We start from the raw sequence: 55,747 nt of genomic DNA, 5'->3' as shown, positions 1-55,747 counted from the left end.
GCGCATGATCGTCTGGGAAGACGGCATGAAGTACGATGTAGACCGTGTGATTGATATTCGACCTGCCTATGCGGCAAAGGCTGGTGGACAAGGTGACCGATATACAATTCAGGTGAATGGGCAAAGAACCTATTTGTATTTTGAGCGTTCTACCAACCTGAGTGGAAATGTCATTGGAAGATGGTTTGTGGAACGCAAAGTACCATTGAAGGATGTAATATGATAAGTGAAGATAAAAAATATCAGTGCTGGCTGAGTGATGGAGATCGAATTCTCTCTTTCCATCCGGTATTGGGCTACATTCTGCATGAGTTTGATAGCCGTGAGGAATTTATTCGGTTCATTTTTGAGGCAGTGGATGTGATGCGCTGCCGGGTTCAGTAAAGGAGGCGAGTATATGCAGTATAGTTCCGGTCTTCAAAGGTATTTTAACGAGCACATTCATCTCCCCAATACCTTTTTTGACAATCCGATGCGTTTTGTCAAACACGCACTCGTGGAGAAAGGCGACTTGATGGCCAAGGCATATAATTTTGTGGAACTTGGCGCTGAGGATTCGGAGGATGTCATCCACTATCAAAGCGATGATTTCCAGGTCATGAGCGGTGACACTGCGGGTAGAGTTTGTGTTTTAATGCGGCCACCTGAGCCGACGCAGGCACTCCAGTGCAAACTGATGGGATGTTCCATACAGCACAATGGGAGCAATCCCATTTGGAGGACGATCGAGCTGACAGAGGAAGGCGCACTGCTCCTCTGCGGCTGGACGAAAGAGCATGCGCATATGATTCTTGATGAAGTCGGTGCCACACCCGAAGACTTTATTCCCCGAATGATTCAGGAACTTGCTACGGCAGTAGAATTCGACCTTGCAGCGTTCCGAGCCCAGGTTGAACAGAAATCGACCTGTAGACAATGAAATTGGGAGCTGATCCACATTGGTTGGGTCAGCTCCTTTTTTGCCTGGAAAGCAGATTTAGGTATAGTGGCTTCTCATTGGTGCGGATGGTATTCTGACTCTGTACTTATTAGATTTTATCTCCCATACGGAGCTTCATAAGCTGTGAGCCAACACAATCTGGCATTTCTGGGCGAACATATCATGTTTCGCCTCTCCCATTGCGCTTTGATTTGAGTCCTCAGATCAAAGCGCTTTTTTTGTCCAAATTCCGCTTTGCGGATTTGAGAAATAATTATTTGAAAGGTGGAACAACAAAATGATGGAAACCAAAGTATTCGCGGACGACTTCAGTTGCTCTTTCAGCGAACCTAGGGACTTCTTTCAGTTTCTTGGCGAGCGCAAGGCAAAGAGCAAGTGGATGACGGCACCTTCGAAAGACCTGCGGTTTGAGCCGGTTGAGAAGGGGTCCGCACTCGGCGATCTCTACATGAAGATCTACGACCACAATGGGGCGGCCGATGTACTTGAAGACACGATGGAGAATACCAGCCTTCTGCTGAAGGTCGATGGTAAGGACTACCCCGTCCGCTCCTGTGCCATCAAGACCGTTCTGGAGCGTGCCCGCATCTCCGGACATGCACTGAACAAAGTCTCCAAGACTGTATTTGCGGAGATCCTCAACTACTGCATGGGCGTTGCCTCTGGCGACAGCCTGATCAAGATTGCAGATCAGAAGGTCTCTGCGGTACATGGCGGTGATCCCAAGGACTACACCGTGATGGAGATGCTGCCACTGTTCAAGGCGGTATGCGATTACCTGGACAAAGAGTACCCAGGCAATCAGTTTATGACCGCACATTTTGATCACACGATCGCCACTGCAATCTGGCGCCTGGATGGGCAGGCAGACCAGCTTCTGGACACCTATCGTCGGGAAGTGGCTGCCAAGGGGCTGAACCCTGCGAAGCTCATCCCTGCGCTCCGATTCTCCACCTCTGATGTGGGCATGAGTGGCGCCAATCTGTATCCGATCCTGCTGGCCGGCAATGAAAGCCGGATCATTCCTCTGGGCTATCCCCTGCGGACACAGCATAAGAGCGGATATGACATGGAGTTTTTTGAGGAACAGCTTGGCCTTGTCTATGCACAGTTTGAAAAGGCAGTAGACAAGCAGGTGCAGCTCCTCAACATTGAGATTCGCTATCCTGTTACCACCCTGATGCGGGTTCTGAAGCGCATTGGGGCGCCGAAGAAGGCTTCTTACGAGGCAATGGACTACTTTGTGGCAATCCACGGAGATGACCCCTGTACTGCGTATGAGCTTTTCATGCAGATGAGTGATGTCATCTTCTCCGCCCAGTGTGATGGCGCTTCCGGTCTGCGGATTGCGCAGCTTGAGGAGATCGTCAGCCGGGCACTGAATGTGAACTGGCACGAGTATGATCACCCTGGCGACTTCAAGTGGTGATTGCGATGGCCAAAGCTGTTTACTACCCGAAGGGTGAGAGGCAAAAGACCATCATCAAGCTTCTGAACTCTCTGGAAGGGCGCTATTCCAGGTGGGATATTTGGCAGGATTTCATTGTCCTGTCTGCCGTCAGCATTGCTAATGCTTTCGGTGGCCCATACAGAGAGCAACGTGAAGCGATGTATCTGGAGCGTAGCAAAAAATACGCAACCTCTGAACTGGAAGTCTTTGCGCAGATGCTCGCCGAAGTTGTCGATGAGATGGAGCAAAATCCAGATCAGGATATGCTTGGCGAGCTGTTCATGGCATTGGGCCTTGCGAATGAGTGGAAGGGGCAGTTCTTCACGCCTTACCATATCTGCAGAGCAATGGCAGCCATGAATCTGGGTGAGGATCTGAAAAGTCAGATAGAGGAAAAAGGCTGGGTATCCGTGAGTGATCCTGCCTGTGGGGCCGGTGCATTACTGCTTGCCTTCGCAAACGAGTGCAAAAGGAACCACATCAACTATCAGACTTCCGTTTTCTTTGTCGCGCAAGACATCGACTTCTTGGCGGGGTGCATGTGCTACATCCAAATGAGCCTACTCGGCTGTCCCGGCTATGTGGTCATCGACGATTCCATCCTTCATCCGGCGCAAAGCTACGATGAGGACGGACTTATCCCCAAGAACAGCCCAAATGTCTGGCTTACCCCAATGTATTTCAGGGATGTCTGGCATTGGCGGAGAATGTTCGCACAGCTGGATCTCATAACACAAGAAAAGAAATGAATGATGATGAGGAGGATCGATTATGCCTAATTGGGCGTTTGGAAATATTAAGGTAACCGGGACTCGCGAAGGAATTACTTCTTTCATAGAACGGTTTGTCAGCGAGGATGAGCCATCTACGGTAGCTGGGAAAAGATTCTTTGCAAGAAGTTTTATCCATGAGAAACGGCAGGAACTGATCGATGAGGCTATGGCCGAATTCGAGAACAAGGCACTGGAAGATACAGCAGAATACACCTTCGTGGCGATGTTCGCCTGGTCTGCTTATTCGTGCCTGATCGATGGTTATCCGCAGCAGAACAAGGAAGAGTGTATTACCCTTGTGGATGCTTGTGTGGAGGATCATGTCTCAGTCGAAATCCATTCTACGGAGACAGGCATGTGCTTTGAAGAGGAAATCACCTGCGATGAAAGCGGAGACCTCTTCAATAGTGAAAGTGATTTGAGCAGATGCAAGTGCCGCAACTGCGGTGAGATCAGCCATTTCGGTTCTTTCGAGGATTTGGAAGAAGCTGAGTGTCCTGAGTGCGGCGAGTGCGGCTTTGATCGCTGCGAGGAGGAGTAAGATATGGCATTGGACATGAATTACACCCCAACGCGTCTGGTCGATATCACTACCTTGACGGAAGACCAGTGGCTGGACTGGAGAAAGAAAGGGATTGGCGGCAGCGATGTTGCCGCCGCCCTAAATATGTCTCCGTATCGAACTGCGCGCGATCTCTACTACGATAAGATCGGCGTCGCTCCTGCAGTCGAAGGTCCGGATAAGAGCATCACATTCCAGATTGGGCATTTGCTCGAAGATGTGGTCGCTCAAATCTTCGCCAAGAAGACCGGCCTCACTGTCTATGAAGACCACTGGATGTATCAGCATCCTCTGTATCCCTTCCTGATCGCCGATGTGGACCGGTTTGTCCTGCTCCCTGATGGCCGCAAGGCAATCCTGGAGTGCAAAACCGCGCACTATGATATGCAGTTCAAATGGGCCAACGGCGCTGTGCCACGCCATTATGAGCTTCAGGTCCGCCACTATATGTCGGTCATGAACATCGATGTCGCCTTCATCGCATGCTTGTTCTCCAACAATGAGAACGACTTTGTGTGGCAGAAGATTGAGCGCGATGTTGAGGAAGAGGAGAATACGATCCTGGCACTGGAGGCGTTTTGGAACAACCATGTGCTGGCTCGGGTCGAACCGCCTCTGGTCGAGAAGCCTGATGCTGTGCTTGAGTCACTGCGCCGCTTTTTCGGCCCGGCAGATAAGTCTGAGCCGGATGTGGAACTGGACAGTAAATTCCTCAATAGCCTCAGCGAGATCATGACACTCAAAGAGGAGAAGAAGAATCTGGATGCCCAGTCAAAGGCGCTGGAAACGCGGATTAAGACCCTGTATGCCCCGATTGTAGAGCAGATGGGAACTGCATGTCGAGCCTCATGTGAGAGCGGAAGCGAGGTGTTTCGAATCACCTATAATCCGCAGTATCGTGAAGGTATCTCAAAAGACAAGCTGTCTGCGCTGCGTGCTCAGTACCCTGATGTGTACGACGAGTTCGTGGAGCAGTCGGAGTCGAGAATTTTCAAGGTGGTCAAGGCGGCCATCGCGTAAGAGGTGATCACAATGTTATGCAGATTCGACCGTGCGATCTTCCAATCGGACAACGGTTACTGCGTGTTTTCATATAGCACGCAGGATGAGTCTGTCCCCAAAGAAGCGAGAAAGAACACATTTTTCAGTGATGACAAGATCCATTTCACTGCTGTCGGGTATCATCTTGTCTCGACCAATGTGGTCGAAGTTGAATTGGATGGGACCTGGGAGCAGTCGAAACATGGATTGCAGATGTCAGTTACGACTTGCAAACAAATTGTGCCAACGGATCAAGCTGGTGTCCTGGCGTATCTGAGCAGCGGCATCATCAAAGGTGTCGGCCCGGAGATTGCCAAGGCGATTGTCGCAAAGTTCGGTGATAAGACGATGGAGGTTCTGGACCAGAACCCTCAGCAACTACTGAGCATACGCGGTATTGCAAGGACCAAACTCAAGACCATCGTCGCTTCCTATGAGGAGACGAAGGCACTGAGCGACCTGATGATCTATTTGGCACCATTTGGCGTATCGATGAAGAAGGCAGCCATGATCAAAGAGGAGTTCGGAGATCAGAGCCTTCAAATCGTGAAAACAGACCCATTTCAGCTTTGCAGGATCAAAGGCTTTGGCTTCATGACAGTAGACTCAATCGCAAGGAAGACTAAAGTGAGCCTCAAACACCCAATGCGGTATGCCGGCGCAATCAACTATGTGCTGGATGAAGCCCGGGTGTCCGGTCACCTGTTTTTAAGCGTAGATGAGACTGTGGGCCGCTGCTATGATCTGCTGAACTCCGACTGTGAGGCTGAGGTCGTATCGGAAGGTGAGATTCGGCAAGCTATCTCAAATGAGAGGCTTGAGTCACGCATCTATGTGGAAGGAACCCGTGTCTATCTGAGCTATGAGCGCATGTGTGAAGTCAAAGCGGCCAAGCGGATTGTTTCAATGATCCTCCAGGAAGATTTCGAAGAGATCTATGACCTGGACGAGAAAATTGATCAGGCGGAACAAACGCTCAAGCAGAAGCTGGCGCCGTCACAACGCAAAGCAGTCAAGCTTTGCCTCTCACATCCCATCTCCATTATGACTGGTGGACCGGGCAGCGGCAAGACGACGACACTGCGGTTCATTCTGGATATCTACAAGAAGGAGTATCCCTCCAATGAGATCCTTCTTGCGGCTCCGACTGGACGAGCAAGTCGGCGTATGGCAGAGCAGACTGGAATGTTTGCTTCGACGCTACACTCAGCGCTTGGCCTCATCACAGATGAGGAGAGTCCCTTAAATGATACGGAACTGCTTCCAGCAGATCTGATCGTGGTGGACGAATTCTCAATGGTAGATATGAGGCTGGCGTATATCCTGCTGGAACGCATCAAGCCGGGGGCCCAGTTGCTGATTGTCGGTGACGCTGATCAGCTCCCCTCGGTTGGCGCAGGAAATGTGCTGAGAGAGATGATTCGGAGTGAGAAGGTACCAACGGCAGTTCTTGACACAATCTTCCGTCAGGCGTCCAATAGTCGGATCATCGTAAATGCCCATGCGATCAATCACAATGATACCCATTTGCAGTACGGTGACGACTTCCAGATGCTTGAGGTCCAGAATGCAGAGGACGCTGCGCAGCTGGTAGTCAAGAACTATCTGCAGGAAGTGAGTCAGCATGGCTTGGAGAATGTGCAGATTCTGTCGCCTTTCCGAAAGCGCGGTTCTGTTGCATCGAATGCGCTGAATGAGACGATCCGGGATCTGGTCAATCCTGCAAGCATGCGGAAGATGGAACTGAAGTGCGGCAGTCGGGTCTTTCGTGTTGGTGACCGCATCATGCAGACGGCAAACCGGAATGGAGTGTCGAATGGCGATGTTGGCCTGATTACCGGCATGGAAAAGGAAGACGATGAGGTGTTTGTGGATATCCGGTTGCTCGATGGGCGCGAACTGCGCTATTCGAAGGACATGATGGAGGATGTTGAATTCTCCTACTGCCTCACGATCCATAAGAGCCAAGGCCAGGAGTATCCAGTCATCATTGTGCCGCTGCTGAAGGAGCACTATATCATGCTGCGTAGGAATCTGCTTTACACGGCAGTGACCAGGGCGAAGGCGAAAGTGATCCTGATTGGGCAACGCCAGGCAGTTTACATTGCGATCCACAAGTGTGATGTGGGTCAGAGAAACACCGTCCTTGCTGATCGGATCGTGGCGTACTATAACCGCGAGATGAGCAAGCGAGTGGCGTAGTTTTTTGGGAAACGGGGTGGTCAAAAGCCACCTCGTTTCTACATTTATTATGAAAGGGCGAAATAACGTGAGTGAATTGAATGTGAATGCGATCCCTGCCATCAATGCTGTCGATGGCTTCAATCCGGCGGATTTTGTAAGGAATACGGTGGGCGATGAGGGCGAGAACGATCTTTACCTCGATGTAAAATACCGCCTTTTATGGTTCCGACTGCACCGTCCGAATGGGAAGATCGAGCCTGAGATCGTGCAGTTGGATGATAAGAGCGCCGTTGTGTGCTGTAAAGTCTACGCGGACAAAACTGATCCTGCCGATCAGTTCATTGGAAAGGCTTACTCGCAGCGCTTCTCGACAGAGGAACGCTTCGGTGACCGGTTCCTGGAGATTGCGGAAACGGTTGCTAAAGGCCGAGCTCTGGCAGATGCGGGGTATGGTACCCAGTTCTGTATGAATGGTGAGGCCTTAACCAGCATCATCGCTGATGCACCTGTCAAGATGCCGCCTGATGAGGAAGAGGATCATCCTAGTAGCGTTGCGGTGAGCTTTGCAGCAGCGCAGTCGGCTACTCCGGTCCCTGCTCCAAAACAGCAGGCAAAGCCCCAATCGCAGTCTTTTACTGAACCTCCGAAGGCATCTGCGCCGGAGCCTCCGAAGACTGTGGATGAGTACCTGCAGGTAATGACTGTCGATCAGGCCAAGATGGTGAAAATCGACTTTGGGAAGTTCTCCGGTTGGACACTCGGGGATATTGCTATGAAGAGCCCCGGCGATTTGGCTTGGTATGTTAAGAACTATTCCGGCCATAACCTCGCTCTGAAAGCGGGGGCGATCAAGCTCCTGGAGGCGGCAGGTCAAATGGCAAGCTGAAGAATCCCCGATGAGGGAGGTGATCTTTGATGGGCAGAATACCAGATCTGCCATGTGACATTGAGCAGGTAGTGGACTTGCTTGGTATCGAAGTCATACGGGATACCGGCACACAGTTGCACTGCCGGTGCCCATTTTGCGCAGATCGAAAAGCTCATTTGAATGTGAAAATCCGAGACAATGTGTTTCGATGCAATCGCTGCGGGAAAGGTGGAGGTATCCTCCACCTTTACGCAGAGTTCTGCGATGTCTCGCTCCATACTGCCTATGAGGAACTCTGCAAGGTATTTGGCTCCGAGAGTGGAGAAAAGCCGCGAGAGTGTAGTCCGAAGCGAAGAGTGATTGAGACGGTGGAGTTGCCAATTGCATCAGCAGAAGTCCGGGATAACACCTATTCCAATCTCCTTTCTCTGCTTTCCCTGTGTCCTACGCATCAAGCCTCCTTACGAGAACGCGGCCTGACCCAAGATGAGATTGAGCAGTTGGGCTATCGCACAACTCCGACAACAAGGCTCAAGCGCATTGTAACGGAGTTATTAGAGCGTGGCTGTGTTCTGGATGGTGTTCCGGGATTCTATTGCCAGAAGGAGACCGGCCAATGGACTCTGGACATCAGAGGGTCGGGCATCATGATTCCCGACCGCAATTTTGATGGTCAGATTGAGGCAATACAGGTTCGGCTGGATCGGGTTTATAACCAGAAATTCTACAACTTGACCAGCGTAGATAAGTACTATGGAACCCCAGCCAGATGCTGCCCTCATTATGTCGGAGTTCAAGAAGGCGACGAGGTTGTCTGCGTGACCGAGGGTGTTATGAAGGCGGATCTTGCCTATCACTTCGCTCTTGGCAGCCAATACGAGTGTGGCTTTGCAGGCCTTACTGGTGTGCCGAGCTATTCACAGTATGAGAGGCTTCTCCAGGAACTGAGTGAATTGGGGGTCCAGAGGTTGAATATCATGATCGACTCTGACTATCAGGACAACGACAAGGTAAGAACAGCGCGGGATCGCTATATCGAGCTCGGGGCTGAAGCTGGCTTTGAAGTTGCTCCCATTACTTGGAGTCGGAGGCAGAAAGGGATTGACGACTTATACAAGCATCTATTTCGAAGTAAGTGATTTGATGGGGCTGTAGCGCATGAGCACTACAGCCCTGTCGTGAGGAGTGACTGAGAATGATACCAAGAATCCAGCAAGAACGCCCAAATGTAATAAAGTGCTATTACTGTTCAATTTGCGGAACGAAGTTGCAGCACAGTGATGGTGTCAATCAAGAGTCGTGGCGGTTCTGCCCAGTGTGTGGGCAACAGATTGAGTGGGACAAAGTCACAGATGTAGTTTGGGAGGAAAAGTCCTGTGACATCTGTGGAGGATGGCTCATCAAGAAGCACCCTTTAGGCTTTTGGTATGCTTCCAGCGACTATATCGGTGAAACCACATGCCGTACATGTTGGCTGGAGGAATGCTGTACCACCAATTGTCTGGTCTGCCAACGCAGGCAATATCCGAACTGCGAGTGGATCCATCTGAAACAGTTCTACCTTGAGGAGGAGCAACATGGAAATTGAGATATATTTGGAAGACCTGAAACCAGAGATCCAGGAAAAGGTTCTTGAGGAACTGGGCATAAAGAGCGCTAGTGAAGGGAACTATGATGTGTTTCCGCTTTTCACCGCCTGTTAGCCCGAATAAAGGTGCGGTGATAATTTGGAAAAACAGCGATTGTGAGTAGGAAATAATAAAGCGCCGGTTTTGCCGGCGCTTTATTATTTCAAATGGTTAGTGTTATGGGTTCCCATAACTGTTGCCCCTTTTGCACCTCCTTGTTGAAGAGAATGATGTGTAGAAACCAAGCCGCATACCGCATTATACTTGGATGGTGTAAGCTTAACACTTACGGGAGCCATGGATGCGCCCATATTGTTCACGTCGCTGATGCCCCGGTCCACGATCTTGCCGCAGGTGACGTGGGTGATATAGGGGCCGGGGCCGTCGTCCGCCAGGATGGTGCAGCCGGCGGCGGTGGCGGTCCACTGGGCCGTGGGGGGCCGCTGGTTGCCGTAGGGCACCGGCATCCGGTACTGCCGCTCGGCGGTGCAGAAGTGGGAGCTGGTGACGGCGGCGGCATAGCGGGCGTAGCCGCCGTCGATGAGCATAGCCGCCAGAGACAGGGATTCGCCCATGGTGGAGCAGGCCCCGTACAGGCCGTAGAAGGGGATGCCGAAGTCCCGCAGGCCGAAGGAGGAGCCGATGCACTGGTTCAGCAGGTCCCCGGCGCAGATATAGTCCAGGTCGCCGGGCTTCAGCTTCGCCTGGTCCAGCGTCCGCTGGACCACCTTTTTCTGCATGGTGGACTCCGCCTTCTCCCAGGTCTTTTCCCCGAAGAAGGAATCGTCGGACAGCTCGTCAAAGTAGGAGGACAGGGGGCCCTCCGCCTCCTGCCTGCCGCCGATGTTGGCGTAGGAGATGACAGAGGGGGGATGGGACAGGGCGATGGTGCGTTTGCCGACACGCTTTTCGTTCATGGAGGACACCTCGTTTTTGTGGGTTGCCCATAGGGTGCCCGCAAACAGGAAAAATATGAGCGTCATTCCGCGGCCGGGGATTTTTCCGCCTGCCCGCCGGAGGTTGGGAGGACCCGCAGGGCCGGGCCGCTTTCCCGGAGGTACAGCTCCTCGCAGTCCTGCTGGGCTTTCACCAGGATTCGGATGGCTTTCTCGGTCTCCCGCATCAGGTGCAGGTAAATTTCCTGATAGTCTGGCATGTTCGTCATCCCTTCCTTTTTTGAACGATTATAGCCGGATATTCGGCATTATTCAAGACCCGCATTTTCGGATATGCTAAATGCAAGGCAGGTGTGGGTATGATCACGTTTGAACCGCTATGGGAGACTTTGAAACGGAAAAACATATCCCAATACACTTTGATCAAAGAGTATGGGGTCAGTACAGGGACGCTGGACGCGCTGCGGAAGAACCGCAGTGTTACCCTGAATACGCTGAATGACCTCTGCAATATGCTGCAATGCGATATTACGGATATTATCCAATTTACTCCGGACAAAACATAACACGGGAAGCAGGCCGATGACGCCGCTTCCCGTGTTTTTCTTATGTATACGACCGCTCCACCTTTACCACGGCGAAGTAGTTGCCGTCCAGGGTGCGGACGGCGGTCTTGATCTTTTCCTCCACCTCGCTGTCAGTGAGGCGGAAGCCGTAGGGCACCACCGCGTCGAAAATGACGTTGGTGTGGGACGGCCCCGCCACCATGCGGAAGTCGTGGATATTGATGGCGTCGTCGATGCAGTGGACCAGCGCCGCCACCCGCTCCCGGGTCTCCTCGGTGACGCCGTCGTCGGTGACGATGGGGTCCATGTGGATGACCGCCTCGCAGCCCAGCTTTTCCCGCAGCTCCGACTCCACGTTGTCGATCTCGTCGTGGAGCTCCAGCACGTTTTCCGAGGCGGAGACCTCCGCGTGGAGGGAGATCATCACCCGGCCGGGGCCGTAGTCGTGGACGATGAGGTCGTGGATGCCGATGATGCCGGGGTGGGCCATGACCAGTTCCTTGATTTGATTGACGAACTCATGGGTGGGCGGCGTGCCCAGCAGGGGATTGACGGTGTCCTTGGCGGCGTTGAAGCCGGACCAGAGGATGAAGGCCGCCACCAGAATGCCGCACCAGCCGTCGATCATCAATCCGGAGAAGCGGCCCACCAGGGTAGCGATGAGCACCGCGGTGGTGGCCACGCTGTCGCTGAGGGAGTCGGCGGCGGTGGCCAGCATAGCGGGGGCGTTCAGCTTCTTGCCCAGGGAGCGGTTGTAGAAGGACATGTACAGCTTGACGCAGATGGACACGCACAAAATAGCGATGACTAACCAACTGGAGTCCACCGGAGCGGGGTGCAGGATCTTATCCAGGGAGGATTTGGCCAGCTCGAAGCCCATCAGGATGATGAGCATGGCCACCGCCAGGCCGGACAGGTACTCGATGCGGCCGTGGCCGAAGGGGTGGTCCGAGTCCGGCTTCTGCCCCGCCAGCTGGAAGCCCAGCAGGGTGACGAAGGAGCTGCCGGCGTCGGACAGGTTGTTGAAGGCGTCGGCGGTGATGGCGATGGAGCCGGAGAGCGTTCCGGCGAAGAATTTTCCGGCGAACAGCAGCACATTCAGGCCGATGCCCACCGCGCCGCAGAGGATGCCGTACCCCTTGCGGAGGGCGGCTTCATCCCGGCCTTCCGGTTTCAGGAACAGCCGGGCCAAAAGTGAGATCATGGGTGGAACCTTCTTTCTGTTATTTTCCCGGAATGACCAGCTTCATGTGGCAGCACAGGTCGTCCAGGTCCCGGTCCGTGGCGGCGGGGATGCGCAGCTTGGCGCCGCAGTCCCGGCAGATCAGGTCCACGGCGGAGCGGCGGATCTCCATTCCATAGCGGCTGCTGCCGCAGGCGCAGGTGATGCCCTTTTCCCGGGCGGCGATGTCCTTCAGCTCGGAGAGGACCTCGTACATGATGACGTTGTCCACGAAGGCCTCCGGCTCCTCGCCGTCTTTTTGCTGCTTTTCCTTTTCCGCCAGGATGACCAGCTCCCGGAGGTTTTTCTCCACGGTGCCCTCGTCGCCGATGAAGCAGCAGAACTGCTTCGTCTGGGCGCAGCCAAGGGCCGTGGCGCCCCGGAGCATCCGCTCCGGAGGACAGACGGCCATGTGGGTCTCGCCGCAGATGCCGCAGGGGACGTATACCTTGTAGTTCACACCGTCGTACTCCGTGTGCAGCACGCTGTCGCCGCAGTCACAGACGATCTCCGCGTCGGAGGCTTCCAGGGCGAAAATGGAGCGGGCGCCCATAACGGGCTTGCCGCACTTGGGGCAGAGGTAGCCGAAGGTACGCATCTCTTCATTCATATGCAAACACCTCGATTTGTGAAAGTCAAATTTCAGAATTTATATTCTAGCACATGAAAAGGCGGTTGTACAGGGGGTTTCTGGTTGACCAGGCGGTTTTTGGCAGGTATAATGGGGACGAAAATTTCCGCTGAAAGGGGGCACGGGATATGGAGACTGTGGGCCGGTTCGCGCCGTCCCCCAGCGGGCGCATCCATCTGGGCAACATTCTGTGCGCCCTGCTGGTGTGGCTCAGCGCCCGGCAGAAGGGCGGAAAGGTCGTTCTGCGCATCGAGGACCTGGACACCGCCCGCTGCCCCCGGCGGTACGCGGAGCAGATGGAGGACGATTTGCGGTGGCTGGGCCTTGATTGGGACGAGGGCCCCGGTGTGGGCGGCCCGGACGGGCCGTATTACCAGAGCGAAAGAACGGCGCTCTACCAGGCGGCGCTGAAGAAATTGGAGCAAAAGGGCCTGGTGTATCCCTGCTTCTGCACCCGGGCGGAGCTCCACGCCGCCAGCGCCCCCCACCGGGAGGACGGCCAGGTGGTCTACGCGGGCACCTGCCGGAATCTGACGGCGGAGGAGGCGGCGGAAAAAGCAAAAAAACGGCCCCCGGCCCTGCGGCTGCGGGTGCCGGAGGAAGTCTGGGGCTTTACGGACGGCCACCTGGGGCCGTATGAGGAAAACCTGGCCCGGGACTGCGGCGACTTTCTGCTGCGCCGCTCCGACGGAATGTTCGCCTACCAGCTGGCCGTGGTGGTGGACGACGCTGCCATGGGGGTCACGGAGGTGGTGCGGGGGGCCGACCTGCTGGACTCCACGCCCCGGCAGCTGTACCTGTACGACCTGCTGGGCCTGACGCCGCCGAAATTTTATCATTTCCCCCTGCTGCTGACCGCCGACGGGCGGCGGCTGAGCAAGCGGAACGCCGACGCGGGGCTGGACGCGCTGCGGGACCGCTCCACGGCGGCGGAGATATTGGGCAAGCTGGCGTATCTCGCGGGCTTCAACCCCTCGGCGGTGCCGAAGACAGCGGAAGCGCTGCTGGCGGATTTCGATTGGGACAAGGTGCCCACGGAGGACATCTGCATCCCGGAGGGACTGTTTTAAGCGAAAAAGAGACACAGGTGGAAAAGCCCGTGTCTCTTTTTTTCTTATGGTTCCGTGGTCCGCCGCTCCGGGAGGACCACCTCCGGCATCAGCTCCCGGCTGACGATGGTGAGCATCTCCTCCAGCTTGGCGCAGTCCTCCGGCGGGAAACGCCGGTTGACACGGGCCACTACCTCGGTGGTGTAGGCGGCGGAGATGTTGTAGTAGTCGATATACTTCTGGGTGACCTCCAGGTGGTACTCACGGCGGTCATCCGGGGACTGGACCTTCCGGATATAGCCCTTTTTCACCAGGCTGTTGACCTTGTAGGCGGCGTTGGGCGGCGAGATGTGCATAAAGGTGGCGAATTCGTTCACCGTGGGGCTGCCCAGGGCCATGATGCTCTCCATGCAGAAAGTCTCCACCGTGGTGAGGCTTGCCTCCCGGTCCTGGAACCGCCGGAAGATCTCCTGATAAAAATGCAGCTTGAATTTGGTGTATACCTCGTTAAAAGCCTGTTCCAGCGTAGTGACCGCCCCTTTCCCCGTGTTTCTTTTTCGATGCAGGTAGTATACCAACTTTACGGGGAAAAGGCAACCTTATCCCTCCTGAACGGCAAAAATCAGCTCCGCTGTGCAGGCTGCCTCGCCGTTCACGGTGGCTTTGCATTCGCCGATGCCCACCGGACCCCGGCGCTTCGTCAGCCTGCATTCCATTTCCAGCACGTCGCCGGGGATGACCTGCCGCTTGAACCGGGCGTTCTTCACGCCGCCGAACAGGGCGATCTTCCCACGGTTCTCCGGCAGGGAGAGGATGGCGATGGCGCCCACCTGGGCCATGGCCTCCAAAATCAGCACGCCGGGCATGACGTGCTGCTGGGGGAAGTGGCCGCAGAAATACGGCTCCCCCACGCTGACGCATTTGATGCCCCTGGCCCACTGGCCCGGCTCGTAGTCGGTGATGCGGTCCACGAGGGCGAAGGGATAGCGGTGAGGCAGAATTTCCGCGATCTGATTGGAATTCAGCTCCATGCTACGCCTCCCACTTCTTCAGCAGCAAACTGCCGTTGTGTCCGCCGAAGCCCAGGGAGTTGCTCATGGCATAGCGGACGTCCGCCTTGCGGCCCTGATTCGGCACCACGTCCAGGTCGCATTCCGGGTCCGGCACCTGATAGTGGATGGTGGCGGGCAGGAAGCCGTCGTGGAGACTCAGAGCGGTGAAGATGGCCTCCACAGCCCCGGCGGCGCCCAGCATGTGGCCGGTCATGGACTTGGTGGAGCTCATGGCAAGCTCGTAGGCGTGGGCACCGAACACGGACTTGACGGCGGCGGTCTCCCCCGCGTCGTTTAAGTGGGTGGAGGTGCCGTGGGCGTTGACGTAGCCCACCTCCTCCGGGGCGGTGCCGCCGTCCGCCAGGGCCAGAGCCATGGCTTTCGCGCCGCCGCTGCCGTCGGGCAGGGGGGCGGTCATGTGGTAGGCGTCGCAGGTGGCGCCGTAGCCCACGACCTCGGCGTAGATTTTTGCGTTCCGGGCCTGGGCGTGCTCCAGCTCCTCCAGCAGCAGGACGCCCGCACCCTCGCCCATGACGAAGCCCGCGCGTTCCCTGTCAAAGGGGATGGAGGCCCGGTCGGGGTCGGGATTTTGGGTCAGGGCCTTCATGGAGGAGAAGCCGCCGATGGCAAGGGGCGTGATGGCGGCCTCGGTGCCGCCGCAGAGCATAGCGTCGGCGTAGCCGTCCCGGATGTAGTGGAAGGCGTCGCCTACGGCGTTGGTGCCGCCGGCGCAGGCGGTGACGGGGCAGGTACACATCCCCCGGAAGCCGCTGGCGATGGCCACCTGTCCGGCGGCCATGTTGCAGATGCCCATGGGAATGTAGAAGGGGGACACCCGGTCCCAGCCCTTTTCCTTGCCCTTGTCGTGTTCCCGCTCGGTGAGGCCGATGCCGCCGATGCCGCTGGAGACGATGACGCCGCAGCGGTCCAGGTCCGCCTGGGCGGGGTCGAAGGCGGCGTCCGCCAGGGCTTCCTTGGCGGCGCACATGGCGAACTGGGTGAAGCGCTCCATGTGCTTCGACTCCGGGCGGGTCATGCAGACCAGGGGGTCGAAGTCCTTGACCTCGGCGGCCAGCCGGACCTTCAGGCCGGAGGCGTCGAACTGGGTGATGGGGGCGACGCCGCACACGCCGTCTTTCGCGGCCTGCCAGCTCGCCGGTGCGGTCAGGCCAATGGGGGTCACGGCCCCCAGGCCGGTGATGACGACTCTGCGTCGGTTCATAGTGGTTTCCTCCTGCTAATGAAATTATTTTTGCCGCGGCGCGCCCCAGGGCGGCCTCTCTTGCCGCTTAGCGGCAATTCACCTTCTGCACGTGGCAAAAATACTTTGATTCAGCCGCCTTGAGCGGCGTTCACCAGTGAACGCGGTTCACTGGTGGTAGGGGATTCTCAAGGGGGAGCCTGCTCCCCCTTGAAGTTTCTCACATACTCATGCCGCCGTCCACGGCGAGCACCTGTCCAGTGATGTACCCGGCCTCCTCGCTGGCGAGGAACGCCACGGCTTTGGCGACGTCCTCCGCCGCGCCCATGCGTCCCATAGGGATAGTGGACAGTGTGGTGGTTTTGGCGGCCTCCGGCATGGCGGCGGTCATGTCCGTGGCCATAAAGCCGGGCGCCACGTCGTTGACGGTGACGCCCCGGGAGGCCAGCTCCCTGGCGAGAGACTTCGTCATGCCGATGACGCCGGCCTTGCTGGCGGCGTAGTTCACCTGTCCGGCGTTCCCCCGCAGGCCTACCACACTGGAGAGGTTCACGATGCGGCCGTACCGCTGCTTCATCATCTGCCGGGACACGGCTTTCATACACAGAAACGTGCCCTTCAGATTGGCGTCGATGACGGCGTCGAAGTCCGCTTCCTTCATCATCATCAAAAGGCCGTCCCGGGTGATGCCTGCGTTGTTCACCAGAATGTCGATGCGGCCGAAGGTTTGGACGGCGGCGTCCATCAGGGCCTTCACTTCGCCGCTGTCCGCCACGTTGCAGCGGACGGCCACGGCTCTGGCCCCCAGGACCTCGCAGGCCGCCACGGTCTCGTTTGCGGCATTTTCATTGCCGGCATAGCACAGCACCACATTGGCGCCGCCCGCCGCCAGCTCCAGGCAAACGGCCCGGCCCAGACCCCGGCTGCCGCCGGTGACCACGGCGGTCTTTCCGGTAAAATTCATCAGTCGTTCTCCTTTACTGCGTGCACAAGGGCTTCCACATCGGCAGCCGTTTCCACGGCATAGACGGGCAGTCCCGGTACAGTTTTCTTTACGAACCCGGACAACGCCTTGCCGGGGCCGATCTCCACGAAAGCGTCCATGCCAAGACCCGCCATGGCGCGGATGGAGTCCTCCATATAGACGCTGCTCTGGACCTGCCGTACCAGCAGCTCGGGGATGGTGACGCCCTCCGGCTTCACATCGCCCAGGCAGTTGAAAATCACGGGGACAGACGGCGCCCCAAACTCCACGGTCTGGAACCGCTCCGCCAGGGCGCCCCCGGCGGGGGCCATCAGGGGGGTGTGGAAGGGCCCGCTGACCTTCAGGGGCAGGCACCGCCGGGCGCCCGCTTCTTTGGCGAGGGCGGCGGCCCGCTCCACGGCATCCTTTTCGCCGCCGATGACGAGCTGTCCGGGGCAGTTGTAGTTGGCGATGACCACGCAGCCCAGGGCGGACGCGGCGTCACAGGCCGCCTGCAGAGGCTCCCGCTCCAGCCCCAGCACCGCCATCATGGCGGAGGGACGGCCCGCGGCGGCCTCCTCCATGGCCTTGCCCCGGAAGGCCACCAGCTCCACGGCGGTCACGGCGTCAAAGACCCCGGCGACGTGGAGGGCGGAGTATTCGCCCAGGGACAGTCCGGCGGTGGCAGAGGGGACGACGCCCTGCTCCCGCAGCACCGCCGTGAGCCCGGCGGCGAACGCCACCATGCAGGGCTGGGTGTACCGGGTCTGGTTCAGGACGCCGCCGGCGTCCGTGAAGGAGACCTCCTTCAAATCGAAATCCACACGCTCCGCCGCCTGGTCGATGACGGCGCGGAAGGCGGGAAACGCCTCGTACAGGTCGGCGCCCATGCCGGGGTGCTGGCTGCCCTGTCCGGCGTATAAAAAGCCCAGTTTCATCGTGCGTTTCTCCATTCTTCGATAATCTGCTCCATCTGCTCCCGGACGGTGGAAAGGCGGTCCACCTCTCCGGCGTTTGCGCCGCAAAAGAACAGGCCGTTTTCCCAGTCGCCGTTCCGGGCGGCGATGAGGGCCCGGGAAATGCAGTAGGGGGTGGTTTTGAAATCGCAGGGGACCAGGCACTTGACGCAGCGGTCCGGGCGGGGCTGCGTGCCTGCTTCCACCCGCCGGATGAGGGGGCTGCGCAGCGCCCGGCCCGGCAGCCCCACGGGACTTTGGACGATGGTGATGTCCTCCTGCCGGGCGTCCAACAACGCCTGCTTGTAGCCCTCGCTGGCGTCGCATTCTTCTGTTGCGATGAAGCGGGTGGCGAACTGGGCGCCGGCGGCGCCCTCGTCCATGTAGCGGCGCATCTCGGCGCCGTTTTTCACGCCGCCCGCCACGAACACCGGGATGTCCCGGCCATACTTCTCCTGGAAGGGGGCCAGGGCGTCCAGCACCTCCCTCAGCAAATCACTGAGGGGCTTGGGCCGTCCCGCCTGGGACTCCAGGGCGTCCTCTTTGGAAAAACCCAGGTGGCCGCCCGCCAGGGGGCCTTCCAGCACCACGAAATCCGGGACGCGGCCGTAGTGTTTGTCCCACAGCTTGCAGATGAGGCTTGCGGCCCGTCCGCCGCTGACGATGGGCGCCAGGGCTGCGTCACTCTCCGGCACCTCCGCAGCGATGGCGGGCAGGTCCCGGGGCAGTCCCGCGCCGCAGACCACGGCGTCCACCCCCGCCCGGAGGGCGGTGCGGACGCTGTCGGCGTACTGGGAGGTGGCTACCATGGCGTTGACCGCCACCAGCCCCGCGCCCTTCGACAGTTCCTTGGCGTGCTTTACCTGGCGTTCCAGGGCCCGGAGGTTGGCGGCGTTGGGGTTTTGCGCAAAATCCGGCTCCTGAAAGCCGCAGAAGGCGGTAGAGATGGTGCCCATGCCGCCGCAGGCGGCCACGGCTCCCGCCAGGCGGTCCAGGCTGATGCCCACGCCCATGCCGCCCTGTAAAATGGGGAGGGGGAGGCGTTTTCCCCGAATCGTCACTGCCATTCCCGGTTCGCCGCCTCCAACACGGCTTTTCCGCCGTTGTACAGCTCCTCGAAGATCTGCCGCAGGGGCCTGACCTCATGGAGCATACCGGCCACCTGGCCGCTCATGACGCTGCCGTGGTCCATGTCGCCGTCGAACACCGCCCGGCGCAGGCCGCCCAGGGTGACCTTTTCCAGCTCCTCCAGGGTGGCACCCCGCTTTTCCAGGGCCAGGTATTCCCGGGCCATCCTGTTCTTCAGCACCCGGACGGGGCCGCCGATGGAGCGGCCGGTGACGGTGGTGTCGCTGTCCTTGGCCCGCAGGAGGGCCTGCTTGTAGTTGTCGTGGATGGGGCACTCCTCGCTTGCCAGCAGGCAGGTGCCCACCTGGATGCCGCAGGCGCCCAGGGCGAAGGCGGCGGCGGCCTGGCGGCCGTCGGCAATGCCGCCGGCGGCGATAACGGGCACGTCCACGGTGTCGATGACCTGGGGCACCAGGGCCATGGTGGTCATCTCGCCCACATGACCGCCGGACTCCGTGCCCTCGGCGATGACGGCGTCGGCGCCCAGGTTCACCAGGCGCTTTGCCAGAATGGAGGCGGCCACCACGGGGAACACCTTGATACCGGCCTCCTTCCAGGCGGGGATGTACTTGCCGGGGCTGCCCGCGCCGGTGGTCACCACCTGGACGCCCTCCTCCACGATGACCTGCGCCATCTCGTCGGCGCAGGGGTTCATCAGCATCAGGTTGACGCCGAAGGGCTTGCCAGTCAGGCTCTTGCAGATGTGGATCTGCTCCCGGAGCAGGTCGGCCCGGAGCATCCCGCCGGTGGCGATGACGCCCAGAGCGCCCGCGTTGGAGCAGGCGGCGGCGAATTCGCCTGTGGCAATGTTGGCCATGCCGCCCTGGATGATGGGGAACTCGGTTCCCAGAATTTCGTTCAGTTTTTTCATGTGGAGTGGCCTCCTTGAGGTGTTTGGGGAGAAATCGGCCCACGGGGCCGGGACGGGGATGCGCCGCTTTGCGGCGCGGGAATAAACCCCCATTTTCTTTTCGATGCATCGAAAAGACTGCGCCCGCAGGCGCGTGTCGGAGCCAACCGCCGCAAAGCGGCGGCTCTTAGGCGGAGACAAACGGCCGTTCACGGTCAAAAGAAAAGATGCTTTGGCGCAAAACGGCACCGGTTGGTGCCTTTTTTGCTTAAATGCGAGAGTCGCCGCGTAGTAGGCGCGGCGGTGATTTGCGGAGTGGTACCGGAGTGCGCTTTGGGTCGGTGGAACATTGAGGGTTTAAGCCGCATTTGTCACATTGACTGCTTCTTTCGTGGGAGGTCGTCGCAAGGGTTTTACCATTAGCCCCGCGCGTTCCGCTTCGCTGCGCGCTGCGTGGGTAGTAATAGCAACGTAGCGGTGCGAGCCCTGTCCGTCAGGACGGGGTGAGTATAGCGCAGTTTTTTTGACGACAATGGGGGGTGCATCCTCCGTCCCCTGGTCTGGGGACAGCTCACGCAAACTCGATCATCGCCCCGCCCCAGGTGAGGCCGCCGCCGAAGGCGACCACCAGCATCCGGCTGCCGGGACCGATACGGCCCTGCTCCTCCAGCTCGCTGAGCACCAGCGGCACACTGGCGGCGGCGGTATTTCCATAGTTTTCAATGTTTTTGTAATATTTCTCCGGCGGGATGCGGTACTTCCGCACCGCCAGGTCGATGATGCGGGCGTTGGCCTGGTGGAAGACGAAGAAATCCACGTCCTCCGCCGTCATCCCCGCCTTGTCCAGCACCGCGTCGATGCAGGCGGGCACCGCCTCCACAGCGAATTTGAACACCTTCGTGCCCTCCATGGAGAGGAAATTCGCCTCTCCCATGCCGAGCCCGGGCAGCCGCAGCAGCTCGTCGTCGCCCCGGCTGCCCAGCACCGCGCCGATGGAGGGCCAGTCCTCCCGGCACTCCACCACCGCAGCCCCGGCGCCGTCGCCGAAGAGGATGCAGGTGCTCCGGTCGGTCCAGTCCACGATGCGGCTCAGGGCCTCCGCCCCCACCACCAGCCCGAACCTCCGGGGGGAGGCGTTCAGCAGGCACTCCATGGTGTGGAGGGCGTAGACGAAGCCGGTGCAGGCGGCGTTCAGGTCGAAACAGGGGATGTCCTGCGGCAGGCCCAGCTCCCGCTGGAGCATACAGGCGGCGGAGGGGACGACGGTGTCCGGCGTGACCGTCGCCACGATGCAGGCGCCGATGTCCGCCGGGGAGACCCCGGCCCGCTCCAACGCGGCCTTTGCCGCCCGGACACAGAGGTCCGTGTGGGTCTCGGCGGCGCAGCGGTACCGCCGCTTGATGCCGGTGCGGGAGGTGATCCACTCGTCGCTGGTGTCCATCCTCCGGGCCAGGTCGTCATTGGTAACCACGCCCGTCGGGACGGCGCGGCCGGTGCCGCGGAGCTTGATGCCGTTCATGGTTCCTCCTTCCCGGCGCCCATGTGCCGGAATTTTTGATACCGCTGGTTTGCCAGCGCTGCGCCGCTCTCCCTGGAGAGGGCGGCCAGGTGGCGCCGCAGGGCGCGGTCCACCTCCCGGATGGCCTGGGCGGGGGCTGTGTGGGCGCCGCCGTCAGGCTCGGGGATGATGTCGTCGATGACGCCCAGGGCCAGCAGCTCCGGGGCGGTGAGCTTCATCAGCCCGGCGGCCTCGCCGGAGCGCTGGGCGTCCTTCCACAAAATGGAGGCGAAGCCCTCCGGGGAGAGGATGGCGTACACCGCGTTCTCCAGCATCAGCACCCGGTCCGCCACGGCCAGCGCCAGCGCGCCTCCGCTGTTGCCCTCTCCGGTGACAACGGCGATGACCGGCACCGTCAGGCGGCTCATCTCAAAGAGGTTCCTGGCGATGGCCTCGCCCTGGCCCCGCTCCTCGGCCTCCAGGCCGGGATAGGCGCCGGAGGTGTCAATAAAGGTGAAGATGGGGCGGTGGAACTTCTCCGCCTGGCGCATCAGCCGCAGGGCCTTGCGGTAGCCCTCCGGCCCCGGCATCCCGAAGTTGCACCGGAGGTTTTCCTCCAGGGCCTTGCCCTTCCGGGGGCCGATGACGGTGACAGGCCGGCCGTGGAACAGCGCCACGCCGCCTAAAATAGCGGCGTCCTCCCGGCAGGCCCGGTCGCCCCGCTGTTCAAAAAAGTCGGTGAACAGGGCGTCGATATAATCCGTGATATTGGGCCGCTGGGGATGGCGGGCAATGGCCACCCGCTCGGCGGCAGTTACTTCACGCATGGCGGCCTCCTTTCCCGTGGAGCCGCAGGAGCCTGATGAGGGTGTCCCGCATCTGGGAGCGGGGCACCACCGCGTCCACGAAGCCGTGTTCCATCTGGAACTCCGCCGTCTGGAAGCCCTCTGGCAGCGTCTCGCCGATGGTCTGCTGGATGACCCGTGGCCCGGCAAAGCCGATGAGGGCCCCCGGCTCCGCCAGGATGACGTCGCCCAGGGAGGCGAAGCTGGCGGTGACGCCGCCGGTGGTGGGGTCCGTCAGCACGGAGATGTACAGCAGCCCCTTTTCCGAAAACCGGGCCAGGGCGGCGCTGGTCTTCGCCATCTGCATGAGGGAGAGAATGCCCTCCTGCATCCGGGCGCCGCCGCTGGCGGCGAAGAGGATGAGGGGCAGCTTGTTTTTCGTGGCGTACTCAATGGCGAGGGTGATTTTCTCGCCCACGGCGGCGCTCATGCTGCCCATGAGGAAGCGGCTGTCCAGCACGCCCACCACGCACCTGCTGCCGCCGATGGCGCCCGTGGCGGTGACGGCGGCCTCCGTCAGCCCGGTTTTCCGCTGGGCCAGGGCCAGCTTGGGCCCGTAGCCGGGGAAGGCCAGGGGGTCGGCGGCAGGGAGCTTCGCGTTCAGCTCCCGGAAGATGCCGGAGTCCAGCACGGTGCTGAGCCGGTAATAGGCGCCGATGGGGAAATGGTAGCCGCAGAGGGGACAGATGGACAAGCCCTCCGCCACCGCTTTTTTCCCGCTCTCCCGCCCGCACTTGGGGCAGGTCACCAGCTTGTCGCCGGGGATGTAGTTGTCCCGCATGGCTTTCATGGCCAGCAGCCGCGCCCGGCGTTTTGCAAAGATGTCGTTCACGCGTCACCGTCCTGTTCTCCCGCCCGGCGGCTGAAATCCAGCAGCTCCGGCAGGCTCTCGTCCAGGAAGGCCGTGGTGCAGCCGCCCCGGACAAAGGTGGGATGAAACAGAATTTCGTAGGAGAGCTCCGCGTTGGTGGGGAAGCCCTCCAGGGCGAACTCCTCCAGACAGCGGCGCATCTTGCGGATGGCCTCCAGCCGGGTAGGGGCGTGGACCATCAGCTTAGCCGCCAGGGAGTCGTAATAAGGGGACAGGGTGCAGCCGTTGTACAGGGCGGAGTCAACCCGGACGCCCGCGCCGCCGGGGAAGTGGAGAAATTCCACCTTGCCGGGGCAGGGGCGGAACCCCGCCGCCGGGTCCTCGGCGTTCACCCGGCACTCGATGGCGTGCCCGGTGAGGCGCACGTCCTCCTGGGCGATGTCCAGGGACAGCCCGGAGGCCACCCGGAGCTGCTGGCGCACCAGGTCCACCCCGGTCACCAGCTCCGTGACGCCGTGCTCCACCTGGATGCGGGTGTTCATCTCCATGAAATAGAAGTGTTCTCCGTCGCTGTCCAGCAGGAATTCCACTGTCCCGGCGCCCTCGTAGCCCACGGCCCGGGCCGCCCGGACAGCGGCTTCGCCCATGGCCTGGCGCAGCTGGGGGGACAGGCACCGGGCGGGGGCCTCCTCAATGAGCTTCTGGTTCCGCCGCTGGACGGAGCAGTCCCGGTCTCCCAGGTGGATGACGTGGCCCTGCCGGTCCGCCAGGATTTGAAACTCGATGTGCCGGGGCCGCAGCACCAGCTTTTCGAGGTACATCTCGTCGTCGCCGAAGCAGGCCTTGGCCTCCGCTTTCGCTTCGGCGTAGGCGGAGGGCAGGTCGGCGGCGCTGTCGCACCGGCGGATGCCCCGACCGCCGCCTCCGGCGCTGGCTTTCAGCAGCACGGGATACCCCACCCGCTCCGCCGCCGCCAGGACGTCCTCCACCGAGGACACGGGGCCGTCGGAGCCGGGGGTGACAGGCACCCCCGCCGCTTTCATCAACTCCCGGGCGGCGGACTTGGAGCCCGCCTTGCGGATGGCGTCACCAGAGGGGCCGATGAAGGTGACGCCCGCCCGGGCGCATGCGTCGGCAAAGTCGGCGTTTTCGGACAAAAAGCCGTAGCCGGGATGGAGCCCGTCGCAGCCGGTGGCCCGGGCGACGGTCAGCAGGGCGTCCCGGTTCAGGTAGCTGTCGGCGGCTTTGGCCGGGCCGATGCACACAGACTGGGTGGCCAGCTGAACATGGAGGGCCTCCGCGTCCGCCGTGGAGTAGACGGCCACCGTTTCAATGTCCAGCTCCCGGCAGGCCCGCAGCACCCGCAGGGCGATCTCGCCCCGGTTGGCGATCAAAACCCGCTTCAGCATGGCTTGTAGCGCAGCAGCGGCTCGCCGAAGGACACCAGCTCGCCGCTTTCCTTCAGCACCGCCTCAATGACGCAGTCGCAGGGGGCGGGAATTTCGCTCATCATCTTCATGGCCTCGATGAGGCAGAGGGTGTCGCCCTTTTTCACCCGGTCGCCCGCCCGGACGAAGGGGGGCTTCTCCGGGGCGGGGGCGGCGTAGAAGGTGCCCACCAGCGGCGCCGTCACGACCTTGCCGTTCGCCTCCGGGGCGGGGGCGGGCACGGCGGGCGCGGCGGCAGCCACGGGCGCGGCGGAAGCCGGGACACCGCCCCGGCTCAGCTCTATGGTAAATTCCTGGGTGGACAGCTTCATGGTCTGGATGCTGCTGCGCTGAAAACGGTCCATCAGGTCAAAAATCTCTTGATTGGTCATGGAACTTCCTTTCGCGGCGGGAAATCGGCCCGCCGGAGGAATTTTTTCCGCTCCCTCCGGCGGGGTTGAATATCAGTTCTTGTGAGTGGCCAGGTAGGTCAGGATGTCGCTCACGGTCTTGAGGTTCGCGGCGTCCTCCTCGGCGATGGACAGGCCGGTGGCCTCCTCCAGAGCCATCACCAGCTCCACGGCGGCCAGGGAATCGGCGCCCAGGTCGTCCGACAGGGAGGCCTCGGGCGTCACTTCCTCAGCGTCGCAGCCCAGGGTCTCCACGATGATGTCGCGCACTTTCTCGAATTCCATAACAGTTCTCCTTGTACATCGAAATATCAATTATTTTAATTAAAATAATTTAACTAAAATAATTGAACATATTCTATGCAGGGAGGGGCGGTTTGTCAAGCGGAAAATCAAAAAAGTAAAAAAATTTTCGCGGGACAGGGGAAAGGTATTCCTTTTTTCCGAAACTTCCTTTATAATCCCTTTATACAAACAGGAGCTTATCTTTATATCATATTTAGGCGGCATCGTATAAAATGGAGACAGCAACAAACTGTCAGGAGAAAAGCTTATGAATATTATCATCGTGGGCGCAGGCAAGGTCGGACTTGCGCTGACGCAGCAGCTCTCCGCCGAGAACCGGGTGACGGTCATCGACGAGAACCCGCAGCTCATTGAAAACATCATCAATATCTACGATGTGATGGGCGTCTGCGGCAACGGCGCCAGCTATGAGGTGCAGAAGGAGGCGGAGGCGGGCCGGGCCGACCTGCTGATCGCCACGGCCTCCAGCGACGAGATCAACATTCTGGCGTGCCTGGTGGCGAAGAAGCTGGGGGTGCGCCATACCATCGCCCGCATCCGCAACCCGGAGTATGAGACGCAGCTGCGCTTCATGCGGGAGGAGCTGGGCCTGTCCATGGCCATCAACCCGGAGAAGGCCACCGCCCGGGAGATCGCCCGTGTGCTGCGGTTCCCGGCGGCTATGAAGCTGGAGTCCTTCTCCAAGGGCCGCCTGGAGCTGGTGGAATACCGCCTGCCGGAGGGCTCCGCCCTCCACGGCATGAAGCTGCTGGACCTCTACAAGAACATCCGGGTCCGGGTGCTGATCTGCGCCGTGTCTAGGCGCGGCGAGACCATCATCCCCTCCGGCGATTTCGAGCTGCGCTCGGGGGATAAGATCTACCTGACCGCCTCGCCGGACCAGCTCTCCCAGTTCTTCCGGCACCTGGGTGTGTTCCGGGGCCGGGCGTCCAGCGTGATGATCGTGGGCGCCAGCAAAATTTGTTACTATCTGGCCTCCGAGCTGCTGGAGATGGGCATGAGCGTGAAGATCATCGACCAGAGCGAGCAGCGGTGCGTCCAGATGAGCGAGCGGCTGCCCGGCGCCCTGGTCATCGTGGGCGACGGCACGGACAGCGAGCTGCTCCATGAGGAGGGCATCGAACAGACCGACGCTTTCGTGGCCATCACTGGCATCGACGAGGCCAACATCCTCATGTCCATGTGCGCCGCCAAGCAGTCCGGGGACTGCAAGGTGGTGGCGAAGATCAACCGCCGCTCCCTGGTGGACCTGGTGTCCGACGCCAGCATGATCGACAGCATCGTCTCCGCCCGCTCCGTCACTACGGAGCTGATCGTCCAGTATGTCCGGGCCATGCAGAGCGCCTCCGGCGCCCGGGTCAAGACCCTCCACCGGCTGGTGGACGGCGCGGTGGAGGCCCTGGAGTTCGGCGTGACGGAGGAGGTGCCCTTCGTGGGGGTGCCTCTGAAGGACCTGAAGCTGAAAAGCGGCATCCTGCTGGCGGGCATCGTGCGGCAGAACGGCCGCATCGTCATCCCCTCCGGCAATGACGTGCTCCATGTCCACGACGACGTCATCGTCGTCACCACGGACACGACCCTTCAGGACATCCACGACATTATTTCTGAGTAAAGGCGGGCTGAGGCTTGAATTATCGAATGATCTGCTTCGTCATCGGCCGCATCCTGCTGACGGAAGCCGCCCTGCTGATGCTGCCGATGGCGGTGGCCCTTGGTTACGGCGAGGCGGCGGCGCCCTTTCTGATCCCGGCGCTGCTGCTGGCCCTCATCGGACTGCTGCTGGGCCTGCGGGCGCCCCAAAAATCCTCCCTTTACGCCCGGGACGGCTTCGCGGTGGTGGCGCTGGCCTGGGTGCTGATGAGTGCGTTCGGCGCCCTGCCCTTTGTCATCTCCGGGGACATCCCAAGTTTTGTGGACGCCTTTTTTGAGACGGTCTCCGGCTTCACCACCACCGGCGCCAGCATCCTGACGGAGATCGAGCCCCTGCACCGGGGCATCCTGTTCTGGCGCAGCTTCACCCACTGGGTGGGCGGCATGGGCGTGCTGGTGTTCGTCATGGCCATCCTGCCCATGAGTGCCGGCGACGGCCACGGCATGCACCTGATGCGGGCGGAGGTGCCCGGGCCCTCCGTGGGCAAGCTGGTGAGTCGCATGGGCGACACGGCGAAGATCCTGTACGGCATCTATCTGGCCATGACCATCCTTGAGATCGTCCTGCTGCTGCTGGGCGGGATGTCTCTGTTCGACGCCTGCATCCACGCCTTCGGCACCGCCGGCACCGGCGGCTTCAGCTGCCGGAACCTCAGCGTGGGCGCCTATGACAGCGTCTATTTCGACGTGGTCATCGGCGTGTTCATGCTGCTGTTCGGCGTCAACTTCAACCTGTACTATTTCCTGCTCATCAAACGGTTCCGGGACGTGTTCCGCTCCGAGGAGCTGCGGGCCTATCTGCTCATCGTGGCGGCGGCGGTGGCGGCTATCGCGGCGGACATCGTACATATCTACGGCTCGGTGGCTCAGAGCCTGCGGTACGCCTTCTTCCAGGTGGCTTCCATCATCACCACCACCGGCTTCGCCACGGCGGATTTCAACCTCTGGCCGGAGTTTTCCCGGGCCATTCTGGTGATCTTGATGTTCATCGGCGCCTGCGCCGGTTCCACCGGCGGCGGCATCAAGGTGGCCCGGGTGGTCATTTTGTGCAAGACCTCCCTGGGGGATATGCGGAAAATGCTCCATCCCAACGCCGTCACCACCGTCCGGTTCGAGGGCAAGCCCCTGACGGACCGGAGCATCCGCAGCGTCCACCTGTTCCTGACGGTGTATATTCTGATCTTCACCGTTTCCGTGCTGCTGCTGTCCCTGGAGCGGTTCGACCTGATCACGGTCTTTACCGCCGTGGCTGCCTGTATCAACAACATCGGCCCCGGACTGGAAGTGGTGGGGCCCATGGGCAACTACGCCCAGTTCTCCCCGGCGGCCAAGCTGCTGCTGTCCTTTGACATGCTGGTGGGCCGGCTGGAGATCTTCCCCATGCTGCTGCTGTTCGCCCCCTCCATCTGGAAGCGGCGGCTCATCAGCCGCAAACCCGCCCTGTAAACGGCAAAAATCCCCCGGAGCATTGCTCCGGGGGATTTTTTGATGGATTTCGGTCAGAACAGGCCGGGCTGACGGCAGGACAGGGACTCCAGGATCTGATAGCGATCCATGGGGAAGGGCTTTGCCATCTGCAGGCCCTCCTCCAGGTCCATATCGGTGACCCGGCCGTCCTGGGTGACCACCACCCGGTTGCCCTTGCCCTCGATGAGGGACATGACGGCCCGGTAACCCATGCGGCTGGCGGTCTCCCGGTCCCGGGCGGAGGGTGTGCCGCCCCGCTGGATGTGGCCCAGAACGGTGACACGGGGATCGATGCCGATCTCCTCATGGATGCGCTTGCCGATGTCCATGGCGCTGCCGGCGCCCTCGGCCACCACGATCATGTAGTGGGTGGTGCCAGACAGCCGGGCGCGGCGGATCTTTTCCACGATGTCCTGCTCGAAGTTCAGCTCCCGCTCGGGGATGAGCACGGCGGTGGCGCCCACGGCGATACCCACGTACAGGGCCAGATACCCCGCGTGGCGGCCCATGACCTCCACCACGGAGCAGCGCTCATGGGACTGCATGGTGTCCCGCAGCTTGTCGATGCACTCGATGGCGGTGTTGCAGGCGGTGTCGAAGCCGATGGTGTAGTGGGAGCAGCCGATGTCGTTGTCGATGGTGGCGGGAATGCCCACGACCTGCAGGTCCATCCCCTGCTCCGCCGCCTGGCGGCTCAGGGCCAGGGCGCCCCGGAAGGTGCCGTCGCCGCCGATGGCCACGATGCCGTCCAGCCCCAGGAGCTTGCAGGTGGACAGGGCCTTGGCCCGGCCGGAGGGCTCCCGGAACTCCTCGCTGCGGGCGGTGTAGAGGATGGTGCCGCCCTTGTTGATGATGTGGCTGACGCTGGTGGCGCTCATGTGGGTGAAATCGCTGTTGATGAGGCCGTTCCAGCCCCGGCGGATACCGACGCACTCGACGCCCTGGCTGATGGCCGTGCGGACCACGGCGCGGACAGCTGCGTTCATGCCAGGGGCGTCGCCGCCGCTGGTCAGAACGCCAATACGTTTGACCTGTTTCTCCATAGGTCTCCTCGCGCTCCTTCCAAAATGCTTTCCTGATACTGGTAAATTTGGCAGAAAGGTGGCTCCGTGGCAGCGGCAGCCACCTTTCTGCATGATACCAGAGAGTGAATTTTCGTGTCAATAACATTCACGTAAAAAAGGAAAAATAAACAGGAAAACGATTTTGTTTTATATAAAAATGATGATAAAAGAAGAAAAGCGTCGCCGGAGCGAGCGGAGCGCCGTTGACTTTTCGGGAGCCGTACGCTACTATAAAACAAGTCCGCCGTGTCGAACCGCGGCGGAAATTGAGGAGGGGTAACACATGAAAAAAATCTTCAGCAGCCTGCCGTTCCGATTGATACTGGGCATTGCCGTCGGTATTATCTGCGGCCTGGTATTCCCGGAGAGCGTGATGAAAGTCATCGTCACGCTGCAGTACATCATGGGTCAGCTCATCACCTTCTGCGTGCCGCTGATCATCATTGGCTTCATCGCGCCGTCCATCACGAAGCTGGGCGCCAACGCGTCCCGGCTGCTGGGCGTGGCGGTAGTGATTGCCTATGTCTCGTCCATCTGCGCGGCGCTGATGTCCATGGGGGCCGGCTATGCCCTGATCCCCCACCTGTCCATCGACACCAGCGTGGAGGGCCTGCGGGAGCTGCCCGGCGTGGTGTTCGAGCTGAACATCCCCCAGATCATGCCGGTCATGAGCGCCCTGGTGCTGTCCGTTCTCATCGGCCTGGCGGCTACCTGGACCAAGTCCCAGCGGTTCATCGGCCTCCTGGCGGAGTTCCAGGACATCGTGCTGGACATCGTGAAGAAGGTCATCATTCCCGTGCTGCCGTTCTACATCGCCGCCACCTTCTGCAACCTGAGCTTTGAGGGCATGATCACCCGCCAGCTGCCCGCCTTCCTGCAGATCATCCTCATCGTCATGCTGGGCCACTACATCTGGCTGGCGGTGCTGTACCTGCTGGCCGGCGCCTATTCCAAGAAGAATCCCTGGGAGGTCCTGCGGCACTATGGCCCCGCCTACCTCACTGCCGTGGGCACCATGTCCTCCGCCGCCACGCTGGCGGTGGCTCTGGACTGCGCCCGCAAAAGTAAGGTGCTGCGCCACGACATGGTCAGCTTCGGCATCCCCCTGTTCGCCAACATCCACCTGTGCGGCTCCGTGCTGACGGAGGTGTTCTTCGTCATGACCATCTCCAAGATGCTCTACGGCTCCATCCCCTCCGTGGGGACCATGGTGCTGTTCTGCCTGCTGCTGGGCATCTTCGCCATCGGCGCCCCCGGCGTTCCCGGCGGCACCGTCATGGCCTCCCTGGGCCTCATCACCGGCATCCTGCTGTTCGGCGACGAGGGTACCGGACTGATGCTGGCCATCTTCGCCCTGCAGGACAGCTTCGGCACCGCCTGCAACGTCACCGGCGACGGCGCCCTGACGCTGATGCTCACCGGCTATGCCGAAAAGCACGGCCTGAAGAGCGAGGAGCGGGAGACGCCCGTCCTGTAAAAAGCATATCTTCCCTGAACCGGGACCGCAAAAGCGGTCCCGGTTTTTATTTTACCCAGACTTAACAATGTCGTGGTGACGGATTTTACGTTGGCCTGTTTATACTAAGGCCGTGGCAGCCCACCGAGGACGATGACGCCGCCAGCGTTGATGTTAGCCGCTGGCAGGCGTATTGCCCTTTGCACGCCGAGGGTAACATCAAGCAACAGACATATGAAAAAAGGAGAATCATCACGATGAAAAAAGTATTTGCCATTCTGCTGACCCTGACCATGGCCCTGAGCCTGCTGGCCGGCTGCGGTTCTTCCAAGAAGGAAGAGCAGCCCGCTGAAACCAACGACACCAAGACGGAACAGCCCGCCGAGGCCGCACCCGCCCCGCTGTCCGGCGCCGTGGCGCTGAACGGCTCTACCTCCATGGAGAAGGTGGTGGGCGCCCTGGGTGAGCAGTTCATGTCCGACAACAGCGGCGTCTCCGTCACCTATGACGCCACCGGCTCCGGCGCGGGCATCGAGGCTGCCTCCAACGGCAGCGCCGACATCGGCCTTTCCTCCCGCGCCCTGAAGGACGAGGAGAAGGCCGACCGTCTGGTGGGCACCACCGTGGCCCTGGACGGCATCGCCGTCATCGTCAACCCCGCAAATGGCGTGGAGGACCTGACCGTGGAGCAGATCGCCAAGATCTTCACCGGCGAGATCACCGACTGGAGCGAGCTGGGCGGCGCCGCCGGCACCATCTCCTGCATCGGCCGTGAAGCCGGCTCCGGCACCCGGGACGGCTTCGAGTCCATCACCGGCACGAAGGACGCCTGCAAGATGGACCAGGAGCTGACCTCCACCGGCGCCGTCATCGAGGCTGTGGCGGGCAACCCCAACGCCATCGGCTATGCCTCCCTGTCCGCCCTGAAGGATACCGTCAAGGCCGTCACCGTGGGCGGTGTTGTGTGCAGTGAGGAGACCGTCCTGGACGGCAGCTATGAGATCCAGCGTCCCTTCGTGTTCGTCACCAAGGACGGCGTGGCCCTCAGCGCCCAGGCCCAGGCCTTCTTCGACTTCGCCACTTCTTCCGCCGCCAATGACCTGATCCGCGGCGCCGGCGCCGTGCCCGTGGCCTGATCCAAACACTAACGTCCCACCCCCTCTTGGGAACGCCCTCACCCTCGGAAAAACAGGGTGGGGGCTGTTCCCGTCACCGGAAGGAGTTCAAAACTATGGAAATGGAAAACGCATTGCGCTCACCCACCCGGCGCCGGACGGAGGAAAAGAAACAGGGCGGCGGAGCCGGACAGAAGCGGAGCGGCCGGGAGGCCATGGAGCTGTTCTTCCACCTGCTGTTTTTGCTGTGCGGCGTGGTGGCGGTGGCCTTCGTGCTGTTCATCAGCATCTACCTCATCATCTCCGGCCTGCCCGCCATCCGGGAGATCGGCCTGGTGAAGTTCCTGTTCGGCAAGACCTGGGCCCCCACCGTTACCACGGTGGAGCCCTCCTTCGGCATCCTGCCCTTTATCCTGACCTCCGTCTACGGCACCGCCGGGGCGGTCCTCATCGGCGTGCCCATCGGACTCATGACCGCCATCTTCCTGGCGAAGGTGGCGCCGCCCAAAGCCGCCCGTGTCATTAAGACCGCCGTGGAGCTGCTGGCGGGCATCCCCTCCGTGGTCTACGGTCTGGTGGGCATGATCGTGCTGGTGCCCGCCATCCGGGACCTGTTCGGCCTCAGCTCCGGCGCCTGCCTGCTGGCAGCCATCATCGTGCTGGCCATTATGATTTTGCCCTCCATCATCAATGTGTCGGAGACCGCCCTCCGGGCCGTGCCCCAGGAGTATGAGGAGGCGTCCCTGGCCCTGGGCGCCACGGAGATCGAGACTTATTTCCGGGTGTCCCTGCCCGCCGCCAGCAGCGGTGTGGCGACGGCGGTTGTCCTGGGCGTGGGCCGTGCCATCGGCGAGGCCATGGCGATCATCATGGTGGCGGGCAACGTGGCGAATATGCCGGGCCTGTTCACCTCCGTCCGCTTCCTCACCACCGCCATCGCCTCGGAGATGAGCTACGCCGCCTACGGCAGCCTCCAGCGCAACGCCCTGTACTCCATCGGCCTTGTGCTGTTTTTGTTCATCATGCTCATCAACGTGCTGCTGAATGTGTTCATCAAGAACAAAAAGGAGGACTGAGCCGTGGAACAGAAGCTATCCCCCCGCCACCAGGTCTACGATAAGGGCCTGCGGGCCCTGCTGTGGGTCTGCGCGGGCGTCACCTGCGCCCTGCTGGTGTTCCTCATCGGCTATATCTTCTACCGGGGTCTCGGCAACATCTCCTGGGAGCTGCTGACCAGCCAGACCAGCTATATCAAGGGCACCATCGGCATCCTGCCCAACATCCTGAACACCCTCTATATCATCTTCGTGGCCATGCTCATCGTCCTGCCCCTGGGGGTGGGCGCCGCCATCTACCTGACGGAATACGCCACCAACCACAAGGTGGTGGAGCTCATCGAGTTCGCCACCGAGACCCTGACGGGCATCCCCTCCATCATCTTCGGCCTGGTGGGTATGCTGTTCTTCGTCCAGAAGCTGGGCCTGGCCCCGGGCATCCTGGCGGGCGGCCTGACCCTGGTCATTATGATTTTGCCCACCATCGTCCGCACCACCCAGGAGAGCCTCAAGACCGTCCCCCAGTCCTACCGGGAGGGCGCCCTGGGCCTGGGGGCGGGGAAGTGGCACATGGTCCGCACCGTGGTGCTGCCCAACGCCATCGACGGCATCGTCACCGGCTGCATTCTGGCGGTGGGCCGCATCGTGGGCGAGAGCGCGGCGCTGCTGTTCACCGCCGGCTTCGGCCTGGTGCTCAACGACTTCTTCACCGCCCTCCAGTCCTCCTCCGCCACGCTGACGGTGGCGCTGTACGTCTACGCGGGCGAGCGGGGCGAGACCGGCGTGGCCTTCGCCATCGCCGCGATTCTGATGGTGCTGACCTTCCTCATCAACCTGGCCGCGAACTGCGCGGGGAAGAAACTGAAAAAGGGAGAATGACATGGCTACGATTTTACAAGCAAAAGACCTGAACCTGTGGTACGGCCAGAACCATGCCCTCCACAGTGTGAACGTGGACATCCCGGAGCATGAGATCACGGCCTTCATCGGACCCTCCGGCTGCGGCAAATCCACCTTCCTGCGGACGCTGAACCGCATGAACGACCTGATCCATTCCGTGAAGATCACCGGCGAGGTGGACTTCCACGGGCAGAGCATCTATGACAGCGGCGTGGACCCCACGTGGCTGCGCAAGCAGATCGGCATGGTGTTCCAGAAGGCCAACCCCTTCCCCATGAGCATCTACGACAACGTGGCCTACGGCCCCCGGACGCATGGTATCCGCTCCAAAGTCCAACTGGACGAGATCGTGGAGAAATCCCTGCGTTCTGCGGCCATCTGGGACGAGGTGAAGGACCGGCTGAAAAAGAGCGCCCTGGGACTCTCCGGCGGCCAGCAGCAGCGGCTGTGCATCGCCCGTGCCCTGGCGGTGGAACCGGAGGTGCTGCTGATGGACGAATCCACCAGCGCCCTGGACCCCATTTCCACTTCTAAGATCGAAGACCTTGCGGCGGAGCTGAAAAACAAGTATACTGTCATCATGGTGACGCACAATATGCAGCAAGCCGCCCGTATTTCGGATAACACGGCCTTCTTCCTGCTGGGAGAGCTGGTGGAGTTCGGCAAAACGGAGCAGCTGTTCTCCAACCCCACCGACAAGCGCACGGAAGACTACATCACCGGTCGGTTCGGATAAGGAGGATGCTGAGATGAGAAATAAATTTGACGAGCAGCTGAAGCGGCTCCATGTGGAGCTGATCCAGATGGGCGCCGCCTGTGAGGACGCCATCTCCGCCGCCGCGGAAGCCCTGCTGAAGGGAGACGTCTCCCTGGCGTCCGCTGCCGTGGAGTCGGAGCGGGAGCTGGACCGGCGGGAGCGGGATGTGGAGAACCTGTGCTTAAAACTCCTGCTGCAGCAGCAGCCCGTGGCCCGGGACCTGCGGGAGATCTCCGCGGCCCTGAAAATGATCTCCGACCTGGAGCGCATCGGCGACCAGGCGGCGGACATCGCGGAGCTGACATCCTACGTCCGGGTGCCGGACGGCTCCGGCGTGCTGCACATCGCCGACATGACCCGGGCGGTCATCGGCATGGTGACCGACAGCGTGGATTCCTTTGTGAAGAAGGACCTGGAGCTGGCCCGTTCCGTCTGCGCCGCCGACGACCGGGTGGACGAGCTGTTCAGCCAGGTGAAGCAGGAGCTCATCGACATGATCGCCTCCGACGCCGCCTGGGGCCAGCAGGGACTGGACCTGCTGATGGTGGCGAAGTATCTGGAGCGCATCGGCGACCACGCCACCAATGTCGCCGAATGGGTGGAATATTCCATCACGGGCGTACACCCCTCGAACAATTAAAAGGGAGGCGGCAGTGCCGCTCCCCATGAAAGGAGAGACCGGCATTGCTGACCTTTGAAGACGTGAAAAACAACGCCGCCATCCGCACCTATATCCAGCGGGCGGACGAGTCCCTCATCGCTCTGGGCTTCACGGAGCACAGCTTCGCCCACGTGACCATGGTGGCGGAGAACGCCGCCTATATTCTGGAGACCCTGGGCTACCCCGCCCGGACGGTGGAGATCGCCCGCATCGCCGCATTTCTCCACGACATCGGGAACCTGGTGAACCGGGTGGACCACTCCCAGTCCGGCGCGGTGATGGCCTTCCGCATTCTGGACAACCTGAACTGCGACCCGGAGGAGATCGCCACCATCGTCACCGCCATCGGCAACCACGACGAGGGCACCGGCCAGCCGGTGAACGCTGTGGCGGCGGCGCTGATTTTGGCGGACAAGTCCGACGTCCGCCGCAGCCGTGTCCGGAACCAGGACCCCGCCACCTTCGACATCCATGACCGGGTGAACTACTCGGTGAAAAAGTCTCAGCTGAAGATCAACGAGGAGCACACCCTCATCAAGCTGAAGCTGTCGGTGGATACGAAGTACGGCTCCGTCATGGACTATTTTGAGATTTTCATGCAGCGCATGATCCTCTGCCGCAAGGCGGCGGAAAAGCTGGGACTGCAGTTCAAGCTGATGATCAACGAGCAGCAGCTCATTTGAGAGGTGCTGGCCCGTCCTCCCCGGTTTGGGGAGTTACATAGGAGGCAACTATGATCTACTTACTGGAAGACGACGACAGCATCCGGGACTTAGTTCTCTACACCCTGCAAAGCCAGGGCATGGAAGCCCGGGGCTTTCCCCTGCCCTCCGCGTTCTGGGAGGCCGTGGCGGAGCACATCCCCTCCCTGGTGCTGCTGGACATCATGCTGCCGGAGGAGGACGGCATCTCCGTGCTGAAAAAGCTCCGCTCCTCCGCCCGTACCAGCAAGCTGCCGGTCATCATGCTGACAGCCAAGGGCACCGAGTACGACAAGGTCCTGGGCCTGGACGCCGGGGCGGATGACTACCTGGCCAAGCCCTTCGGCATGATGGAGCTGCTCTCCCGCATCCGGGCGCTGCTGCGCCGGACCCAGCGGGAGGCGGACATTTACCGCTGCGGCGTGCTGACCGTGGACCAGACCCGCCACACCGTCACGGTGAACGGTCAGGAGGTCATCCTGACCCAAAAGGAGTTCGAGGTGCTGTGCCTGCTGCTGAAAAACCGGGGGCAGGTGCTCTCCCGGGAGCGGCTCATCGAGGATGTGTGGGGCTACGCCTTCACCGGCGAGAGCCGCACGGTGGACGTCCACGTCCGCACCCTCCGGCAGAAGCTGGGGGAGGCGGGGGCCTACATCGAGACCGTCCGGGGCTACGGCTACAAGATCAGCCGGGAAAGCTGAGGGCGGCCCATGACAAAACGAATTTTCCGCGCCACGCTGACGGTGGCCCTGACGGTGCTGCTGGCCAGCCTGGTGCTGATCGTGGGGGTGCTCCACGGCTATTTTCAGGACCGGGTCCTGGAGGAGCTGGCCAGCCGCACCTCCTACATTGCCCTGGGTATCGAGCATGAGGGGATGGCGTATCTGGAGGACGGGTTTCCCAACGACTGCCGGGTGACCTGGGTGGCCGCCGACGGCGCCGTCCTCTGGGACAACCGGGAGGACCCCGCTAAGATGGAAAACCACGCGGACCGCTCCGAGGTCCATGAGGCGCTGGTGCTGGGCAGGGGCCACGCCGCCCGGTATTCGGATACCCTGTCCCAAAAGACGCTGTACTACGCCCTGCGGCTGTCCGACGGCTCCGTGCTGCGGGTGTCGGACACCCAGTATTCCGTGTGGATGCTGGTGCTCCAGGCGCTGCAGCCGGTGGCGCTGGTGATGGTGCTGGCCTTCTGCCTGGCGCTGTGGCTGGCGGGCCGTCTGGCCCGGCAGCTGGTGGAGCCCATCAACGCCGTGGACCTGAACGACCCCGGCGACGAGATCGACTACGAGGAGCTGGCGCCCCTGGTGGGCAAGCTCCGCAGCCAGAAGCGGCAGATCAGCCGCCAGATGGAGGACCTGCGCCGCCAGCGGGAGGAATTCGCCGCCATCACCGGCAACATGAGCGAGGGCCTGCTGGTCATCGACCGGGACACCCGGGTGCTGTCCTATAACGCGGCGGCTCTGCGGCTGCTGAACGCCCAGGCCCCGGCCGAGGGGGAGAGCGTCCTGACGCTGAACCGGGAGCCGGGCTTCCGCCGCTGCGTGGAGGAGGCCCTGGCGGGCCGCCGCCGGGAGGAACTGCTGGAGCGGGAGGACGGCTGCCGCCGGCTCTTTGCAAGTCCCGTGGAGCTGGACGGACAGACCGGCGGCGCGGTGATCATCGTGCTGGATGTGACGGAGCAGGAGCAGCGGGAGGCCCTGCGGCGGGAGTTCACCGCCAATGTGTCCCATGAGCTGAAAACGCCCCTGACGGCCATCCTGGGCACGGCGGAAATTCTGGAAAACGGCATGGTGAAGGCCGGGGACATCCCCCACTTTGCCGGGAACATCCACCGGGAGGCCCAGCGGCTCATCGGCCTGGTGAACGACATCATCAAGCTCTCCCGGCTGGACGAGGGCGGCCCCACCGCCCAGTGGGAGACCGTGGACCTCCACGACGCGGCGGAGGAGGTCTTGCGCCAGCTGGCGCCCGCGGCGGAGAACAAGCAGGTCACCATGACCCTTGAGGGCGGCCCGGCCTGCGCCCGGGGCGTGCCCCAGATCGTGGAGGAGCTGATCTACAACCTCTGCGACAACGCCATCGCCTACAACAGGCCCGGCGGCAGCGTCACCGTCACGGTGGCGGATACGCCGGAGGGCGGACGGGTCACGGTGCGGGACACGGGCATCGGCATCCCCCCGGAGGCCCAGACGAGGGTGTTCGAGCGGTTCTACCGGGTGGATAAGAGCCACTCCAGCGGCGGCACCGGCCTGGGCCTGTCCATCGTGAAGCACGGCGCGGCCTATCTGGGCGCCCGGGTGGAGCTGGAGAGCGAGCCGGGGAAGGGCAGCACCTTCACGCTGGTATTTCCCAAAATCACAGAATAAGCAAAAGCTCCGGCCAAACGGCCGGAGCTTTTCACATGTATTCAAAACAGGCCCAGGCTTTTCAGCAGCCAGATCCATAAAAACAGGGTGAAGCAGGAGAGGGCCGTGGTCAGCAGCACGATGCCGCCGGCAAGGTTGGCGTCGCCGTCCATCTGCAGCGCCATGGTGTAGGAGTTGACGGCCACCGGCGCGGCGAACACCAGCAGGATGATCCCCAGGGCCACGCCCCGGAAGCCCAGGGCCGCCGCCAGCGCCACCAGCAGGGCGGGGTTGACGATAAGGCGGCTGACCACGCAGATCGAGAGGTTTCGGACAGAGCTTCTGAGCTTGCTGAAATCCAAAGACGCGCCCATCAGCACCAGGGCCAGAGGCGTGGCGGCGTTCGCCACGCTCCTGACCGCGCTTTCCACCACGGCGGGCAGCCGCAGATGGACGGCCAGCGCCAGAATACCGGCCAGCGCGCCCAGCACCAGGGAGTTCGCGGCAACGCCCCGGAGGATCTTTTTCGGACTGGGCCTGCCGCCCCGGTGCATCTCCAGCGCCGCCACGGACAGCACGTTCACCAGGGGAACGGCCACCGCCAGCAGCACGGCCGCCTGCCCCATGCTCTCCGGGCCGAAGAGGGAGGTGATGATGGGGACGGCCAGCAGGACGATGTTGGTGCGGAAGAAGGCCTGCAGCATGACGCCCCGCGCCGGCGGCTCCTTGGTGATGCGGGGCACGATGAGCGCCCCCGCCAGGAATTCCGCCAGGATGCCCAGCACACAGAAGGCCAGGAGCTTTCCGTTGAAGGAGCTGCTGAGGTCGGAGGTGTAGACGTTGTAAAACAGCAGGATGGAGATAAAGACCTTGAAGCACATGCCGTTGGCCTGGCGCACGGCCTCGGCGGAAATGATATGGGACTGCCGCACCAGGACGCCCAGACCGATGATCAGAAACATGGGCAGGACAGCATTGACGGCGATGATCAGGTTTTCCATGGGAAATTCCCCCGTTTTCTTTTCGCGCTCCGTCAGGGGCGCTTTGCGTTGATCACTTATTTTAGCACAGAGCCGGGCGGCTGTTCAACCGGGGCGGGAAATTTTGGGAGGGACGATAAAAACCGCCCCGGCGGCGCATACTACCGCTATCTACGGAGGTGGCGCATGGAAAAACTTTCGGAGCATTACACGGAAAACGTGGCCTGGTTCAACGAGACCCTGGGCGTGGGCCGCAGCGTGGACATTGTGAGCCGGGATTACCTCATCGGCGGACGCCGGGCCCGGCTGTGGGTGGTGGACGGCTACGGCAAGGACGCGACCCTGGAGCGGATGGGGGCCTTCTGGCTGTCCCTGACACCGGCGGACATGGCGAACCTGAGGGAAATGCAGGCCTTCATCGACCGCTTCATCACCTTCTCGGAGACCAATGTCAGCTTCGACCGGGAGAAAATCGTGACGGATGTCCTGCTGGGCAAGACGCTGCTGCTGGTGGAGGGACTGCCCGGCGCGGCCCTGATGGACGCCAAGGAGTACCCCGCCCGCAGCGTAGGAGAGCCCCTGGACGGCAAAGTCCTCCGGGGCTCCCACGACGGCTTCATCGAGGCGGTGGTGCCCAACATGGCCCTGCTGCGCCGCCGCATCCGGGACCCCCATCTCACCATGGAGGGCCACAAGGTGGGCCTGCGGTCCCGCACTGACGCGGTGCTGTGCTACCTGGACGACAAGGTGGACCGGGAGCTGCTGGAGGAGGTGCGTCGGAAGCTGGACAGCATCGACGTCAACTCCCTCACCATGGCCCAGGAGAGCGTGGCGGAGGCCATCCGCCCGAAGCAGTGGTACAACCCGTTTCCCAAGGTGCGCTACACGGAGCGGCCGGACAGCGCCGCCGCAAGCATCATGGAGGGCAGCATCATCCTGATGGTGGACAACTCCCCCTCGGTGATGATCCTGCCCACCACCTTTTTCGACTTCACCCAGGAGGCCAACGAATTCTACTTCCCGCCGCTGGTGGGCAGCTACCTGCGCTTGCTGCGCATCATCGTGTTTCTCATCTCCCTGCTCATCACGCCCATGTGGTATCTGATGGTCAGTGAACCGGGGCGGCTGCCGTCGTGGTTGGAGTTCCTCTCCTCGCCGGAGCCGGCGTCCCTAGGGCTTCTCTGGCAGCTTCTGGTGGTGGAATTTCTGGTGGATGTGCTGAAGCTGGCCTCATTGAACACGCCGGACTCCCTCTCCAACTCTTTCTCCATGCTGGGCGCTTTGATTTTAGGAGACTTCGCTGTGCAAGCGGGCTGGCTGGGGCCGGAGGTGCTGGTGTATATGGCCTTCGTGTCCGTGGCCAGCTTTGCCCAGCCCAGCTATGAGATGGGCTACGCCTTCAAGCTGCTGCGGGTGGCGCTGCTGCTGGTGACGGCGGCCTTCGACGTGTGGGGCTTTGTGTTGGGCATCACCGGCATCCTGGTGCTGCTGGCCACCACAAAGCCTGTGGTGGGCAAGGGGTACCTCTATCCCCTCATCCCCTTCAACGGAAAGACCCTGCGCCGCCTGCTCCTCCGGGAGCCCATCAGCCGGGACAACACGTGAAAAAACGGAGCCGTAGGCTCCGTTTTTTTCGGCCTGCCGCGCTTGACTGCCCGAAGGAGTAAAAATACACATTTTGGAAAAATTTTGGAAAAAGTGGTCATAGTCATTGCAATTTCTCCGAAAATCGGATATACTATCTAAATTATACACAGCGCCTTTTGAAATTGTTGCACAGGCGGAAAGGAGGGGGCCATGGACGGTCTGCAGCGTTATACGGTATCACAGATGCGGGAGACCATCTCCTATCTGCTGCCGATTTTTGATGTGGTCCGCCTGGTGGACCCCAGGGACACCGCCGTGCTCACGCTGGAGGCGGACGGCACCGTGAGCCGGGAGCCTTACACCTGCTTCCGCGTTTGGAACAAGGATTGCCGCTGCGGGAACTGCACCAGCATCCAGGCGGCCCTGGACGGCTGCCAGCGGACGAAATACGAGTTCATCCAGGAAAACGTGTTTTACGTGGTCTCCCGTCCGCTGCTGCTGGCGCTGCCGGAGGGCGAGACGCCGGTGGTCATGGAGATCGTCAGCCATGTTTCCGACCAGCTGCTGCTGGAGAAGGAACACGGCAAATCCCTGGCGGAGCGTCTGGCGGAGACCCGGGAGATGCTCTATCAGGACGAACTGACCAAGGTGTACAACCGCCGGTATCTCAACGAGTTCAATTTCCTCCACAAGGGCATGAAGCGCGTCTCCGGCAAGCTGGGCGTCATCATGCTGGACCTGCGGCAGTTCAAGCGGATCAACGACACGCTGGGCCACCTGGCGGGCGACCAGCTGCTGCGGAATGTGGCCGATGTGCTGCGGGCCCGGGTGGGGAGCACGGACTCTGTGATCCGGCTGGGCGGCGACGAATTTCTGGTGATGCTGCCGGGCTGCGGGGAGGATGAAGTCCCCCGGACGGCGGAGGAGCTGCGCCGGGCGGTGGAGACCGTCACCCCGGCGGACTTCGGCTATACCTATACCAGCGGGTTCCAGGCCACCCAGGAGGAGCTGGACCGCCTGGTGGATGAGGCGGACCGCCGGATGTACGAGGAAAAGCGGCGCCGCACCGCGCGATACCGGGAATATACATAAAAACGACCGTCGTTTGGACGGTCGTTTTTTGTTCGCTCCCCGGTGCCGGCGGTCAGTCTGAAAGGCTGATGGCGCTGACGGGACAGCCGTCCCGGGCCTCCTGAGCGGTGTCCAGCAGCTCCGCCGGGACCTCGCCGCCGTGGGCGAAGCCGTCGTCCCCCATGGAAAAGACCTCCGGGCAGACGCCGGCGCACAGGCCGCAGCCGATGCAGTTTTCGTTGACAGTCGCGTTCATGTGGATTCCTCCGGTCATTCGATGATATTTCCATCCCGGCCCAGTGTCACCACCTGCCAGGGGATGAACTTGCCGCTGTTTTGGAGCGCCGTCTCCGCCGCCCGCCGGAGCCCGCCGCAGCAGGGCACCTCCATGCGGACCACGGTGACCTCCCGGATGTCGTTGCGGCGGAGGATCTCGGTCAGCTTTTCGGCGTAGTCGCCCTCGTCCAGCTTGGGGCAGCCGATCATGGTGATGCGGCCGGCCATGAACCGCTCATGGAAGTCCGCCCGGGAAAAGGCGGTGCAGTCCGCCGCGATGAGCAGCTTCGCGCCCTGGTAGAAGGGGGCCTCCACGGGCAGCAGCTTGATCTGAATGGGCCACTGGCCCAGTCGGGAAACCGGGCCGCCTCGACTGTCGCAAAGTCCGCTGTGCTCCGTTTCCCCCTGCGGGGAAAACTGCGCCCGCTCCCTTGCTCCGCCTCTCCCCACTGCAACCGCTTCACTGGGTTGCAGCGGGGACCCCATAAAGGGCGCGGCGGGGGCGTCATCATGCCGCAAAGTCCGGGCCATGCTGCCGGGGCATCCGGTGCGGGTGACGGGCGCGCTGCCCTTCAGCGCCGCAGCTTTCTTCGCCAAAACAGCGGCTTCGTCGTATGCCGCCGCCTCCCGTTCCACGAAGGTGATGGCCCCGGTGGGGCAGGTGGGCAGGCAGTCGCCCAGGCCGTCGCAGTAGTCGTCCCGCAAGAGGACCGCCTTGCCGTCCTTCATGCCGATGGCGCCCTCATGGCAGGCCCCCGCGCAGGCGCCGCAGCCATTGCACTTCTCCCGGTCGATCTCAATGATCCTCCGAACCATAGTATTTCTCCTTTTTTGTTTTTTATCTTGTGTTGTTGGGGACAGTATCGTACAATGGAACAAAAAAGTCTGTTGTTTTTCCAACGAATGAAGGAGAAGCCTATGGAAATTTCCGCCTTGCCCCTGTTCCGGGGCGTCCCGGCTGAAGAGCTGCCCGCGCTTTTGGCCCGGGCGTCCGCGCGGACATGCGCCTTTCAAAAGGGAGAACTGCTGCTCCGCCGGGGAGATGTGACCCGCCGTCTGGGACTGGTGCTGGAGGGCTCCGTCCACATCATCCGGGAGGATTTCTGGGGAAACCGCAGCATCGTGGGCCTGGCGGGGCCGGGAGAGGTCTTTGCCGAGTCCTACGCCCTGGCGGGGGAGCCGCTGGAGGTCAGCGTCCTGGCGGCGGCGCCCGGCGCGGCCCTGTTTCTGGAGGCGGACGGTCTGACGGACGCCCGCCTTACCGCCAACCTGCTGCACCTGCTGGCGCGGAAGAACCTGATGCTCACCCGGAAGATGCGCCACATGGCCCGCCGCACCACCCGGGACAAGCTGCTGAGCTACCTCTCCGCCCAGGCGCTGGCGGCGGGCAGCTCCGAATTTGACATCCCCATGGACCGCCAGCAGCTGGCGGACTACCTGTCGGTGGACCGCAGCGCCATGTCCGCCGCCCTGGGAAAGCTGCGGGACGAGGGCGTCCTGACCTTCCGTAAAAACCATTTCCGCCTGCTGGGAGAGGAGCGAGACTGATGCGTGTGACCGTGCCCGACTATTATGAAGATTTCCGCTGTCTGGCGGGGGCCTGCCCCCACACCTGCTGCGAGAAGTGGGAGGTGGTCATCGACGAGGACACCGCCGCGCTCTATCAAACGGTGTCCGGCCCCCTGGGGGACAAGCTGCGCTCCGCCCTGAAGCGGGATGAGGACGGCGACCTGTGCTTTCCCCTGAACGGCGGGCGGTGCCCGTTTCTGGACGGGGACAACCTCTGCGAGATCCACCGCAAGCTGGGGGAGGCGGCCACCAGCGTCACCTGCCGGGAGCACCCCCGGTTCACGGAGGACTACGGCCCCTTCCGGGAGGTCACCCTGTCCGCCTCCTGTCCGGCGGCCAACGCCCTGCTGCTGGGCAGCGAAGACCCCCTGACCTTCCACACTTTTGAAACGGAAGAAGCGGGTGATATTCCGGGGCCCCCGCAGCAGCCCAGCGAAGCGGGTGCTGTGGGGAGAGGAGGAACAAGGGAGCGGGCGCAGTTTTCCCCGCAGGGGGAAACGGAGGAAAGCGGACTTTGTGACGACGAGGGAGATGCATGGCTCACATATCTGCTGCCCCTGCGGGAGCGGCTGCTGGACATCCTGACAGACCGCAGCCGTCCGCTGAAGGCCCGGCTGGCGTCCTTCCTCTCTCTGGCACTGTCGGCCCAGGACTGCCTGGACGACGACCGCCCGGAAGACCTGCCCGGCACAGAGGAGGCGGACATCCCTCCGGCGAAGGAGGGGTTGTTCCCCTGGGGGCTGCGCTTCCTGGCGTCCCTGGAGGTGCTGGACCCGGACTGGCCCGCCCTGCTGTCCCGGGCGGAAGCCGAAAAAACGCCCCAGTCAGAAAATCTGCTGGAGCGCATCGCCGTGTATTTTGCCTTCCGCTACCTGCTGAAAACCGTCAACGACGGCGACCTGCTGTCCCGGGCGGAGCTGTGCGCGTTCGCCGTTCTGACGGTGGAGCGGCTGGCCTCCGTCTGCGGCCTGCCCGAAGCCCTGCGGCGGTTCAGCACCGAGCTGGAGCACGACGACGACAACCTGGACGCCCTGCTGGAGGCCTTCCGGGAGGAGGAGCGGTTCGCACCGGGCCGGTTTCTGACGGAGCTGGAGGGGTGAGGCCGACCTTTGTGCGCTTTGCCGTTGGTAAACGATTCACGTTTGTTGAAACTGTAAAAATCGTACAAAGGCTATTGACATAACAGAAGAAATATTGTACATTATAGACACAGAAAGGAGTGAGTCCCATGGGCTAGAAAAGCTCAAGAGATTCCGAATTTCCCTTCACCGTTCGCAAAGAAAACCGAAAACATTTCAAGCAGGCCCCCAAACACGAAACATACCTCACTATGATGAGCCACACGAGAACGACCTCTGCGTGTATCTGATGTTTTAGGAATTGGCGAACCCTGCACCACCCCAAGATTTCTCCGAACGGTAGACTGAGAACAGCGAGGTAAAGACCCTTGGACAATCCAATCAATGAGTAAGCCCCCCATTCGCCGACGGAGCGGATGGGGGGAAATGTTTTGTGTGGCGATATGGTCTGTGCCTTTTTACGTGCATATTGCTATCCGATAAACTTGTTTTTTCATATAGATTACCCCTTGTTAAATTTCGATTTATCGGGTTCATCATACCACGCAACGAAGGAATCCGCAACAGCCCCGGCCCAACGAAAAAACGCAGCCGCCCGGACCATTCGGCCCGGACGGCTGCTGCACTATAAAACAAATATCCTGTGGAACGGGTTATTTGTTATCCACGGAGCACATGTGGGCAATGAGCTCGACCATCTTGTTAGAGTAGCCGCACTCGTTGTCGTACCAGGAGACGACCTTCACGAAGGTGTCGGTCAGAGCGATACCGGCCTTCTTGTCGAAGATGGAGGTGCGGGTGTCACCCAGGAAGTCAGAGGAGACAACGTCCTCGTCGGTGTAGCCCAGAACGCCCTTCAGCTCGCCCTCGGAGGCGGTCTTCATGGCCTCGCAGATCTGCTCATAGGAGGCGGGCTTGGCCAGCTTGGCAGTCAGGTCCACCACGGACACGTCCAGGGTGGGGACGCGCATGGACATGCCGGTCAGCTTGCCGTTCAGCTCGGGGATGACCTTGCCGACGGCCTTGGCGGCGCCGGTGGAGGAGGGGATGATGTTGCCGGTAGCGGCACGGCCGCCGCGCCAATCCTTCAGGGAAGCGCCGTCCAGCAGCTTCTGGGTGGGGGTGACGGAGTGCACGGTGGTCATCAGACCCTCGACGATGCCGAAGTTGTCGTTCAGGACCTTGGCGATGGGAGCCAGGCAGTTCGTGGTGCAGGAGGCGTTGGACACGAAGGTCATGTCAGAGGTGTACTTGTTGTGGTTGACGCCCATGACGAACATCGGGGTGTCGTCCTTGGAGGGAGCGCCCATGATGACGTGCTTGGCGCCGGCGTCGATGTGGCCCTGGCACAGGTCCTTGGTCAGGTGCTTGCCGGTGCACTCGCAGATATACTCAGCGCCGACGGAGGCCCAGGGGATGTCCTTGACTTCCATGGCGGTGAACACGGGGTACTTCTTGCCGTTGACGATCAGAGCGCCGTCCTCGGAGGAGACCTCGCCGGGGAACTTGCCGTGGACGCTGTCGTACTTCAGCATATAGGCCATATACTCGGGGTTCATGAAGGGGTCGTTCAGACCGACGACCTCAACATCGTCGTGGGTCAGGGCAGCGCGGAACACCAGGCGGCCGATGCGGCCGAAACCATTGATACCGATCTTGGCTTTCATTGAAAAATACTCCTTTCAAAGCTCTGAATACGGAATCGTATCGTAGAAACGATTGCGTAAACGATTTGCTTAATCGATTATACGTTTGTATCCTATCATATTGTTTTCTTTTTGGCAATTGTCATTTCAAATAACAATCAAATTGCGAAGTTGTGGATTTTTGATAATAAAGTCGTAAATTTTTCGGAATTTCCATCGAAAAAGGTAGGAAAAACCTTGACGGATAGGAAAGCATGGCCTATACTGAAGAAAAGCTAATTGATTACGCAAACGGAACTGCGTTTGCGCAAAGGGGGAGGAAACCATGAAAGTGACCATCAGCGACGTGGCGCGCCTGGCGGGCGTTTCCACTGCCACGGTCTCCCACACCATCAACAACACCCGTTACGTCTCCGGAGAGACGAAGGAGAAAGTATATCAGGCCATCGCGGAGCTGGGCTACACGCCGGACGCCTCCGCCCGCAGCTTCCGCACCGGCAAGAAAAAGACTGTCGGCTTTATTGTGCCCGATATCTCCAATAAATTCTTCGGCACCATGATCGAATCCGTGGAGAATTACCTCTCCGCCCAGGGCTACCACCTCATCATCGCCAACACCAAGGAGGACGCCGACCGGGAGGAGACCAACATCCGCCTGCTGACCGCCGGATTGGTGGACGGACTGCTGGTGGCAAGCACCATGGACGATTTTGAGCGGTTCGACGAGCTGATCCCCGCCGGGTTCCCGGTGGTGCTGGTGGACCGCACCTTTGAGACCAAGAAGTATTCCTCCATCTGCGTGTCCAACTTCCAGCCCATTTACCGCAGTGTATGCCGTCTGGCGGGAAAAGGCGCCAAGCGGGTAGGCATCATCGGCGGCCTGCCCCGGCTGTCCTCCACCAAGGAGCGCATCTCCGCCTACCAGCAGGCGGTGGCGGACTGCGGCCTGGCCCAGGAGGAGGGCCTCATCCGCTACGGCGACTCCATGGAAAACAGCGCGCCCGCCTGCCTGGACCAGCTGCTGGAGGAAAACTGCGACGCCATCATCGTCTGCCAGGGCCTCATGGCCTGGGAGACCATCATCTACCTCCAGAAAAAGGGCATCCAGCTGGCCAAGGACATCGACCTGGTCAGCTTCGTGGACTACGACTCCAACTTCTACCAGCTCTACGCCGAGCAGATGGACTGCATCGTCCAGCCGGTGGAGGAGCTGGGCACCGCCGCCGGCGAGCAGATCTTAAAGCGCATCGAAAAGCCCGAGGCCCCGGTGTTCGAGAAGGTGCTGACCTCCGCCTACCAGCCCTGCGAAGCCTCCGGCAGCCGTTTCGCGAAATGACCGGCCGTCCCCCGTTTGCCGTCCGCGGCAGGCGGGGGATTTTTTGCGGTCAACGCTGCCCGGGCCGGGGCATAGAATAGTCCGGCGGACTGACGCCGCCGGAGAGGAGAACAGCCATGAGCAAGCAGCCATTGCCGGAGGGCAGCGTCCCTTTCACCGATATTTTGGGCTACGACGGCTATATGCAGACCGAGGGCGCCATCTGGCAGAAGCGGGTCTACTACGCCGTCACGGACCGCGGCGCCTTCCCCATCGCCGAGAGCTTCGGCTTTGAGGGGCCGACAGACTACTCCGTGGACCTGGACGGGAAGGACTGGAAGGAGCTGGCGGCCAACGTCCAGTACGGCGGCGACGGCCGCCGGGATGTGTTCGTCTACCAGCGCCGGGGGGACGGCATCTGGAAGGGCGTGCTGGACTTCAGCCATCTTCCCAACCACGACAACTGGGGCGCCAACTCCGTCACGGCGGAGTACGACCCGGAAAAGAGCCTGTTCCGGGTGCGGTACGCCCAGAAGGGGACGGAGGAGCCTGGCGTCCTGGAGACCCGGGGCCTGGGGCGGTTTCGGCTTTATCCGTACAAACCGTGATACTTCCTCTTGCGCCCCGGGGCGTTTCCTAGTATAATGATGCCAAATTTTGTACAAATGGGGGACTTACCATATGAATACCCGCATCGAGCACGACACCATGGGCGAGATCGCGGTCCCGGCGGACCGGCACTGGGGCGCCCAGACCCAGCGGAGCTTTGAGAATTTCAAGATCGGCGGCCAGCGCCAGCCGAAGGAGATCATCACCGCCTTCGCCTACCTGAAGGACGCCTGCGCCCAGGCCAATCTGGAGGTGGGCAAGCTGACGGCTGAGCAGGCCGGGGCCATTTCCGCCGCCTGCGAAGAAATTCGGGCGGGCAAGTGGGACGACGAGTTCCCCCTGGTGGTGTGGCAGACCGGCAGCGGCACCCAGACCAATATGAACGTCAACGAAGTGATTGCCCACCTGGCGGCGGACAAGGGGGTCCGGCTCCACCCCAACGACCATGTGAACGCCTCCCAGTCCAGCAACGACACCTTCCCCTCCGCCCTCCACATCGCGGCGGCGCTGAGCGTGGCGAACGACGTCATCCCGGCGGCGGAGCGGCTGGCGGCGGCCTTTGCCAAGCTGGAGCAGGCGTATCCCGACCTCATCCGCATTGGCCGCACCCACCTGCAGGACGCCACGCCCCTGCGCTTCGCTCAGGAGGTCTCCGGCTGGCGGGAGCTGGTGGAGGCCCCCGTCCGGATGCTGCGTCTGGCCCTGACGGAGCTGGAGCGGCTGGCCATCGGCGGCACCGCCGTGGGCACCGGCCTCAACGCCCCCAAGGGCTACGACGAGATGGTCTGCGCCAAGCTGCGGGCCATGACGGGCCTGGACTTCACCCCCGACGAAAACAAGTTCCACGCCCTCACCAGCAAGGACGCCCTGGTGTTCGCCCACGGCGCGCTGAAGGCCCTGGCGGCGAACCTGATGAAAATCGCCAACGACATCCGCTTTGAGGCCAGCGGCCCCCGCTGCGGCATGGGCGAGCTCCACATCCCGGAGAACGAGCCCGGTTCCTCCATCATGCCCGGCAAGGTGAACCCCACCCAGTGCGAGGCCGTCACCATGGTGGCGGTGCAGGTCATGGGCAACGACGCGGCCATCGGCATGGCGGCCAGCCAGGGCAACTTCCAGCTGAACGTGTTCCTGCCGGTGTCGGCGTACAACTTCCAGCTCTCCGCCCGCCTGCTGGCGGATGTGATGGACTCCTTCCGGGTCCACTGCGTGGAGGGCATCACCCCCAACGTGGAGAAAATGGAGTACAACCTCCACAACTCCCTGATGCTGGTGACCTGCCTGACGCCGAAGATTGGCTACGAGGCGGCGGCGAAATGCGCGAAAAAGGCCCTGGCGGAGGGCACCACGCTGAAAGAGGCGGTGCTGGCCCTGGGCCTGCTGACGGGGCCGGAGTTCGACGAGACGGTCCGGCCGGAAAAGATGGTTTGAATGAAGAAGCGGCGGCCAGCGGGCCGCCGCTTTTTTATGCATTTTCCCGCCAGAGTATATATGCGTGAATATATACATAATTATACGTATATTTCAACGGAGTATTCAATATGCGGGAGGGAATGCGCCAAAAACGGCGGGATTCAAGCCCCCCTAAATCGATGCCGGAAAATTCGATTTGTGGAAATATGCAAAATCATCCAAAGAAGGGAAAAAATGTTGTGCAACATGAAACTTGCATAAATATTCGCCATAAGCGTATAATTTGACCATCATCAAACAACACAGGGAGGAACCCCACATGAAAAAGGATAAGAAAGACATCAAGAAGATCGTACTCGCCTATTCCGGCGGTCTGGATACATCCATCATCATCCCCTGGCTGAAGGAAAACTACAACGACCCCGAGATCATCGCCGTGGCCGCTGACGTGGGCCAGGGCGACGAGCTGGACGGCCTGGAGGAGAAGGCCATCAAGACCGGCGCTTCCAAGCTGTACATCGCCGACCTCACCGACGAAATGGTGGAGGACGTCATCTGGCCGTCCCTGAAAATGGGCGCCAGCTATGAGCAGTACCTGCTGGGCACCGCCTTCGCCCGGCCCATCATCGCTAAGAAGCTGGTGGAGATCGCCAAGGCCGAGAACGCCGACGCCATCGCCCACGGCTGCACCGGCAAGGGCAACGACCAGGTCCGGTTCGAGCTGGGCATCAAGCGGTTCGCCCCCGACATGACCATCATCGCCCCCTGGCGGGAGTGGGACATCAAGGGCCGGGACGAGGAGATCGACTACGCCGAGGCCCACAACGTGCCTCTGAAGATCAGCCGGGAGACCAACTATTCCAAGGACAAGAACCTGTGGCACCTGAGCCATGAGGGTCTGGACCTGGAGGACCCCGCCAACGAGCCCCAGTACGAGAAGCCCGGCTTCCTGGAGATGGGCGTCAGCCCCATCACCGCTCCCGACGCGCCCACTTACGTCACCATCGACTTTGAAAAGGGCGTGCCCGTGGCCGTGGACGGCGAGAAGATGAAGGGCAGCGACATCATCCGCAAGCTGAACAAGCTGGGCGGCGAGAACGGCATCGGCCTGCTGGACATCGTGGAGAACCGGCTGGTGGGCATGAAGGACCGGGGCGTCTACGAGACCCCGGGCGGCACCATCCTCTACAAGGCCCACCAGTGCCTGGAGATGATCACGGTCGATAAGGACTCCGCCCACATGAAAGCTAAGCTGGCGGTGGACTTCGCGGACCTCATCTACAACGGCAAGTGGTTCACCCCCGTGCGGGAGGCACTCAGCGCCTTCGCCGACAAGACCCAGGAGCACGTCACCGGCTCTGTGAAGCTGAAGCTCTACAAGGGCAACATGATCACCGCCTCCATCACCTCTCCCGAGAGCCTGTACTCCGAGGAACTGGTGACCTTCAACGAGAGCAGCTACGACCAAACCAACGCCACCGGCTTCATCAACCTGTGGGGCCTGCCCGATACGGTTCTGGCGCTGCGGGAGCAGGGCAAGCTGTGAGCGCCTAGGAGGGGAGCGGCGGCTGATCGACGGCAACGTAGTGTGTAGCGAAGCGGAACACACGGGGCTGCTGCGAAAACCCTTTCGTTGACCGCCCACAGATTTCCGCCCGACGCATCAATTTGCGGCTTAAACGTTCCATTGAGTGCCGACACACAGCGCACCCGGATAAAACCCGGCAGGTTTATGCCGCATGGATTCGCACGACCCCCGTACTTGTCCAAACCTGCCCGAATGCGCAGGATTTGGACACAAAAGCGGTTTCTTTTCCACCGCTGCGGCGGCGACTTTTCTTTGGCAAGACAAAGAAAAGTGGGGGCCGCATTCCCCGCGTGCCCCGGCAGGGGCGCATCCCCCGTCCCCGGTCGGGGACACCTCTTTGAAAAGAAAAAACACAACAGCGGGACGGAGAAGACCTCTTCGCCCCGCGTTCGTGGTGAAAGGACATTGCTATGAAACTCTGGTCCGGGCGGTTCGGCAAGGACACCGACGCCCTTGTCAACGACTTCAACGCCTCCATCCAGTTCGACCAAAGGCTGTATAAGGAGGACATCACCGGCTCCCTGGCCCACGCGAAAATGCTGGGGGACTGCGGCATCATCTCCAAGGAGGACGTGGCCGCCATCACGGAGGGACTGCTGGGCATCCTGGCGGACATCGAGGCGGGGAAGGTGGAATTCACCGCCGACAACGAGGACATCCACATGAACGTGGAGGCCCTCCTCACCGCCCGCATCGGCGACGCCGGCAAGCGGCTCCACACCGCCCGCAGCCGCAACGACCAGGTGGCCCTGGACTTCCGGATGTACGTCCGGGAGCAGATCCCCGTCATCGTGGGGCAGCTCCTGGAGCTGGAAACGGTGCTGTGCCGTCAGGCGAAGCAGTACCAGACCGCCGTCATGCCCGGCTACACCCACCTCCAGCGGGCCCAGCCCATCTCCTTCGCCCAGCACCTCATGGCCTACGCCAATATGTTCTCCCGGGATGTGACCCGGCTGGAGGATTGTGCCAAGCGGCTCAACGAGTGCCCTCTGGGCAGCGGTGCCCTGGCGGGCACCACGTACCCCATCGACCGCTGGGAGACGGCGAAGGACCTGGGCTTTGACGCCCCCATGAGCAACTCCCTGGACGGCGTCTCCGACCGGGACTACGCCCTGGAACTGATGTCCGCCCTGTCCATTTTGATGATGCACCTCTCCCGCTTCTCCGAAGAAGTGATCCTCTGGTGCAGCTGGGAGTTCAAGTTCATCGAGCTGGACGACGGTTACGCCACCGGCAGCTCCATCATGCCCCAGAAGAAGAACCCGGATGTTGCCGAGCTGGTCCGGGGCAAGACGGGCCGGGTCTACGGCGATTTGATGAGCCTGCTGACCGCCATGAAGGGCCTGCCCCTGGCCTACAACAAGGACATGCAGGAGGACAAGGAGCCGGTGTTCGACGCCATCGACACCGTGGAGATGTGCCTGCCGGTGTTTGCCGCCATGCTGGACACCATGACCGTCCGCACCGACAACATGCGCAAGGCGGCGGGCAAGGGCTTCATCAACGCCACCGACTGCGCCGATTATCTCACCAAAAAAGGCATGCCCTTCCGGGACGCCTACACCGTCACCGGCCATCTGGTGGCCGCCTGCACCCAGCAGGGCAAGACGCTGGAGGAGCTGACGCTGGACGAGCTGAAGGCCGTCTCCCAGCTCTTTGACGAGGACGTGTACGAGGCTATCAATCTGGAGAACTGCATGGCCCTGCGTAAGAGCTACGGCGGCCCCGCCGTGGCGGAGACCACCCGCCAGATCGAAGCCATCGAGGACTTCGTGGCCGCCAGAAAGTAAGACCCGCAGGAAAGAGGGAAACAGCATGAAACCAAAGGTATATATCGACGGCAAGGACGGCACCACAGGCCTGCAGATTTATGACCGCCTTTCCGTGCGAAGCGATATTGACCTCCTCCTCATCGACGAGGAAAAGCGCAAGGACCCCGCGGAGCGGAAGAAGCTGATGGACGCGGCGGACATCGTGTTCCTGTGCCTGCCGGACGCGGCGGCTGTCGAGGCCGTGGCCCTTGTGGAAAACCCCGACACCCGCATCATCGACGCCTCTACCGCCCACCGCACCAGCCCTGACTGGGACTACGGCTTCCCCGAACTGTCGGCGGAGCGCCGGGCGGCTATCCGGAAAAGTAAGCGTGTCGCCAACCCCGGCTGCCACGCCACGGGCTTCATCAGCGCGGTGTATCCGCTGGTGGCCATGGGCCTGCTGCCGAAAGACGCCTGCCTCTCCGCCTTCTCCCTCACCGGCTACTCCGGCGGCGGCAAGAAGATGATCGCCCAGTACGAGGCGGCGGACAAGGACGCGGCCCTGTTCGCCCCTTGTCCCTACGGCATGGGCCAGACCCACAAGCACCTGCCGGAGATGCAGAAGGTCTGCGGCCTCACCAACAAGCCCGTGTTCACCCCCATCGTAGACGACTACTACAAGGGCATGGCCACCACCGTCCCCCTCCACATGAGCCAAATGAACGGCGTCTCCACCCTGGCGGAGGTCCGGCAGAAGCTGGCGGACTACTATGCCGGAGCGACGCTGGTCCATGTGGCGGACGCCCTGGACACCGCCAAGCTGTACGCCAACGCCCAGGCGGGGAAGGACACCCTGGTTTTGTACGTGGCGGGCAACGACGAACAGTTCACCGTCACCGCCCTGTTTGACAACCTGGGCAAAGGCGCCTCCGGCGCGGCTGTCCAGAACATGAATCTGATGTTAGGCTTCGAGGAAACGACGGGCCTGAACCTGAAATAGCGAGGTAACGACTATGTTGAAATTTATCGACGGCGGCGTCTGCGCCGCCCAGGGTTTTAAGGCCGCCGGCATTCATGTGGGCGTCAAGACCCACGCCAACTGGAAGAAGGACGTGGCCCTCATCGTCTCCGATGTGGACTGCGCCGCCTCCGCCGTGTTCACGAAAAACGTGGTGAAGGCCGCCCCCATCCATGTAGACAAGACCCACTTGGCCGACGGGAAGGCCCGGGCCATCATCGCCAACAGCGGCAACGCCAACGCCTGCGCCCCCCACGGCGAGGAAAACGCCATCAAAATGTGCCAGGCGGCGGCCAAAGCCATCGGCTGCAAGCCGGAGGACGTGCTGGTGTCCTCCACCGGCGTCATCGGCCAGACCATCAACGTCCAGGTCATCGAGGACGGCGTCCCGGAGCTGTACGGCGCGCTGGCCCATTCCGCCGAGGCCAGCGACGCGGCGGCCCACGCCATCATGACCACCGACACGGAGAAAAAGGAAGTTGCCGTGGAGACTGTCATCGGCGGCAAAGTGGTCCGCATGGGCGGCATCGCCAAGGGCAGCGGCATGATCCATCCCAACATGGGCACCATGCTGTGCTTCCTGACCACTGACTGCGCCATTTCCCCGGAAATGATCAAGACCGCCCTGCTGGAAACAGTGAACGTCAGCTTCAACCGCATCAGCGTGGACGGCGACACCTCCACCAATGATAGCTGCATCGTGCTGGCAAACGGCATGGCGGGCAACCCGGTCATCACCGAAAAGGGCGGGGATTACGCGGCGTTTCTGGAGGCTCTCCAGGCGCTGTGCATGACCTTGGCGAAGAAGATGGCCTCCGACGGCGAGGGCGCCAAGCACCTCATCACCTGCAACGTTCAGGGCGCTGCCGGCGAGCAGAGCGCCGAGACCATTGCCAAGTCCGTCATCTCCTCCACCCTGACCAAGGCCGCCATCTTCGGCGCCGACGCCAACTGGGGCCGTGTCCTGTGCGCCATGGGCTACTCCGGCGAGGAGTTCGACCCGGACAAGGTGGACGTCCACTTTGCCAGCGCCGCCGGCGACATTGAGGTCTGTCATCAGGGCCGGGGCCTGGACTTCGACGAGGACCTTGCCAAAAAGATTTTGACGGAGCATGATATTGAGATCAACATCACCATGGGTGAGGGAAGCGGTTCCTGCACCTGCTGGGGCTGCGACATCACCTACGACTACATCAAGATCAACGGAGATTACCGGACCTGAGGGTTGTCCGGTGGCCCTCACCGGGAGACGGGGAGAGGGGGGGACACTTCTCTTTTGAAAAGAGAAGTGTCCCCCCACGCCCCCCAAAGAGAAACGTGGGGGCGTTTCGATTTCAACACCGTCGCGGCATTGCGATTCCCGGCCCCTTTTCGGGGCCGCCAATCGCGCCGCTTCCTCGAAACAGGCTC

At 61.4% G+C, this 55,747-nt stretch carries 56 protein-coding genes and 1 pseudogene (1 of these 57 cut by a window edge); 35 read left to right on the top strand and 22 right to left on the bottom strand.

Features of this window, described 5'->3' with window-relative positions:
- The 11 genes and pseudogenes from JQM68_RS08795 to JQM68_RS13760 form a co-directional block, all read left to right on the top strand.
- Nucleotides 1-223, top strand: the 3' portion of a protein-coding gene (locus tag JQM68_RS08795; RefSeq protein ID WP_459558690.1) for a hypothetical protein. It extends 80 nt beyond the left edge of the window; the window shows 223 of its 303 coding nt (coding positions 81-303); its start codon lies off the left edge, out of view; it ends in the stop codon at nt 221-223.
- 174 nt (nt 224-397) lie between these two features.
- Nucleotides 398-919: a hypothetical protein gene (locus tag JQM68_RS08790; protein WP_235222636.1), complete on the top strand. Its 522-nt coding sequence runs from the start codon at nt 398-400 to the stop codon at nt 917-919.
- Between the two features lie 298 nt (nt 920-1,217).
- Entirely contained in the window at nt 1,218-2,369 is a 1,152-nt protein-coding gene (locus JQM68_RS08785) for a transposase (protein WP_235222635.1), read from the top strand.
- Nucleotides 2,363-3,139 carry an N-6 DNA methylase gene (locus tag JQM68_RS13865; protein WP_235222634.1) on the top strand — a complete coding sequence of 259 codons (777 nt, stop codon included), beginning with the start codon at nt 2,363-2,365 and terminating at the stop codon, nt 3,137-3,139. The genes JQM68_RS08785 and JQM68_RS13865 overlap by 7 nt, the downstream gene beginning before the upstream one ends.
- A 22-nt stretch (nt 3,140-3,161) precedes the next feature.
- Nucleotides 3,162-3,704: a hypothetical protein gene (locus tag JQM68_RS08775; protein ID WP_235222633.1), complete on the top strand. Its 543-nt coding sequence runs from the start codon at nt 3,162-3,164 to the stop codon at nt 3,702-3,704.
- Between the two features lie 3 nt (nt 3,705-3,707).
- Nucleotides 3,708-4,745 carry a YqaJ viral recombinase family nuclease gene (locus JQM68_RS08770; RefSeq protein WP_235222632.1) on the top strand — a complete coding sequence of 346 codons (1,038 nt, stop codon included), beginning with the start codon at nt 3,708-3,710 and terminating at the stop codon, nt 4,743-4,745.
- A gap of 12 nt (nt 4,746-4,757) precedes the next feature.
- A complete protein-coding gene (gene recD2, locus JQM68_RS08765; RefSeq protein WP_235222631.1) occupies nt 4,758-6,968 on the top strand; it encodes an SF1B family DNA helicase RecD2 in 2,211 nt (736 codons plus the stop codon).
- Nucleotides 6,969-7,035: 67 nt separating this feature from the next.
- Entirely contained in the window at nt 7,036-7,836 is an 801-nt protein-coding gene (locus JQM68_RS08760) for a hypothetical protein (RefSeq protein WP_235222630.1), read from the top strand.
- 29 nt (nt 7,837-7,865) lie between these two features.
- Nucleotides 7,866-8,123, top strand: a pseudogene (locus tag JQM68_RS13950) (CHC2 zinc finger domain-containing protein); the annotation flags it as partial.
- 51 nt (nt 8,124-8,174) lie between these two features.
- Nucleotides 8,175-8,957 (top strand): DUF3854 domain-containing protein, encoded by a 783-nt coding sequence (locus JQM68_RS13860; protein WP_235222629.1) that lies wholly within the window; start codon nt 8,175-8,177, stop codon nt 8,955-8,957.
- A gap of 438 nt (nt 8,958-9,395) precedes the next feature.
- A complete protein-coding gene (locus JQM68_RS13760) occupies nt 9,396-9,521 on the top strand; it encodes a hypothetical protein (RefSeq protein WP_268821456.1) in 126 nt (41 codons plus the stop codon).
- 83 nt (nt 9,522-9,604) lie between these two features.
- On the opposite strand, the gene JQM68_RS08750 is transcribed toward JQM68_RS13760, so the two are convergent.
- Nucleotides 9,605-10,363: a beta-ketoacyl-[acyl-carrier-protein] synthase family protein gene (locus JQM68_RS08750; RefSeq protein ID WP_235222628.1), complete on the bottom strand. Its 759-nt coding sequence runs from the start codon at nt 10,361-10,363 to the stop codon at nt 9,605-9,607.
- Between the two features lie 62 nt (nt 10,364-10,425).
- A complete protein-coding gene (locus tag JQM68_RS08745) occupies nt 10,426-10,611 on the bottom strand; it encodes a hypothetical protein (RefSeq protein ID WP_235222627.1) in 186 nt (61 codons plus the stop codon).
- Between the two features lie 90 nt (nt 10,612-10,701).
- Between JQM68_RS08745 and JQM68_RS08740 the strand changes: the two genes are divergently transcribed.
- Nucleotides 10,702-10,908, top strand: coding sequence for a helix-turn-helix domain-containing protein (locus JQM68_RS08740; RefSeq protein ID WP_235222626.1), 207 nt, complete (start codon nt 10,702-10,704; stop codon nt 10,906-10,908).
- Between the two features lie 40 nt (nt 10,909-10,948).
- On the opposite strand, the gene JQM68_RS08735 is transcribed toward JQM68_RS08740, so the two are convergent.
- Together JQM68_RS08735 and JQM68_RS08730 are read right to left on the bottom strand one after the other, a co-directional pair.
- The gene (locus JQM68_RS08735; RefSeq protein ID WP_235222625.1) at nt 10,949-12,112 is read right to left on the bottom strand and encodes a cation diffusion facilitator family transporter; all 1,164 of its coding nucleotides are present in this window, start codon (nt 12,110-12,112) and stop codon (nt 10,949-10,951) included.
- Between the two features lie 19 nt (nt 12,113-12,131).
- A complete protein-coding gene (locus JQM68_RS08730; RefSeq protein ID WP_235222624.1) occupies nt 12,132-12,740 on the bottom strand; it encodes a hypothetical protein in 609 nt (202 codons plus the stop codon).
- 149 nt (nt 12,741-12,889) lie between these two features.
- On the opposite strand from JQM68_RS08730, the gene gluQRS reads away from it, so the two are divergent.
- Complete coding sequence (gene gluQRS / locus JQM68_RS08725; RefSeq protein ID WP_235222623.1) at nt 12,890-13,831, top strand: tRNA glutamyl-Q(34) synthetase GluQRS; 942 nt, start codon at nt 12,890-12,892, stop codon at nt 13,829-13,831.
- 44 nt (nt 13,832-13,875) lie between these two features.
- Here the strand turns inward: gluQRS and JQM68_RS08720 are convergent, their stop codons facing one another.
- From JQM68_RS08720 to acpP, 13 genes are all read right to left on the bottom strand, one after another.
- Nucleotides 13,876-14,334, bottom strand: a complete 459-nt coding sequence (locus tag JQM68_RS08720; RefSeq protein ID WP_235222653.1) for a MarR family winged helix-turn-helix transcriptional regulator — start codon at nt 14,332-14,334, stop codon at nt 13,876-13,878.
- 75 nt (nt 14,335-14,409) lie between these two features.
- Nucleotides 14,410-14,841: a 3-hydroxyacyl-ACP dehydratase FabZ gene (gene fabZ, locus JQM68_RS08715; protein WP_235222622.1), complete on the bottom strand. Its 432-nt coding sequence runs from the start codon at nt 14,839-14,841 to the stop codon at nt 14,410-14,412.
- Between the two features lies 1 nt (nt 14,842).
- Nucleotides 14,843-16,084 carry a beta-ketoacyl-ACP synthase II gene (gene fabF / locus JQM68_RS08710; RefSeq protein ID WP_235222621.1) on the bottom strand — a complete coding sequence of 414 codons (1,242 nt, stop codon included), beginning with the start codon at nt 16,082-16,084 and terminating at the stop codon, nt 14,843-14,845.
- Nucleotides 16,085-16,283: 199 nt separating this feature from the next.
- A complete protein-coding gene (fabG, locus tag JQM68_RS08705; RefSeq protein WP_235222620.1) occupies nt 16,284-17,027 on the bottom strand; it encodes a 3-oxoacyl-[acyl-carrier-protein] reductase in 744 nt (247 codons plus the stop codon).
- Nucleotides 17,027-17,965 (bottom strand): ACP S-malonyltransferase, encoded by a 939-nt coding sequence (gene fabD, locus JQM68_RS08700; protein ID WP_235222619.1) that lies wholly within the window; start codon nt 17,963-17,965, stop codon nt 17,027-17,029. Before fabD ends, fabG begins: the two co-directional genes overlap by 1 nt.
- Nucleotides 17,962-19,050: an NAD(P)H-dependent flavin oxidoreductase gene (locus tag JQM68_RS08695; protein WP_235222618.1), complete on the bottom strand. Its 1,089-nt coding sequence runs from the start codon at nt 19,048-19,050 to the stop codon at nt 17,962-17,964. Before JQM68_RS08695 ends, fabD begins: the two co-directional genes overlap by 4 nt.
- Nucleotides 19,041-19,982, bottom strand: a complete 942-nt coding sequence (locus JQM68_RS08690) for a nitronate monooxygenase (RefSeq protein ID WP_235222617.1) — start codon at nt 19,980-19,982, stop codon at nt 19,041-19,043. Before JQM68_RS08690 ends, JQM68_RS08695 begins: the two co-directional genes overlap by 10 nt.
- A gap of 550 nt (nt 19,983-20,532) precedes the next feature.
- Nucleotides 20,533-21,480 carry a beta-ketoacyl-ACP synthase III gene (locus JQM68_RS08685; RefSeq protein ID WP_235222616.1) on the bottom strand — a complete coding sequence of 316 codons (948 nt, stop codon included), beginning with the start codon at nt 21,478-21,480 and terminating at the stop codon, nt 20,533-20,535.
- Nucleotides 21,477-22,286, bottom strand: coding sequence for an acetyl-CoA carboxylase carboxyltransferase subunit alpha (locus JQM68_RS08680; RefSeq protein WP_235222615.1), 810 nt, complete (start codon nt 22,284-22,286; stop codon nt 21,477-21,479). The genes JQM68_RS08685 and JQM68_RS08680 overlap by 4 nt, the downstream gene beginning before the upstream one ends.
- On the bottom strand, nt 22,279-23,136 hold the full coding sequence (gene accD, locus JQM68_RS08675) for an acetyl-CoA carboxylase, carboxyltransferase subunit beta (RefSeq protein WP_235222614.1): 858 nt from the start codon (nt 23,134-23,136) through the stop codon (nt 22,279-22,281). Before accD ends, JQM68_RS08680 begins: the two co-directional genes overlap by 8 nt.
- Nucleotides 23,133-24,524, bottom strand: coding sequence for an acetyl-CoA carboxylase biotin carboxylase subunit (gene accC / locus JQM68_RS08670; protein ID WP_235222613.1), 1,392 nt, complete (start codon nt 24,522-24,524; stop codon nt 23,133-23,135). Before accC ends, accD begins: the two co-directional genes overlap by 4 nt.
- A complete protein-coding gene (locus JQM68_RS08665; RefSeq protein WP_235222612.1) occupies nt 24,518-24,934 on the bottom strand; it encodes an acetyl-CoA carboxylase biotin carboxyl carrier protein in 417 nt (138 codons plus the stop codon). The genes accC and JQM68_RS08665 overlap by 7 nt, the downstream gene beginning before the upstream one ends.
- A 72-nt stretch (nt 24,935-25,006) precedes the next feature.
- On the bottom strand, nt 25,007-25,237 hold the full coding sequence (acpP, locus tag JQM68_RS08660) for an acyl carrier protein (protein WP_235222611.1): 231 nt from the start codon (nt 25,235-25,237) through the stop codon (nt 25,007-25,009).
- 268 nt (nt 25,238-25,505) lie between these two features.
- On the opposite strand from acpP, the gene trkA reads away from it, so the two are divergent.
- On the top strand, nt 25,506-26,870 hold the full coding sequence (gene trkA, locus JQM68_RS08655) for a Trk system potassium transporter TrkA (RefSeq protein ID WP_235222610.1): 1,365 nt from the start codon (nt 25,506-25,508) through the stop codon (nt 26,868-26,870).
- Between the two features lie 14 nt (nt 26,871-26,884).
- A complete protein-coding gene (locus tag JQM68_RS08650; protein ID WP_235222609.1) occupies nt 26,885-28,354 on the top strand; it encodes a TrkH family potassium uptake protein in 1,470 nt (489 codons plus the stop codon).
- A gap of 53 nt (nt 28,355-28,407) precedes the next feature.
- Here JQM68_RS08650 and pfkA read toward each other — a convergent pair whose 3' ends face one another.
- Nucleotides 28,408-29,418, bottom strand: coding sequence for a 6-phosphofructokinase (gene pfkA, locus JQM68_RS08645; RefSeq protein WP_235222608.1), 1,011 nt, complete (start codon nt 29,416-29,418; stop codon nt 28,408-28,410).
- 304 nt (nt 29,419-29,722) lie between these two features.
- Between pfkA and JQM68_RS08640 the strand changes: the two genes are divergently transcribed.
- The 9 genes from JQM68_RS08640 (at nt 29,723) to JQM68_RS08600 (ending at nt 38,453) form a co-directional block, all read left to right on the top strand.
- A complete protein-coding gene (locus JQM68_RS08640) occupies nt 29,723-30,916 on the top strand; it encodes a dicarboxylate/amino acid:cation symporter (protein ID WP_235222607.1) in 1,194 nt (397 codons plus the stop codon).
- 236 nt (nt 30,917-31,152) lie between these two features.
- Complete coding sequence (locus JQM68_RS08635; protein WP_235222606.1) at nt 31,153-32,031, top strand: phosphate ABC transporter substrate-binding protein; 879 nt, start codon at nt 31,153-31,155, stop codon at nt 32,029-32,031.
- Nucleotides 32,032-32,225: 194 nt separating this feature from the next.
- Nucleotides 32,226-33,086: a phosphate ABC transporter permease subunit PstC gene (gene pstC, locus JQM68_RS08630; protein WP_235222652.1), complete on the top strand. Its 861-nt coding sequence runs from the start codon at nt 32,226-32,228 to the stop codon at nt 33,084-33,086.
- Nucleotides 33,087-33,089: 3 nt separating this feature from the next.
- A complete protein-coding gene (pstA, locus tag JQM68_RS08625; RefSeq protein ID WP_235222605.1) occupies nt 33,090-33,944 on the top strand; it encodes a phosphate ABC transporter permease PstA in 855 nt (284 codons plus the stop codon).
- 1 nt (nt 33,945) lies between these two features.
- Complete coding sequence (gene pstB, locus JQM68_RS08620; protein ID WP_235222604.1) at nt 33,946-34,701, top strand: phosphate ABC transporter ATP-binding protein PstB; 756 nt, start codon at nt 33,946-33,948, stop codon at nt 34,699-34,701.
- A gap of 13 nt (nt 34,702-34,714) precedes the next feature.
- Nucleotides 34,715-35,362, top strand: a complete 648-nt coding sequence (phoU, locus tag JQM68_RS08615) for a phosphate signaling complex protein PhoU (RefSeq protein WP_235222603.1) — start codon at nt 34,715-34,717, stop codon at nt 35,360-35,362.
- A 44-nt stretch (nt 35,363-35,406) separates the two neighbouring features.
- Nucleotides 35,407-36,066 carry an HD domain-containing protein gene (locus JQM68_RS08610; protein ID WP_235222602.1) on the top strand — a complete coding sequence of 220 codons (660 nt, stop codon included), beginning with the start codon at nt 35,407-35,409 and terminating at the stop codon, nt 36,064-36,066.
- Nucleotides 36,067-36,116: 50 nt separating this feature from the next.
- Complete coding sequence (locus JQM68_RS08605; protein WP_235222601.1) at nt 36,117-36,785, top strand: response regulator transcription factor; 669 nt, start codon at nt 36,117-36,119, stop codon at nt 36,783-36,785.
- A 9-nt stretch (nt 36,786-36,794) separates the two neighbouring features.
- Nucleotides 36,795-38,453, top strand: coding sequence for a sensor histidine kinase (locus JQM68_RS08600; protein WP_235222600.1), 1,659 nt, complete (start codon nt 36,795-36,797; stop codon nt 38,451-38,453).
- A gap of 41 nt (nt 38,454-38,494) precedes the next feature.
- Here the strand turns inward: JQM68_RS08600 and JQM68_RS08595 are convergent, their stop codons facing one another.
- Entirely contained in the window at nt 38,495-39,433 is a 939-nt protein-coding gene (locus JQM68_RS08595; RefSeq protein ID WP_235222599.1) for an AEC family transporter, read from the bottom strand.
- A 165-nt stretch (nt 39,434-39,598) separates the two neighbouring features.
- On the opposite strand from JQM68_RS08595, the gene JQM68_RS08590 reads away from it, so the two are divergent.
- Both JQM68_RS08590 and JQM68_RS08585 read left to right on the top strand, forming a co-directional pair.
- Nucleotides 39,599-41,017, top strand: a complete 1,419-nt coding sequence (locus JQM68_RS08590) for a spore germination protein (protein ID WP_235222598.1) — start codon at nt 39,599-39,601, stop codon at nt 41,015-41,017.
- 192 nt (nt 41,018-41,209) lie between these two features.
- Entirely contained in the window at nt 41,210-42,091 is an 882-nt protein-coding gene (locus JQM68_RS08585; RefSeq protein WP_235222597.1) for a GGDEF domain-containing protein, read from the top strand.
- Nucleotides 42,092-42,143: 52 nt separating this feature from the next.
- Here the strand turns inward: JQM68_RS08585 and JQM68_RS08580 are convergent, their stop codons facing one another.
- Complete coding sequence (locus JQM68_RS08580) at nt 42,144-42,326, bottom strand: ferredoxin (RefSeq protein WP_235222596.1); 183 nt, start codon at nt 42,324-42,326, stop codon at nt 42,144-42,146.
- Between the two features lie 14 nt (nt 42,327-42,340).
- Entirely contained in the window at nt 42,341-43,162 is an 822-nt protein-coding gene (locus JQM68_RS08575) for an ATP-binding protein (protein ID WP_235222595.1), read from the bottom strand.
- 102 nt (nt 43,163-43,264) lie between these two features.
- On the opposite strand from JQM68_RS08575, the gene JQM68_RS08570 reads away from it, so the two are divergent.
- On the top strand, nt 43,265-43,894 hold the full coding sequence (locus JQM68_RS08570) for a Crp/Fnr family transcriptional regulator (RefSeq protein ID WP_235222594.1): 630 nt from the start codon (nt 43,265-43,267) through the stop codon (nt 43,892-43,894).
- Nucleotides 43,894-45,015 carry a flagellin lysine-N-methylase gene (fliB, locus tag JQM68_RS08565; RefSeq protein WP_235222593.1) on the top strand — a complete coding sequence of 374 codons (1,122 nt, stop codon included), beginning with the start codon at nt 43,894-43,896 and terminating at the stop codon, nt 45,013-45,015. The genes JQM68_RS08570 and fliB overlap by 1 nt, the downstream gene beginning before the upstream one ends.
- Nucleotides 45,016-45,647: 632 nt before the next feature.
- Here the strand turns inward: fliB and gap are convergent.
- A complete protein-coding gene (gene gap, locus JQM68_RS08560) occupies nt 45,648-46,661 on the bottom strand; it encodes a type I glyceraldehyde-3-phosphate dehydrogenase (protein ID WP_235222592.1) in 1,014 nt (337 codons plus the stop codon).
- A gap of 304 nt (nt 46,662-46,965) precedes the next feature.
- Between gap and JQM68_RS08555 the strand changes: the two genes are divergently transcribed.
- The 7 genes from JQM68_RS08555 to argJ all read left to right on the top strand — a co-directional run bounded on the left by JQM68_RS08555 (nt 46,966) and on the right by argJ (nt 55,559).
- Nucleotides 46,966-47,976 carry a LacI family DNA-binding transcriptional regulator gene (locus JQM68_RS08555; RefSeq protein WP_235222591.1) on the top strand — a complete coding sequence of 337 codons (1,011 nt, stop codon included), beginning with the start codon at nt 46,966-46,968 and terminating at the stop codon, nt 47,974-47,976.
- A 116-nt stretch (nt 47,977-48,092) separates the two neighbouring features.
- Entirely contained in the window at nt 48,093-48,563 is a 471-nt protein-coding gene (locus JQM68_RS08550; protein ID WP_235222590.1) for a hypothetical protein, read from the top strand.
- Between the two features lie 73 nt (nt 48,564-48,636).
- Entirely contained in the window at nt 48,637-49,995 is a 1,359-nt protein-coding gene (gene fumC, locus JQM68_RS08545) for a class II fumarate hydratase (RefSeq protein WP_235222589.1), read from the top strand.
- 301 nt (nt 49,996-50,296) lie between these two features.
- Nucleotides 50,297-51,523: an argininosuccinate synthase gene (locus tag JQM68_RS08540; RefSeq protein WP_235222588.1), complete on the top strand. Its 1,227-nt coding sequence runs from the start codon at nt 50,297-50,299 to the stop codon at nt 51,521-51,523.
- Between the two features lie 452 nt (nt 51,524-51,975).
- A complete protein-coding gene (argH, locus tag JQM68_RS08535; RefSeq protein ID WP_235222587.1) occupies nt 51,976-53,355 on the top strand; it encodes an argininosuccinate lyase in 1,380 nt (459 codons plus the stop codon).
- Between the two features lie 25 nt (nt 53,356-53,380).
- A complete protein-coding gene (gene argC, locus JQM68_RS08530; RefSeq protein WP_235222586.1) occupies nt 53,381-54,319 on the top strand; it encodes an N-acetyl-gamma-glutamyl-phosphate reductase in 939 nt (312 codons plus the stop codon).
- A gap of 13 nt (nt 54,320-54,332) precedes the next feature.
- Nucleotides 54,333-55,559 carry a bifunctional glutamate N-acetyltransferase/amino-acid acetyltransferase ArgJ gene (gene argJ / locus JQM68_RS08525; protein ID WP_235222585.1) on the top strand — a complete coding sequence of 409 codons (1,227 nt, stop codon included), beginning with the start codon at nt 54,333-54,335 and terminating at the stop codon, nt 55,557-55,559.
- The last annotated feature ends 188 nt before the right edge of the window (nt 55,560-55,747 follow it).

The organism is Oscillibacter valericigenes, from assembly GCF_021531435.1.
GTDB lineage: Bacteria > Bacillota > Clostridia > Oscillospirales > Oscillospiraceae > Oscillibacter > Oscillibacter valericigenes_B.
This window is presented reverse-complemented; position numbering and strand designations above follow the sequence as displayed.

Excerpts from the sequence above, each read along its gene's own strand:
- JQM68_RS08790 (WP_235222636.1), top strand. The coding sequence starts at position 398 with ATGCAGTATAGTTCCGGTCTTCAAAGGTATTTTAACGAGCACATTCAT.
- JQM68_RS08785 (WP_235222635.1), top strand. The coding sequence starts at position 1,218 with ATGATGGAAACCAAAGTATTCGCGGACGACTTCAGTTGCTCTTTCAGC.
- JQM68_RS08775 (WP_235222633.1), top strand. The coding sequence starts at position 3,162 with ATGCCTAATTGGGCGTTTGGAAATATTAAGGTAACCGGGACTCGCGAA.
- JQM68_RS08770 (WP_235222632.1), top strand. The coding sequence starts at position 3,708 with ATGGCATTGGACATGAATTACACCCCAACGCGTCTGGTCGATATCACT.
- recD2 (WP_235222631.1), top strand. The coding sequence starts at position 4,758 with ATGTTATGCAGATTCGACCGTGCGATCTTCCAATCGGACAACGGTTAC.
- JQM68_RS13760 (WP_268821456.1), top strand. The coding sequence starts at position 9,396 with ATGGAAATTGAGATATATTTGGAAGACCTGAAACCAGAGATCCAGGAA.
- JQM68_RS08750 (WP_235222628.1), bottom strand. The coding sequence starts at position 10,363 with ATGAACGAAAAGCGTGTCGGCAAACGCACCATCGCCCTGTCCCATCCC.
- JQM68_RS08745 (WP_235222627.1), bottom strand. The coding sequence starts at position 10,611 with ATGACGAACATGCCAGACTATCAGGAAATTTACCTGCACCTGATGCGG.
- JQM68_RS08740 (WP_235222626.1), top strand. The coding sequence starts at position 10,702 with ATGATCACGTTTGAACCGCTATGGGAGACTTTGAAACGGAAAAACATA.
- JQM68_RS08735 (WP_235222625.1), bottom strand. The coding sequence starts at position 12,112 with ATGATCTCACTTTTGGCCCGGCTGTTCCTGAAACCGGAAGGCCGGGAT.
- JQM68_RS08730 (WP_235222624.1), bottom strand. The coding sequence starts at position 12,740 with ATGAATGAAGAGATGCGTACCTTCGGCTACCTCTGCCCCAAGTGCGGC.
- gluQRS (WP_235222623.1), top strand. The coding sequence starts at position 12,890 with ATGGAGACTGTGGGCCGGTTCGCGCCGTCCCCCAGCGGGCGCATCCAT.
- fabZ (WP_235222622.1), bottom strand. The coding sequence starts at position 14,841 with ATGGAGCTGAATTCCAATCAGATCGCGGAAATTCTGCCTCACCGCTAT.
- fabF (WP_235222621.1), bottom strand. The coding sequence starts at position 16,084 with ATGAACCGACGCAGAGTCGTCATCACCGGCCTGGGGGCCGTGACCCCC.
- fabG (WP_235222620.1), bottom strand. The coding sequence starts at position 17,027 with ATGAATTTTACCGGAAAGACCGCCGTGGTCACCGGCGGCAGCCGGGGT.
- fabD (WP_235222619.1), bottom strand. The coding sequence starts at position 17,965 with ATGAAACTGGGCTTTTTATACGCCGGACAGGGCAGCCAGCACCCCGGC.
- JQM68_RS08695 (WP_235222618.1), bottom strand. The coding sequence starts at position 19,050 with ATGGCAGTGACGATTCGGGGAAAACGCCTCCCCCTCCCCATTTTACAG.
- JQM68_RS08690 (WP_235222617.1), bottom strand. The coding sequence starts at position 19,982 with ATGAAAAAACTGAACGAAATTCTGGGAACCGAGTTCCCCATCATCCAG.
- JQM68_RS08685 (WP_235222616.1), bottom strand. The coding sequence starts at position 21,480 with ATGAACGGCATCAAGCTCCGCGGCACCGGCCGCGCCGTCCCGACGGGC.
- JQM68_RS08680 (WP_235222615.1), bottom strand. The coding sequence starts at position 22,286 with ATGCGTGAAGTAACTGCCGCCGAGCGGGTGGCCATTGCCCGCCATCCC.
- accC (WP_235222613.1), bottom strand. The coding sequence starts at position 24,524 with ATGCTGAAGCGGGTTTTGATCGCCAACCGGGGCGAGATCGCCCTGCGG.
- JQM68_RS08665 (WP_235222612.1), bottom strand. The coding sequence starts at position 24,934 with ATGACCAATCAAGAGATTTTTGACCTGATGGACCGTTTTCAGCGCAGC.
- acpP (WP_235222611.1), bottom strand. The coding sequence starts at position 25,237 with ATGGAATTCGAGAAAGTGCGCGACATCATCGTGGAGACCCTGGGCTGC.
- trkA (WP_235222610.1), top strand. The coding sequence starts at position 25,506 with ATGAATATTATCATCGTGGGCGCAGGCAAGGTCGGACTTGCGCTGACG.
- pfkA (WP_235222608.1), bottom strand. The coding sequence starts at position 29,418 with ATGGAGAAACAGGTCAAACGTATTGGCGTTCTGACCAGCGGCGGCGAC.
- JQM68_RS08640 (WP_235222607.1), top strand. The coding sequence starts at position 29,723 with ATGAAAAAAATCTTCAGCAGCCTGCCGTTCCGATTGATACTGGGCATT.
- JQM68_RS08635 (WP_235222606.1), top strand. The coding sequence starts at position 31,153 with ATGAAAAAAGTATTTGCCATTCTGCTGACCCTGACCATGGCCCTGAGC.
- pstC (WP_235222652.1), top strand. The coding sequence starts at position 32,226 with ATGGAGCTGTTCTTCCACCTGCTGTTTTTGCTGTGCGGCGTGGTGGCG.
- pstB (WP_235222604.1), top strand. The coding sequence starts at position 33,946 with ATGGCTACGATTTTACAAGCAAAAGACCTGAACCTGTGGTACGGCCAG.
- phoU (WP_235222603.1), top strand. The coding sequence starts at position 34,715 with ATGAGAAATAAATTTGACGAGCAGCTGAAGCGGCTCCATGTGGAGCTG.
- JQM68_RS08605 (WP_235222601.1), top strand. The coding sequence starts at position 36,117 with ATGATCTACTTACTGGAAGACGACGACAGCATCCGGGACTTAGTTCTC.
- JQM68_RS08600 (WP_235222600.1), top strand. The coding sequence starts at position 36,795 with ATGACAAAACGAATTTTCCGCGCCACGCTGACGGTGGCCCTGACGGTG.
- JQM68_RS08595 (WP_235222599.1), bottom strand. The coding sequence starts at position 39,433 with ATGGAAAACCTGATCATCGCCGTCAATGCTGTCCTGCCCATGTTTCTG.
- JQM68_RS08590 (WP_235222598.1), top strand. The coding sequence starts at position 39,599 with ATGGAAAAACTTTCGGAGCATTACACGGAAAACGTGGCCTGGTTCAAC.
- JQM68_RS08585 (WP_235222597.1), top strand. The coding sequence starts at position 41,210 with ATGGACGGTCTGCAGCGTTATACGGTATCACAGATGCGGGAGACCATC.
- JQM68_RS08580 (WP_235222596.1), bottom strand. The coding sequence starts at position 42,326 with ATGAACGCGACTGTCAACGAAAACTGCATCGGCTGCGGCCTGTGCGCC.
- JQM68_RS08575 (WP_235222595.1), bottom strand. The coding sequence starts at position 43,162 with ATGGTTCGGAGGATCATTGAGATCGACCGGGAGAAGTGCAATGGCTGC.
- JQM68_RS08570 (WP_235222594.1), top strand. The coding sequence starts at position 43,265 with ATGGAAATTTCCGCCTTGCCCCTGTTCCGGGGCGTCCCGGCTGAAGAG.
- fliB (WP_235222593.1), top strand. The coding sequence starts at position 43,894 with ATGCGTGTGACCGTGCCCGACTATTATGAAGATTTCCGCTGTCTGGCG.
- gap (WP_235222592.1), bottom strand. The coding sequence starts at position 46,661 with ATGAAAGCCAAGATCGGTATCAATGGTTTCGGCCGCATCGGCCGCCTG.
- JQM68_RS08555 (WP_235222591.1), top strand. The coding sequence starts at position 46,966 with ATGAAAGTGACCATCAGCGACGTGGCGCGCCTGGCGGGCGTTTCCACT.
- JQM68_RS08550 (WP_235222590.1), top strand. The coding sequence starts at position 48,093 with ATGAGCAAGCAGCCATTGCCGGAGGGCAGCGTCCCTTTCACCGATATT.
- fumC (WP_235222589.1), top strand. The coding sequence starts at position 48,637 with ATGAATACCCGCATCGAGCACGACACCATGGGCGAGATCGCGGTCCCG.
- JQM68_RS08540 (WP_235222588.1), top strand. The coding sequence starts at position 50,297 with ATGAAAAAGGATAAGAAAGACATCAAGAAGATCGTACTCGCCTATTCC.
- argH (WP_235222587.1), top strand. The coding sequence starts at position 51,976 with ATGAAACTCTGGTCCGGGCGGTTCGGCAAGGACACCGACGCCCTTGTC.
- argC (WP_235222586.1), top strand. The coding sequence starts at position 53,381 with ATGAAACCAAAGGTATATATCGACGGCAAGGACGGCACCACAGGCCTG.
- argJ (WP_235222585.1), top strand. The coding sequence starts at position 54,333 with ATGTTGAAATTTATCGACGGCGGCGTCTGCGCCGCCCAGGGTTTTAAG.